The organism is Rhodococcus xishaensis (assembly GCF_004011825.1).
In the GTDB taxonomy this organism is placed as follows: Bacteria; Actinomycetota; Actinomycetes; order Mycobacteriales; family Mycobacteriaceae; genus Prescottella; species Prescottella xishaensis.
This window is the reverse complement of sequence record NZ_RKLO01000001.1, coordinates 381607-439277: the sequence shown is the minus strand read 5'-3', so window position 1 is coordinate 439277 and position 57671 is coordinate 381607. Positions and strand designations below refer to the sequence as shown.

At 66.8% G+C, this 57671-nt stretch carries 49 protein-coding genes and 3 tRNA genes (2 of these 52 only partly in view); 18 read left to right on the top strand and 34 right to left on the bottom strand.

The window, feature by feature from the left end; translation table 11 throughout:
• From rsmD to EGT50_RS02135, 4 genes are all read right to left on the bottom strand, one after another.
• Nucleotides 1-196, bottom strand: the start of a protein-coding gene (gene rsmD, locus EGT50_RS02150) for a 16S rRNA (guanine(966)-N(2))-methyltransferase RsmD (protein ID WP_127950945.1). The gene continues 371 nt to the left of window position 1, outside the view; the window shows 196 of its 567 coding nt (coding positions 1-196); its start codon is at nucleotides 194-196; its stop codon lies beyond the left edge, outside the window.
• 42 nt (nucleotides 197-238) lie between these two features.
• Complete coding sequence (locus EGT50_RS02145; protein WP_127950944.1) at nucleotides 239-3646, bottom strand: pyruvate carboxylase; 3408 nt, start codon at nucleotides 3644-3646, stop codon at nucleotides 239-241.
• A 160-nt stretch (nucleotides 3647-3806) separates the two neighbouring features.
• The gene (gene recG, locus EGT50_RS02140; protein ID WP_127950943.1) at nucleotides 3807-6062 is read right to left on the bottom strand and encodes an ATP-dependent DNA helicase RecG; all 2256 of its coding nucleotides are present in this window, start codon (nucleotides 6060-6062) and stop codon (nucleotides 3807-3809) included.
• A gap of 102 nt (nucleotides 6063-6164) precedes the next feature.
• On the bottom strand, nucleotides 6165-7886 hold the full coding sequence (locus EGT50_RS02135; protein WP_235870513.1) for a DAK2 domain-containing protein: 1722 nt from the start codon (nucleotides 7884-7886) through the stop codon (nucleotides 6165-6167).
• Nucleotides 7887-8212: 326 nt separating this feature from the next.
• Between EGT50_RS02135 and rpmB the strand changes: the two genes are divergently transcribed.
• Together rpmB and EGT50_RS02125 are read left to right on the top strand one after the other, a co-directional pair.
• Nucleotides 8213-8404, top strand: a complete 192-nt coding sequence (gene rpmB, locus EGT50_RS02130) for a 50S ribosomal protein L28 (RefSeq protein WP_127914308.1) — start codon at nucleotides 8213-8215, stop codon at nucleotides 8402-8404.
• Nucleotides 8405-8559: 155 nt separating this feature from the next.
• Entirely contained in the window at nucleotides 8560-9354 is a 795-nt protein-coding gene (locus EGT50_RS02125; RefSeq protein WP_127950941.1) for an enoyl-CoA hydratase/isomerase family protein, read from the top strand.
• A gap of 83 nt (nucleotides 9355-9437) precedes the next feature.
• On the opposite strand, the gene EGT50_RS02120 is transcribed toward EGT50_RS02125, so the two are convergent.
• The 3 genes from EGT50_RS02120 to EGT50_RS02110 are packed head-to-tail and all read right to left on the bottom strand — an operon-like array spanning nucleotide 9438 to nucleotide 11656.
• A complete protein-coding gene (locus tag EGT50_RS02120; protein WP_127950940.1) occupies nucleotides 9438-10115 on the bottom strand; it encodes a uracil-DNA glycosylase in 678 nt (225 codons plus the stop codon).
• Entirely contained in the window at nucleotides 10115-10636 is a 522-nt protein-coding gene (locus EGT50_RS02115) for a gamma carbonic anhydrase family protein (RefSeq protein WP_127950939.1), read from the bottom strand. Before EGT50_RS02115 ends, EGT50_RS02120 begins: the two co-directional genes overlap by 1 nt.
• Before the next feature lie 9 nt (nucleotides 10637-10645).
• Nucleotides 10646-11656: a thiamine-phosphate kinase gene (locus EGT50_RS02110; protein WP_127950938.1), complete on the bottom strand. Its 1011-nt coding sequence runs from the start codon at nucleotides 11654-11656 to the stop codon at nucleotides 10646-10648.
• Nucleotides 11657-11884: 228 nt separating this feature from the next.
• On the opposite strand from EGT50_RS02110, the gene EGT50_RS02105 reads away from it, so the two are divergent.
• Entirely contained in the window at nucleotides 11885-12133 is a 249-nt protein-coding gene (locus EGT50_RS02105) for an Lrp/AsnC ligand binding domain-containing protein (protein WP_127950937.1), read from the top strand.
• Between the two features lies 1 nt (nucleotide 12134).
• Nucleotides 12135-12740 carry a DUF3515 domain-containing protein gene (locus EGT50_RS02100; protein ID WP_127950936.1) on the top strand — a complete coding sequence of 202 codons (606 nt, stop codon included), beginning with the start codon at nucleotides 12135-12137 and terminating at the stop codon, nucleotides 12738-12740.
• A gap of 19 nt (nucleotides 12741-12759) precedes the next feature.
• Here EGT50_RS02100 and EGT50_RS02095 read toward each other — a convergent pair whose 3' ends face one another.
• Both EGT50_RS02095 and EGT50_RS02090 read right to left on the bottom strand, forming a co-directional pair.
• Nucleotides 12760-13866: a D-alanine--D-alanine ligase family protein gene (locus EGT50_RS02095; protein WP_127950935.1), complete on the bottom strand. Its 1107-nt coding sequence runs from the start codon at nucleotides 13864-13866 to the stop codon at nucleotides 12760-12762.
• A gap of 81 nt (nucleotides 13867-13947) precedes the next feature.
• A complete protein-coding gene (locus EGT50_RS02090; protein ID WP_127950934.1) occupies nucleotides 13948-14946 on the bottom strand; it encodes an NAD(P)H-dependent glycerol-3-phosphate dehydrogenase in 999 nt (332 codons plus the stop codon).
• A 176-nt stretch (nucleotides 14947-15122) separates the two neighbouring features.
• On the opposite strand from EGT50_RS02090, the gene cofC reads away from it, so the two are divergent.
• From cofC to EGT50_RS02075, 3 genes are all read left to right on the top strand, one after another.
• Nucleotides 15123-15851: a 2-phospho-L-lactate guanylyltransferase gene (cofC, locus tag EGT50_RS02085; protein ID WP_127950933.1), complete on the top strand. Its 729-nt coding sequence runs from the start codon at nucleotides 15123-15125 to the stop codon at nucleotides 15849-15851.
• A 149-nt stretch (nucleotides 15852-16000) separates the two neighbouring features.
• Entirely contained in the window at nucleotides 16001-18148 is a 2148-nt protein-coding gene (locus EGT50_RS02080; protein ID WP_235870561.1) for an RNA degradosome polyphosphate kinase, read from the top strand.
• Between the two features lie 67 nt (nucleotides 18149-18215).
• Entirely contained in the window at nucleotides 18216-19178 is a 963-nt protein-coding gene (locus EGT50_RS02075; RefSeq protein ID WP_127950931.1) for an NUDIX hydrolase, read from the top strand.
• A 98-nt stretch (nucleotides 19179-19276) separates the two neighbouring features.
• Here EGT50_RS02075 and EGT50_RS02070 read toward each other — a convergent pair whose 3' ends face one another.
• The 3 genes from EGT50_RS02070 to leuC form a co-directional block, all read right to left on the bottom strand.
• A complete protein-coding gene (locus EGT50_RS02070; RefSeq protein ID WP_127950930.1) occupies nucleotides 19277-20005 on the bottom strand; it encodes an HU family DNA-binding protein in 729 nt (242 codons plus the stop codon).
• Between the two features lie 154 nt (nucleotides 20006-20159).
• Nucleotides 20160-20771: a 3-isopropylmalate dehydratase small subunit gene (leuD, locus tag EGT50_RS02065; protein ID WP_127950929.1), complete on the bottom strand. Its 612-nt coding sequence runs from the start codon at nucleotides 20769-20771 to the stop codon at nucleotides 20160-20162.
• A gap of 33 nt (nucleotides 20772-20804) precedes the next feature.
• On the bottom strand, nucleotides 20805-22229 hold the full coding sequence (gene leuC / locus EGT50_RS02060) for a 3-isopropylmalate dehydratase large subunit (protein WP_127950928.1): 1425 nt from the start codon (nucleotides 22227-22229) through the stop codon (nucleotides 20805-20807).
• Nucleotides 22230-22358: 129 nt separating this feature from the next.
• On the opposite strand from leuC, the gene EGT50_RS02055 reads away from it, so the two are divergent.
• Nucleotides 22359-23060, top strand: coding sequence for an IclR family transcriptional regulator (locus EGT50_RS02055; RefSeq protein WP_127950927.1), 702 nt, complete (start codon nucleotides 22359-22361; stop codon nucleotides 23058-23060).
• Nucleotides 23061-23150: 90 nt separating this feature from the next.
• Entirely contained in the window at nucleotides 23151-23648 is a 498-nt protein-coding gene (locus EGT50_RS02050) for a pyridoxamine 5'-phosphate oxidase family protein (RefSeq protein ID WP_127950926.1), read from the top strand.
• 66 nt (nucleotides 23649-23714) lie between these two features.
• On the opposite strand, the gene EGT50_RS02045 is transcribed toward EGT50_RS02050, so the two are convergent.
• The 5 genes from EGT50_RS02045 to EGT50_RS02025 all read right to left on the bottom strand — a co-directional run bounded on the left by EGT50_RS02045 (nucleotide 23715) and on the right by EGT50_RS02025 (nucleotide 26729).
• Nucleotides 23715-23790: transfer RNA gene (locus EGT50_RS02045), tRNA-Glu, on the bottom strand.
• A 63-nt stretch (nucleotides 23791-23853) separates the two neighbouring features.
• Nucleotides 23854-23929: transfer RNA gene (locus EGT50_RS02040), tRNA-Glu, on the bottom strand.
• 154 nt (nucleotides 23930-24083) lie between these two features.
• Nucleotides 24084-24155 (bottom strand) — tRNA-Gln (locus tag EGT50_RS02035).
• 226 nt (nucleotides 24156-24381) lie between these two features.
• Complete coding sequence (gene gltX, locus EGT50_RS02030; protein ID WP_127950925.1) at nucleotides 24382-25854, bottom strand: glutamate--tRNA ligase; 1473 nt, start codon at nucleotides 25852-25854, stop codon at nucleotides 24382-24384.
• Between the two features lie 101 nt (nucleotides 25855-25955).
• Nucleotides 25956-26729: a fumarylacetoacetate hydrolase family protein gene (locus EGT50_RS02025; protein ID WP_127950924.1), complete on the bottom strand. Its 774-nt coding sequence runs from the start codon at nucleotides 26727-26729 to the stop codon at nucleotides 25956-25958.
• 124 nt (nucleotides 26730-26853) lie between these two features.
• Here EGT50_RS02025 and EGT50_RS02020 point away from each other — a divergent pair, with 124 nt between their 5' ends.
• Nucleotides 26854-28056, top strand: a complete 1203-nt coding sequence (locus EGT50_RS02020) for an MFS transporter (RefSeq protein ID WP_206615704.1) — start codon at nucleotides 26854-26856, stop codon at nucleotides 28054-28056.
• A 124-nt stretch (nucleotides 28057-28180) separates the two neighbouring features.
• Here EGT50_RS02020 and EGT50_RS02015 read toward each other — a convergent pair whose 3' ends face one another.
• The 5 genes from EGT50_RS02015 to EGT50_RS01995 all read right to left on the bottom strand — a co-directional run bounded on the left by EGT50_RS02015 (nucleotide 28181) and on the right by EGT50_RS01995 (nucleotide 34656).
• On the bottom strand, nucleotides 28181-29194 hold the full coding sequence (locus tag EGT50_RS02015) for a 3-isopropylmalate dehydrogenase (protein ID WP_127950923.1): 1014 nt from the start codon (nucleotides 29192-29194) through the stop codon (nucleotides 28181-28183).
• A 93-nt stretch (nucleotides 29195-29287) separates the two neighbouring features.
• Entirely contained in the window at nucleotides 29288-30880 is a 1593-nt protein-coding gene (gene serA, locus EGT50_RS02010; protein ID WP_127950922.1) for a phosphoglycerate dehydrogenase, read from the bottom strand.
• A 260-nt stretch (nucleotides 30881-31140) separates the two neighbouring features.
• Nucleotides 31141-32142, bottom strand: coding sequence for a ketol-acid reductoisomerase (ilvC, locus tag EGT50_RS02005; protein WP_206615738.1), 1002 nt, complete (start codon nucleotides 32140-32142; stop codon nucleotides 31141-31143).
• A gap of 73 nt (nucleotides 32143-32215) precedes the next feature.
• A complete protein-coding gene (gene ilvN, locus EGT50_RS02000) occupies nucleotides 32216-32719 on the bottom strand; it encodes an acetolactate synthase small subunit (protein ID WP_127946431.1) in 504 nt (167 codons plus the stop codon).
• A complete protein-coding gene (locus tag EGT50_RS01995) occupies nucleotides 32716-34656 on the bottom strand; it encodes an acetolactate synthase large subunit (protein WP_127950920.1) in 1941 nt (646 codons plus the stop codon). Before EGT50_RS01995 ends, ilvN begins: the two co-directional genes overlap by 4 nt.
• Nucleotides 34657-34938: 282 nt before the next feature.
• On the opposite strand from EGT50_RS01995, the gene EGT50_RS01990 reads away from it, so the two are divergent.
• Together EGT50_RS01990 and ilvD are read left to right on the top strand one after the other, a co-directional pair.
• Nucleotides 34939-35445, top strand: a complete 507-nt coding sequence (locus EGT50_RS01990; RefSeq protein WP_127951354.1) for a PH domain-containing protein — start codon at nucleotides 34939-34941, stop codon at nucleotides 35443-35445.
• 192 nt (nucleotides 35446-35637) lie between these two features.
• Nucleotides 35638-37479 carry a dihydroxy-acid dehydratase gene (gene ilvD / locus EGT50_RS01985; RefSeq protein ID WP_127950919.1) on the top strand — a complete coding sequence of 614 codons (1842 nt, stop codon included), beginning with the start codon at nucleotides 35638-35640 and terminating at the stop codon, nucleotides 37477-37479.
• 103 nt (nucleotides 37480-37582) lie between these two features.
• On the opposite strand, the gene EGT50_RS01980 is transcribed toward ilvD, so the two are convergent.
• On the bottom strand, nucleotides 37583-38371 hold the full coding sequence (locus tag EGT50_RS01980) for a DoxX family protein (protein WP_235870512.1): 789 nt from the start codon (nucleotides 38369-38371) through the stop codon (nucleotides 37583-37585).
• Between the two features lie 111 nt (nucleotides 38372-38482).
• On the opposite strand from EGT50_RS01980, the gene EGT50_RS01975 reads away from it, so the two are divergent.
• On the top strand, nucleotides 38483-39625 hold the full coding sequence (locus tag EGT50_RS01975) for a PQQ-dependent sugar dehydrogenase (protein WP_127950917.1): 1143 nt from the start codon (nucleotides 38483-38485) through the stop codon (nucleotides 39623-39625).
• 4 nt (nucleotides 39626-39629) lie between these two features.
• On the opposite strand, the gene EGT50_RS01970 is transcribed toward EGT50_RS01975, so the two are convergent.
• From EGT50_RS01970 to EGT50_RS01955, 4 genes are all read right to left on the bottom strand, one after another.
• Entirely contained in the window at nucleotides 39630-40835 is a 1206-nt protein-coding gene (locus EGT50_RS01970; protein ID WP_127950916.1) for a cation:proton antiporter, read from the bottom strand.
• Nucleotides 40836-40846: 11 nt separating this feature from the next.
• Nucleotides 40847-42355, bottom strand: coding sequence for an Asp-tRNA(Asn)/Glu-tRNA(Gln) amidotransferase subunit GatB (gene gatB / locus EGT50_RS01965; RefSeq protein WP_127950915.1), 1509 nt, complete (start codon nucleotides 42353-42355; stop codon nucleotides 40847-40849).
• Nucleotides 42356-42377: 22 nt separating this feature from the next.
• Complete coding sequence (locus tag EGT50_RS01960) at nucleotides 42378-43409, bottom strand: ATP-dependent 6-phosphofructokinase (RefSeq protein WP_127950914.1); 1032 nt, start codon at nucleotides 43407-43409, stop codon at nucleotides 42378-42380.
• Nucleotides 43410-43490: 81 nt separating this feature from the next.
• On the bottom strand, nucleotides 43491-44153 hold the full coding sequence (locus EGT50_RS01955) for a response regulator (RefSeq protein WP_127950913.1): 663 nt from the start codon (nucleotides 44151-44153) through the stop codon (nucleotides 43491-43493).
• A gap of 320 nt (nucleotides 44154-44473) precedes the next feature.
• Between EGT50_RS01955 and EGT50_RS01950 the strand changes: the two genes are divergently transcribed.
• The gene (locus EGT50_RS01950) at nucleotides 44474-46192 is read left to right on the top strand and encodes a TIGR03767 family metallophosphoesterase (RefSeq protein ID WP_127950912.1); all 1719 of its coding nucleotides are present in this window, start codon (nucleotides 44474-44476) and stop codon (nucleotides 46190-46192) included.
• Between the two features lie 94 nt (nucleotides 46193-46286).
• On the opposite strand, the gene EGT50_RS01945 is transcribed toward EGT50_RS01950, so the two are convergent.
• On the bottom strand, nucleotides 46287-47471 hold the full coding sequence (locus tag EGT50_RS01945) for a sensor histidine kinase (protein WP_127950911.1): 1185 nt from the start codon (nucleotides 47469-47471) through the stop codon (nucleotides 46287-46289).
• A 169-nt stretch (nucleotides 47472-47640) separates the two neighbouring features.
• Between EGT50_RS01945 and EGT50_RS01940 the strand changes: the two genes are divergently transcribed.
• From EGT50_RS01940 to EGT50_RS01930, 3 genes are read left to right on the top strand one after another with little or no spacing between them, the layout of a single operon-like run.
• Entirely contained in the window at nucleotides 47641-48258 is a 618-nt protein-coding gene (locus tag EGT50_RS01940; protein WP_127950910.1) for a hypothetical protein, read from the top strand.
• Nucleotides 48255-49604, top strand: a complete 1350-nt coding sequence (locus tag EGT50_RS01935; protein WP_127950909.1) for an alpha/beta-hydrolase family protein — start codon at nucleotides 48255-48257, stop codon at nucleotides 49602-49604. The genes EGT50_RS01940 and EGT50_RS01935 overlap by 4 nt, the downstream gene beginning before the upstream one ends.
• Before the next feature lie 43 nt (nucleotides 49605-49647).
• A complete protein-coding gene (locus tag EGT50_RS01930; protein WP_127950908.1) occupies nucleotides 49648-50175 on the top strand; it encodes a mycothiol transferase in 528 nt (175 codons plus the stop codon).
• Here EGT50_RS01930 and EGT50_RS01925 read toward each other — a convergent pair.
• The 3 genes from EGT50_RS01925 to gatC all read right to left on the bottom strand — a co-directional run bounded on the left by EGT50_RS01925 (nucleotide 50102) and on the right by gatC (nucleotide 53586).
• Complete coding sequence (locus EGT50_RS01925; protein ID WP_164873324.1) at nucleotides 50102-51616, bottom strand: flavin-containing monooxygenase; 1515 nt, start codon at nucleotides 51614-51616, stop codon at nucleotides 50102-50104. The two genes, EGT50_RS01930 and EGT50_RS01925, sit on opposite strands and share 74 nt — an antisense overlap.
• A 189-nt stretch (nucleotides 51617-51805) precedes the next feature.
• Nucleotides 51806-53290: an Asp-tRNA(Asn)/Glu-tRNA(Gln) amidotransferase subunit GatA gene (gene gatA, locus EGT50_RS01920; protein ID WP_127950907.1), complete on the bottom strand. Its 1485-nt coding sequence runs from the start codon at nucleotides 53288-53290 to the stop codon at nucleotides 51806-51808.
• On the bottom strand, nucleotides 53287-53586 hold the full coding sequence (gene gatC / locus EGT50_RS01915) for an Asp-tRNA(Asn)/Glu-tRNA(Gln) amidotransferase subunit GatC (protein ID WP_127950906.1): 300 nt from the start codon (nucleotides 53584-53586) through the stop codon (nucleotides 53287-53289). Before gatC ends, gatA begins: the two co-directional genes overlap by 4 nt.
• Before the next feature lie 186 nt (nucleotides 53587-53772).
• Between gatC and EGT50_RS01910 the strand changes: the two genes are divergently transcribed.
• A complete protein-coding gene (locus EGT50_RS01910) occupies nucleotides 53773-54423 on the top strand; it encodes an ACT domain-containing protein (protein ID WP_127950905.1) in 651 nt (216 codons plus the stop codon).
• 6 nt (nucleotides 54424-54429) lie between these two features.
• Here the strand turns inward: EGT50_RS01910 and EGT50_RS01905 are convergent, their stop codons facing one another.
• From EGT50_RS01905 to EGT50_RS01895, 3 genes are all read right to left on the bottom strand, one after another.
• The gene (locus EGT50_RS01905; RefSeq protein ID WP_127950904.1) at nucleotides 54430-54918 is read right to left on the bottom strand and encodes a GNAT family N-acetyltransferase; all 489 of its coding nucleotides are present in this window, start codon (nucleotides 54916-54918) and stop codon (nucleotides 54430-54432) included.
• A gap of 328 nt (nucleotides 54919-55246) precedes the next feature.
• Nucleotides 55247-57358 (bottom strand): NAD-dependent DNA ligase LigA, encoded by a 2112-nt coding sequence (ligA, locus tag EGT50_RS01900; RefSeq protein WP_127951352.1) that lies wholly within the window; start codon nucleotides 57356-57358, stop codon nucleotides 55247-55249.
• A 134-nt stretch (nucleotides 57359-57492) separates the two neighbouring features.
• Nucleotides 57493-57671: the 3' end of a methionine synthase gene (locus tag EGT50_RS01895; protein WP_127950903.1), read on the bottom strand. The gene runs 853 nt beyond the window's last position; 179 of the gene's 1032 nt are visible here — the last part of the coding sequence; its start codon lies off the right edge, out of view; the stop codon is at nucleotides 57493-57495.

Genomic DNA, 57671 nt, shown 5'->3' with positions numbered 1-57671 from the left:
CACCGCGAGAGAGCGCCTCGAGCCCGAGGGCGCCCGAGCCTGCGTACAGGTCGAGCACTGCGGCGCCCTCGAGGTCGATTCGGCTGTCGAGCGAACTGAACAGGGCCTCTCGGACCCGTTCGGGCGTCGGGCGGGTCCCGCTGGCGGGCACCTTCAAGCGCCTACCCCCGGCTCGACCGGCGACGATTCTCGTCACGCTGCCTTCCTGTCCAGTCGCTCCCCATCATTCGTTGCCGGGTCATTCGCTGCCGGCGGTCTCCCTGGTCGATACGACCGCGAGGAGATCGCCGCCCTCCACCTGCGAGGCGCCACCGATGGCGACGCGCGTGACGATACCGCTGCGCGGCGCTGTGATGGCCGCCTCCATCTTCATGGCCTCGATCGTCGCGACGGTGTCGCCGGCCGAAACCTGCTGTCCCTCGGTGACGACGAGGCTGACGACGCCTGCGAACGGCGCCGGAATGTGCCCGGGGTTGTCCTTGTCGGCCTTCTCCGCCGCAGGCACCTCGCTCGCGATGGACCGGTCACGCACCGACACCGGGCGCAGTTGGCCGTTGAGGATGCACATGACGGTGCGGTAGCCGCGTTCGTCGGGTTCGGAGATCGCCTCGAGTCCGATGAGCAGCTCGACACCCTTGCCCAGCCTTACGCGATGCTCCTCGCCGCGACGCAGGCCATAGAAGAACTGGTTGGCCGACAGCTGCGACGTGTCGCCGTACTTCTCGCGGTGTTCCTCGAATTCCTTTGCGGGACCGGGGAACAGCAGACGGTTCAGGGTGGCCCGGCGGTCCTTCGACGAACCCGACAGGCCCTTGCGATCATCGGGCGTGAGCGGGGTCTCCGGCTTGGCGGGACCGCGGCCCTCGAGCGCCTTGGCACGGAAGGGCTCGGGCCATCCGCCGGCCGGGGTGCCGAGTTCGCCTCGAAGGAACCCGACGACGGAGTCGGGGATGTCGAACTTGGCCGGGTCGGAGGCGAAGTCGTCGACCGGGACGTCGGAACCGACCAGATGAAGTGCGAGGTCGCCGACGACCTTGGACGACGGGGTGACCTTGACCAGGCGGCCGAGCATGCGGTCTGCGGCGGCGTACTTGGCCTCGACTTCCTCGAAGCGGTCGGCGAGACCGAGGGCGATTGCCTGCTGACGTAGGTTCGACAGCTGGCCTCCGGGGATCTCGTGGGTGTAGACCCGCCCGGTGGGTGCTGGGATGCCGGACTCGAACGGCGCGTACACCTTCCGGAGCGCCTCCCAGTACGGTTCGAGGTCGCACACTGCGTTCAGGTCGATGCCGGTGTCGTGCTCGCCGTGCGCGGCTGCCGCGACGATCGCCGAGAGGGCGGGCTGGCTGGTCGTGCCGGCCAGCGGTGCGGCGGCACCATCGACGGCATCGGCGCCGGCCTGCCAGGCCGCAAGGTAGGTCGCGAGTTGACCGCCGGGAGTGTCGTGGGTGTGCACGTGCACCGGCAGGTCGAAGTTGCTGCGCAGTGCCGACACGAGCTTGGCGGCGGCGGGGGCACGCAGCAGCCCTGCCATGTCCTTGATCGCCAGCACATGGGCGCCGGCCTCGACAATCTCCTCGGCCAGACGTAGGTAGTAGTCGAGCGTGTAGAGGTTCTCGTTCGGGTTGGCCAGGTCGCCGGTGTAGGAGAGGGCGACCTCGGCGACGGTGGTGCCGGTCTCGCGGACGGCCTCGATCGCGGGGCGCATCTGGTCGACGTTGTTGAGGGCATCGAAGATGCGGAAGATGTCGATGCCCGTCGCCGCGGCCTCCTCGACGAAGGCGCGGGTGACTTTCTCCGGGTAGGGGGTGTAGCCGACGGTGTTGCGTCCACGCAACAGCATCTGCAGGCAGATGTTCGGCACGGCCTCCCGCAGCGCGGCCAGGCGATACCAGGGATCCTCGTGCAGGAACCGTAGAGCGACGTCGTAGGTCGCCCCACCCCACGCCTCGATCGACAACAACTCCGGCGTCATCCTGGCGACGTGGCCGGCAACGCCGAGCAGACCGGACGTCCGTACCCGGGTCGCGAGCAACGACTGGTGGGCGTCTCGGAATGTGGTGTCGGTGACTGCGAGCGCCTTCTGCTCGCGCAGCGCCTTCGCGAACCCCTCGGGTCCGAGCGCAAGCAGCTTCTGACGTGTTCCGTCCGGCGGGGCCGCATCGAGGTCGATACTGGGCAACTTGTCGTGCGGGTACACCGCCGTCGGCCGCTCACCGTGCGGCTTGTTGACGGTCACGTCCGCGAGGTAGTTGAGGATCTTCGTGCCACGGTCGGCGGAACTACGCAGCGTCAGCAACTCGGGACGCTCCTCGATGAACGAGGTCGTCACGCGTCCGGCACGGAAATCGGAATCGTCGAGAACTGCTTGCAGGAAAGGGATGTTCGTCGCGACACCCCGGATGCGGAACTCGGTCACCGCGCGACGGGCACGCGCGACGGCGGCCGCGAAATCCCGTCCGCGGCAGGTCAGCTTGACGAGCATCGAGTCGAAGTGGGCGCCGACCTCGGCGCCAAGATTCGCGCCACCGTCGAGGCGCACACCGCCGCCGCCCGGGGTGCGGTACCCGGTGATGCGGCCCGTGTCCGGCCGGAACCCGTTCGCCGGGTCCTCGGTCGTGATCCGGCACTGCAACGCCGCACCGCGGATCGTGACCGAATCCTGGGACAGGCCCAGGTCCGTGAGGGTCTCACCCGAGGCGATCCGCAGCTGAGCGTGGACCAGGTCCACATCGGTGACCTCCTCGGTCACCGTGTGCTCGACCTGGATCCGCGGATTCATCTCGATGAACACGTGGTTGCCGCGGGTATCGAGGAGGAACTCGACCGTGCCCGCGCATCGGTAGCCGATCTGCCTGGCGAAGGCGACCGCGTCCGCGCAGATCCGATCCCGCAGCTCCGGATCCAGGTTCGGAGCCGGCGCCAACTCGATCACCTTCTGGTGCCGACGCTGCACCGAACAGTCCCGCTCGAACAGGTGGATCACGTTGCCCTCACCGTCGGCGAGGATCTGCACCTCGATGTGCCGCGGATCGACCACCGCCTGCTCGAGGAACACCGTCGGATCACCGAACGCCGACTCGGCCTCCCGCGAGGCCGCCTCGATCGCTTCCCGCAACCCCGACCACTCCGCGACCCGGCGCATGCCACGACCACCGCCACCGGCGACTGCCTTGACGAACACGGGGAACTCCATGTCCTCCGCCGCCGCGAGCAGCGCATTCACGTCCGACGACGGCTCCGACGAAGCCAACACCGGCAACCCCGCCGCCTTTGCCGCCGCGATCGCCCGCGCCTTGTTCCCGGTCAACTCGAGCACCTCGGCCGACGGACCGACGAACGTGATCCCCTTCTCCTCGCACGCCGCCGCGAGGTCCGGGTTCTCCGACAGGAAGCCGTAGCCGGGATAGATCGCGTCTGCGCCCGCACGCTCGGCCGCCGAGACGATCTCCTCCACCGACAGATACGCGCGGACCGGGTGTCCGACCTCGCCGATCTGATACGACTCGTCGGCCTTCAACCGGTGCACCGAATTGCGGTCTTCGTACGGGAACACCGCCACCGTTCCAGCACCCAGTTCATAGGCCGCCCGGAAGGCACGGATCGCAATTTCGCCGCGGTTGGCGACGAGGACTTTGGTGAACATGGCAAGAAAAGTACCGTGTCGCGGGCCGCCGTGCGGTACCGCCCCTGACGCGAAACAGACACTTTGCAAACTTCACAAACAGCTACGCTGACGTGTGAAATTGCCACATTTGCAAACCGGGGAAGAATCGACGGGCAGACTCTCATCGGCCCGTTTGACGCTACGACCTCCCCAGGAACTTGATGCGTTCGGCATCGAGCGCTGAGGCCACCAGAGCCGCGAGCCCGGGATGCTCGGTCAGGTCCGGGTCGGCCTCGGTGACGTCGCGCGCGAACTCACGAGCTGCCTCGATGACGTCCTCGTGTTCGAGCAACGACAGCAGCCGTAGCGTCGTTGCGGTACCCGACTGCGCCGACCCGAGGACATCGCCTTCCCGCCGCTGTCGCAGATCCAGTTGTGCGAGCTCGAAGCCGTCGTTGGTGCCGGCGACTGCGGTGAGCCGTTCGAACGCCGGCGAACCAGGATTCATGTCGGTGATGAGAATGCACAGGCCGTGATGGCTGCCGCGGCCCACACGACCGCGAAGCTGGTGGAGCTGGCTCACCCCGAACCGATCAGCGTCGACGAGCACCATCACAGTGGCGTTCGGTACGTCGACGCCGACCTCGACGACGGTGGTGCACACCAGTACGTCGATCGTGCCGGCCTTGAAGTCACGCATGACCGCGTCCTTCTCGTCAGCCGGCAGCCGTCCGTGCAGCAGCCCCAGTCGCAGGTCCCGCATTGGCCCAGACCGCAACTGGTCGAACAAGTCCACGGCCGATGTCGTCTCGGGCGGCTCCTTGCCGGCGCCGCGCAGATCCGCCTCGTTCTCGCCGTCACCGATCCGCGAACACACCACGTATGCCTGCCGACCGTCGGCGACCTCCTCCCGGATCCGCTCCCAGGCCCGTTCGACCCACTGCGGCCTCTGCCGAGCCGCGACGACGTTGCTCACGATCGGGGCGCGGCCCTGGGGTAGCTGCCGCAGGGCCGACGTCTCCAGATCGCCGAGCACCGTCATTGCGATCGTGCGCGGAATCGGGGTCGCCGTCATGACGAGCACGTGCGGACTCAGGCCGTCACGTCCCCGCGAACGCAGCTCGTCACGTTGCTCGACACCGAACCGGTGCTGCTCGTCGACCACGACGAACCCGAGGTTGAAGAACGCCACCTCGTCCTGGATGAGCGCGTGCGTACCGATGACGATGCCGGCGTCACCGGACACGATGTCGAGCATGGCGGCCTTCCTGGCCGCCGCCGGCATCGACCCCGTCAACAGGGTCACCTTCGTCGCGACCTCGTGGGCGCCGAGCTCGCCCGCGATGCCGAGTGGCCCCAACATCTCCCGCAACGAATGGGCATGCTGCGCCGCAAGTACTTCCGTCGGCGCGAGCATCGCGCACTGATAGCCGGCATCCACCGCCTGAAGCATCGCCCGCAGTGCCACGACGGTCTTTCCGGATCCGACCTCACCCTGCAGTAGCCGGTTCATCGGGTGGGCTTCGGCCAGGTCGCTCGAGATCTCCCGCGCGACCTGCTTCTGCCCCTCGGTCAGCTCGAAGGGCAGCCGGCGGTCGAACTCGGCGGCCAACCCATCGGGTTTCGGCGGGCACTGGGGAGCCGTGCGAGCGGCGACGTCTCGGCGACGCCTGGCCAAGACCAACTGCAACGCAGCGGCCTCGTCGAAGCGCAGCCGCTCGTGCGCCCGGGCGACGTCGTCGCGGGTGTCAGGCAGATGAACCATGCGCAGCGCCTCGTAGAGGCCGACGAAGCCGTGCTCATCTCGCACTGTGCACGGCAACGGGTCCTCGATCTCGTCGAGTTGGTCGAGGACCTGCCGGACGCATCGCAGCAGGGTCCAGCTCTCGATCTCCCGCGTCGCCGGGTAGAGCGGAATCAGTTCCCGATTGAAGATCGACATGTCCACGCCGGAACCAGACTGTTGCGTGGCCCGGGCCATGCCGGCGAGTTCTCCCGCGCCCCGCACGTGCGCCAGCGAGACGACTTGATCCTCGCCCTCCGCCGGCTCCGGCAGAATCAGATAGCTCGGGTGGGTCAGACTCCACTTGCCGCGGAAGTACTTGACGGTTCCGGAGAACATGGCCCTGGCACCCTTGCGGACCGCGTGCTTGACCTTGTGCGGGTTGAAGAACGTGGCGTCTACGCTCTGCGATTCGGCCGCGAGCACCACCTTGAGCATCTGCCCGCGCCGGCTTTTCATGTTCACGACGTCGGCCTTGACGACCCTCGCGATGATCGTGATGTGGGAGCCCTCTTCGGGATCCTTCTCGGTCAGCTCCCGCCCCTGTGCCGCGTAGCGGTGGGGATAGTGCCGCAGCAGGTCCTCGACCGTGTGGATGTCGAAGGCGTCGACCAGCGCGTCCGCCGTCTTTGCCCCCAACAAGTGGTCGAGTCGATCAGTCAGCGTCGCCACGTCGGACTCCCCTGACCGGCCGCGGTTCGACCACTCGCCCGCTACCCCCCATGCATCTACCCATCCTGCCTCTACGCATCGTCACCGCCATCCGCCCGCCTTCTACTCCACCCCGAACTGCAACAGGTCGCGACTCTGGCCGCCCCGGTAGACCACCGCTTCGACGCCCGGGTGGCGAGAGGTGATGTACGCGGCCACCCGCTCTCCGAGGTCGTCCGTCGCCTTCGCGCCCAGCAGGATCGTCACTAGCTCGCCGCCCGCACCCAGGACTAGTTCCACGAGACGGCAGCCCGCCGCCACGACATCCGGGTCGATCACCACGACCTCGTGACCGACGAGTCCGAGGCCGTCCCCGGGTTCGCAGGTACCGACGTAGGTCAGCGCCCGCTCGCCGGCGATCCGCAGCGATCCCCAGCGGGTCGCCGCCGCGGCCTCGGACATCGCGAATGCGTCGTCGACGCCGATCCGGTCCGGGTCGTGCACGGCGATCGCCGCGAGGGCCTGCACCGTCGACGAACTCGGTAGGAACACGACTTCCCGGTCGTCGCCTCGGGCCTGAGCACCGACCGCAACGAGGTCCTGAGCCGGCAGGGCGCCGTTGGGTAGCACCATCACCTCACGCAGGCCGGTGCCCCGGATGGCGGCGAGAAGCTGGGTCGGGGTGATCGCGCCGTAGGAGCGCAGCACCTGCGCACCCTCCTGCGCGAACAGCTCGACCGACCCCTCCCCTTCCACCACCGCCAGAACGGCACGTGGGGCGTGCCCGGACACCGCCGCCGACCGCGACGCGTCCAGCACGAAGCACGTGATCCGCACGTCGGACAACCGTCCGGCAGCGAGCCCGGCCTCGATGGCCGCGCCCGCGTCGGCACAGTGCACGTGCACCGACCACGTGACTCCGGCCGCGGCGCCGCCGCCGTCATCACTGGCACTGTCGCCATCGTCTTCGACACCGCCGTCACTGACGATGACGACCGAGTCGCCGAGTTCACCGAGTCGTGCCCGTAGTGTCTCGATGCTTCCGTCGTCGGCGGCAACGAGGTACATCACCTCGTAGTCCTGGCCGGAAACCTCGTGAACAAGGTGAGGAGCCGAGCACCTGTTACCGGCCTCCGTTCCACCTTCCCCAGGGCGTGTCGACAGTGGTGCGCGTTCGGGTGCGTAACCGGTGACGGTCTCTACCAGGGCGTCGAGGATCACCACCAGCCCAAGTCCACCGGCATCGACCACCCCGGCTGCTCCGAGGACGTCCAGCTGGGTGGGTGTCCGCGACAGCGCCTCGGCGGCGGTGTCAGCCGCCGTCCGCACCAGCTCGGTGAGCGACGCGTTCGGTTCAGCCGCGTCGACCGCGCGCGCAGCGGACTCCAGGACAGTCACGATCGTCCCGGCCATCGGCACGCTCACGGCGGCGAGGGCCAGGTCTGTCGCGTATCTCAACGCCGACCGCAGACCCGCACCGCCGAGGAGATCGGGCGTCGCTGATTCCACGATTCCGCGAGCGAACCCGCGCAGCACCTGGGACAGGATTGCCCCGGAGTTCCCCCGGGCACCCGAGACCGCGCCTCGCGCGAGCGCCTTGGCGACGGCCGCCGCACCGTCACCTTCACCGACGGATTCCACCGCACCCACCGCGGACCGCATGGTCGCCAGAAGGTTCGTCCCCGTGTCGGCGTCGGGGACGGGAAAGACATTGAGGTAGTTGATCTCGTCGCAATGGTTCTCGAGACCGGCGATGCACACGCGAGCCCACCGACGCAGCGCAAGGCCATCCACCGTCTCCGCGACCTCGAGCACCCGCCTGTCCTCTCCCGCGCCGACTCGCACGACCGCCGACCCCGCGCGACCACTGAACCAGCGCCCCGAGGGGACGCTCTCAATCGGCAAGCCTAGCGGGGACCGCAGACACCCCATTGGTCCCGCGACATGTCTGGGAGGGCACACTCGATCGAGTCGGTCGATCGAAGTCGGTCGATCGAGTCTTCAGGGAGGTTCGAGGTGTCCTCTACGTGAGGAGACCGGTGATGTGGCCTGATTTGGCCATTCGAGGCGGCAGCGGTTAACCTTATCGGGTTGCCTCGCACGAGCAGCTGGTTGCGCGTGTTCGAAGGCCGCCCAAAACACTGTTTGACTATCACGAGGAGTTCGCGACTATGGCTGCCGTCTGCGACGTTTGCGCCAAGGGCCCCGGCTTCGGTAAGTCGGTCTCGCACTCGCACCGGCGTACCAATCGTCGCTGGAACCCGAACATCCAGACCGTTCGCGCTCAGGTTGCCCCCGGCAACACCAAGAAGCTGAACGTCTGCACCTCTTGCCTGAAGGCCGGCAAGGTCGTCCGCGGCTGATTCAGCCTACGCGGATAGTTCTCAACTGAACCCCGACACCGATGGTGTCGGGGTTCAGTCGTCTTCGGGGACGGTCCCGTGCGCACGGTCGAGAACCCGCCGTGTCGTGAGGTGGGAGGGGACCCGGGTCGGGTCGGGCGGATACTGTGCTCCACGTGACTGCAACAGATGCACCCAGCAATCTCCGGATCGAGGACGGCGTACTGCGCGTGGTCGTAGCCACCGCCGCCAACGCAACCGCGCTCGACGTCGACGAGATCACCCAGGCCACTGCCGTACTACGCGAAGCGGGTTCCGCCATCGGAGCGGTACTCCTCGTCGGTGACGGCGCGAACTTCTGCGCCGGCGGGAACGTTCGGGCGTTCGCCGCGGCCGAGCGCCGCGGCGAATACGTCGGTGAGATCGCAGGAGCTTTCCATGAGTTCGTCCGCGCGCTCGACGACACGCCAGTTCCGGTGGTCGCAGCCGTAAACGGATGGGCCGCCGGCGCCGGCATGAGCATTGTGTGCCTGGCCGACATCGCGATCGGCGGCACGTCCACCAAGCTGCGCCCCGCCTACCCAACGATCGGGTTCACCCCGGACGGTGGCATGTCCTGGACCCTGCCCCGCATAGTCGGAGCCTCCCGAGCCCGCGAGATCCTCCTGACCGACGCCATCCTGAGCGGCGACGACGCCGTGAAACTCGGACTGCTCAGCCGCCTCGTCGAGGACGATCAGATCCAGGACGAGGCCCTGCGCGTCGCGCGCTCACTCGCCGCCGGCCCGACCGCGTCCTACGCGGGCATCAAGAAGCTGTCCAGGAGCAGCCGCACCAACTCGCTGTCGGAGCAACTCGACGCCGAGGCTGCGTCCATCTCCGCCGCCGCGGACAGCCCCACCGGTCGTGAGGGAGTGGACGCGTTCGTCGAAAAGCGCCGGCCCGATTTCTCCTCGACCCGCAGTTCCTGAGCGTGCCCGTCGCTGCTGGTCAGAGGCCGGCAGCGACGGGCCACAGCCGCTGCGTCATCCCGCTCCCCAGGTCGCGGCACGTATCAGGGAAGACGCCAGTCAACCGGCTGGGCACCGAGTTCCGTGAGCAGCGCGTTGGCTCGACTGAAAGGCCGCGACCCGAAGAAGCCACGCGACGCCGACAACGGCGACGGGTGAGCCGATTCGATCGTCGGGACGTCCCCCAACATCGGTTTCAGCGTGCCGGCATCGCGTCCCCACAAGATCGCCACCATCGGTGTCCCCCGCGCGACGAGGGCACGAATCGCCTGCTCCGTCACGGCTTCCCAACCCTTGCGCCGATGCGAACCGGCCTCGCCCGGCGCAACGGTGAGCACCCTGTTGAGCAGCAGCACCCCGTTCTCGGTCCACGGTGTCAGATCTCCGTTGGATGGTGTCGGGTATCCGAGGTCCTGGGCGTACTCGGTGAAGATGTTGTCCAGGCTTCGCGGGACGGGGCGGACGTCGGGTGCCACCGAGAAGCTCAGTCCTACAGCGTGGCCGGGTGTTGGATACGGGTCCTGTCCGACGATCAACACCCTGACATCGTCGAATGGACGTGTGAAGGCCCGCAGCACGTTCTTTCCGGCCGGCAGGTAGCGGCGCCCGGCCGCGATCTCTGCGCGCAGGAAGTCACCCATCGCGGTGATCCCGGCCTCGACGGGCGCAAGCGCCTTGGCCCAGCCGGGATCGATCAGGTCGACGAGGGGTTTGGCCGCCATCAAGCGAGCCTGCGCAGCGAGTCACGGTAGTAGGCGGCGTTCGCCTGGTACAGCTTGACGTTGAGGTCGAGATGGCCCTCCGGAACCTCGAACCCCTCACGGACCTTCGCCGGCACGCCGAGCGCCATGCTGCGTCGCGGCACCTCGAACTTGAACGGGACCACAGCTCCCGCACCGACAACCGATCCCTCACCGACGACAGACCCGTTGAGCACGACCGCTCCGGACGCGATGAGGCAGTTGTCGCCGATCGTGGCGCCCTCGACGTGGGCATTGTGGCCGACGACACATCCGGCACCGATGTTCGTGGCGTCGGTCGCCGTGCAGTGAATGATGGTGCCGTCCTGGATGTTGGTGCTCGCGCCGACCCTGATGGTGCCGTAGTCGCCGCGCAGCACCGCATGCGGCCAGATCGAGACGCCGGCCTCGAGGGTAACGGCGCCGATGACGACGGCGTCCGGGTGGACGTAGACGTCCGGCGCGATGTTGGGTTCGCGATCACCGAGTGCGTAGATAGCCATCCCAGCAACCTATCCCGCGCCGAAGCTCTGCCAGCCCCCGGACGCCGTCCAGGGGCGTCCGTCGACGATTACGGCCGCACTGTCATCGCCAGAAGCGACGTCCCCTACCACCGTCCATCCCGCCGGGAGATCCGCGACGGAGGCGAACGTGGCCGCGAGGGCGTGGTCCTCACCCCCCGTCAGGATCCATTCCCACGGATCGCCTCCGACCCGCTCGGCTGCATCGGCGAGGGCGGGATCGAGTCCGATCAGTCCTCGGTCGATCCGCATCTGCACACCGGAAGCATCCGCGACGTGCCCCAGGTCCGCGACGAGACCGTCGGAGATGTCGGTCATGGCCCGCACGCCCGATCGGGCCGCGTCGACGCCGGCGTCATACGGTGGCGTCGGCACCCGGTGCGAGTCGATCAGCGCCGAGATCGAAGTATCGGGCGTGTCCTCGACTCCGATTCCGGCCGACAGCAACGCCAGCCCAGCGGCGGAGTGGCCGAGCTGACCGGCGACCGCGACGACGTCGCCGACACGCGCCCCCGACCGGAGTACCGGTGCCCGTCCCTCGAGGTCGCCGAGCACCGTCACCGACACCACGATGTGGTCCGACTGCACCAGGTCTCCCCCGACGACACCCGCGCCGAGCGCCTCCGCGGCGAGTCCGATGCCCTCGGAGATGCCGGCCGCCACGGACACCGGTGTTTCGGGCGGGCAACCCAACGAGACCAGGAAGGCCGTCGGACGGGCCCCCATCGCCGCTATGTCCGCACCGTTCTGTGCCACGGCTTTTCGCCCGACCTGCTCGGGCGTGGACCAGTCCAGCCGAAAATGTCGACCCTCGACGAGCATGTCCGCCGACACCGCGACCCGTCCGTCCGTGGCCTGCACCAGCGCCGCGTCGTCGCCCGGCCCGACAAGTGTCGTCGTCGGCTGACTACGTCGTGCCACGACCTGCTCGATCACGGCGAACTCGCCCACTTGCGCAACGGTACGCTCGCTATGGCCCTGCTGCGGTCGCGAGGTGTCGATGGTCGTCCTCCCAGTGTCTGTGCGGCGAGTGTCTCTGCCGCAAGTCGTTCACGCCCACCACTCGAGTCGGCCGTGCCAGGCAACAGGTGCCGTGCGACGACTGCGGTACCTTTTAGTTTGCGGCCGGCCGCCTGGTGCGGAACGCCGGCAGGAGTCTCGGGGGTGTCCCGATGGTCCCTCGAGACTCTACCGAGATGACGGCGCATTTCGTCGGGAAGGGATGGACCGGTGGTGCAGGCTTTCGTACTGATCCAGACAGAGGTCGGCAGGGCCGCCACGGTCGCGGCCACGCTTGCCCGAATAGACGGCGTCGACTCCGCCGAGGACGTGCTAGGACCGTACGACGTGATCGCCCGGGTGGGTGCAACTGCCGAGTCGGGGCTGTCCGGCGTCGTCGACGACATGAAGAAGGTTCAGGGCATCACCCGCATCCTGACCTGCCAGATCGCGGCGCCAGCCGCACCGACCGAGAACTGAGATGTCCGAACCCCACAATCCCCCGGCCGAACAGAATCCCCCGGCCGAACAGAACGACGACCACCCGACAGAGAGGCGTCACCCCGCGCTGATCGCGACCGCGGTCGCGCTGCCCGTGGCCCTTGTCATCGGTGTGATCGTTGCCGCCTCGATCGCCAGCCGGAACCCGGCCCAGCAGCCAGTGGGCCTCGGTCCCGTCGAGGCCCCAGCCGCCGAGTCAAGCGAATGCACCACATTGATGGCAGACCTGCCCGAGAACCTCGGCAACTACGAACGCGCGGAACTTCGGGATCCGGCGCCCGTGGCGGCCGCAGCCTGGCAGCAGACCGAAGGCGAACCGATCGTGATGCGATGCGGCCTGCCTCGGCCGCCAGAGTTCAACCAGGCGTCGCCACTGAGCATCGTCGACGGCGTGCAGTGGTTCGAAATCTCCGGCGCCGCACAGGGCATGGACGCGAGCACGTGGTACGCCGTGGACCGCGGCGTGTACGTTGCGCTCACCGTTCCGGGCGGATCGGGCCCGACGCCATTGCAGGACGCTTCCGCCGCGGTGGCGAACGCGCTGCCGGCGCAGCCGATCGACCCTGCGCCGATCCCCTTCCCCTGACTCCCAACCCGAGGTCGCGCTAGCTGAGTCCGGTCCCGCGTGCCAGCGCAGTTTCGATTAGCGTCGAGACCAGATCCGCGTACTCGATTCCCGCGGCCTGCCACATTCTGGGGAACATCGAGATCGAGGTGAACCCCGGCATCGTGTTGATCTCGTTGATCACAGGACCGTCCGCGGTGATGAAGAAGTCGACCCGTGCCAAACCCTGGCAGTCGAGCGCGCGGAACGCGCGAACCGCAAGTTCGCGGATCTGCTCGCTGACGGCGTCGTCGAGCTTGGCTGGGACGTCGAACTCACAGACGTCGTCGAGGTACTTGGTGTCGAAGTCGTAGAACGCGGACTCGTTGCCGTCGGCGTTCGGCATGCGGATCTCTGCCACCACGCTTGCTCGCACATCGCCGTCGGGGAACTCGAGGACACCGCATTCGACCTCACGTCCGACGATGGCTGACTCGACGATCACCTTGGGGTCGTGTTTGCGAGCGAGAGCGATCGCCTCGTCGAGGTGCGCCCAGTCCGCGACACGCGTGATGCCGATCGACGAGCCACCACGCGCGGGCTTGACGAACACTGGCAGACCGAGTCGATCCATCTGATCCCGTGTGAGCGTCGGGGTGCCTGGACGCAAAACCACCTGAAAGCCAACCGGGAGTCCCTCGGCGGCGAGGAGCTTCTTGGTGAACTCCTTGTCGATACCCGCGGCGCTCGCCAGCACACCGGGACCAACGTACGAGACGCCCGCCAACTCGAGCAGGCCCTGGATCGTGCCATCCTCTCCGTACGCACCATGCAGAACCGGGAACACTACGTCAATCGAACCGAGTACCTGGCCCGCTCGCGCCTCGTCGAGCACTACCAGTGCACCTGCACGGCTCGGGTCCGCGGTGATCGCCACGGCCGTACCGTTCGCGTCGACAACCGGCATCGAGCGGTCCCTCATGGCAAAGGCCGCCGGATCGGTCGACGCCAACACCCATGTCCCGTCCGTTGTGATCCCGATCGGTACCACCTCGTAGCGGTCCGGGTCGAGGTTCCTCAGGACGCTGCCGGCGGACACGCAGGACACCGAATGCTCGTTGCTGCGGCCGCCGAAGAGGACAGCGACCCTGGTACGCGGATTGGTCACGCCCCAAACCGTACCGTCGTGGTCACCGCCGGACCGAACCGATCGAATACCCGGACAGTCGCGGCGCCCTAATTTTCGGGCTCACTCCGGCTTGACCCGTCGGCCGAGCAACATGCCGACCGCGTCACGGACCGCCAACCCCTCATGGCACACCTGGTGGACGGCCTCGGTCAACGGCATCTCGACCCCGTGAGCCGCCGCGAGAGCCCGCACCGAGGTACAGGACTTGACGCCCTCGGCGACTTGCCCGTTCGTCGCGGCCTGTGCGCTCTCGAGCGACCCGCCGAGCCCCAGCCGCTCACCGAACGACCTGTTGCGTGACAGCGGCGAGTTGCACGTCGCGACCAGATCGCCGACGCCGGCGAGGCCCGCCAGGGTCGGCGCACTGCCGCCCAGCGCGACGCCGAGCCGGATGGTCTCGGCGAGGCCCCGTGTGATGAGGGTCGCGATCGTGTTCTCGCCCAGTCCGATTCCGGACGCCATGCCACACGCCAGCGCGATGACGTTCTTACACACACCGCCGATCTCGCAACCGATCACATCGGTGTTTGTGTAGGGGCGGAAATAGCCTGTTGCACAAGACTTCTGGATGGCCATCGCACGTGCCTCATCGGTGCACGCCACGACGGTCGCGGTGGGCTGTTCCAGCGCGATTTCGCGTGCGAGATTAGGTCCCGACAGTACTGCGACCCGGGACGGGTCGACTGCGGCCACTTGGGAGATGACCTCACTCATCCGCAGCAGGGTGCCGCTCTCGATACCTTTCGCGAGGCTCAACAGTGTCGCGTCCGCACCGATCGCCCCGGCCCAGCGCTCGAGGTTGCCGCGCAACGACTGTGACGGCACGGCGAGCACGACGATGTCGGCCCCGTCGAGTGCCTTCTCGTGGTCGGTCGTGGCGGACAGTGCCGCCGGGAGCGTGATCCCGGGCAGATAATCAGGGTTCTCGTGACGCGCGACGATCGCGTCGGCCACCTCGCTTCGCCGCGTCCACAACGTGACGTCCGTCCCCGCGTCCGCGAGCACCTTCGCGAACGTGGTCCCCCACGAACCCCCGCCCAGCACCGCTGCCTTGGTCACACCGCCCCTCCGATCCGCTCACCGCTCGCGTCATTCACTGCCCACACCGTTTCGCCGCCGACCGGCCTTCGTCGTGGACTTCCTCGAGCTTTTGGACTGTTCGAGAACACGATATCCCGCCGGGGCACGAGGGGCGCCGGTCGCAGGTAGCCGCTGCTGCTGGCAAGATTGCGCGCATGCAGGCGCGGTACCGATCGGAACCAGCGGTGCACGTTCATGTGCTGGTTGCCGTCAAGGAACTTCGGGTCGCGAAGTCACGGCTCGCCGAGTCCCTGTCTTCGGACGACCGCACCGACCTCGTCGCCGCGATGCTGCACGACACACTGGACACCCTCGTGGGAGCGGGAATCGCCGACGATCCGTTCTCTGGCATCACGGTCGTCACACCCGATCCGGCAGTGGCCGCGATCGCGGAAGCGCACGGCGTAAGGCACTGGCCGGATCCGGATCCGGATCCGGCCCGGACGCATACCGAGGAGTCCGGTCTCAATGCCGCGCTCGTCGCTGCCGAGGCGGGACTCACCTCGGACCCCGACGCAACCGATCTCGTGGCGCTGCAAGCCGATCTGCCTGCGCTACGTGCCGGCGAGCTGCTCGATGCTCTCGCGGCAGCCCGCCGCGTCGGTCGCGCAATCGTCGTGGACCATGCCGGCACCGGGACTGCAGCACTGTTCGCGTGCGGAATCGGGGGCTCGCTCGACCCCCGGTTCGGCTCGGATTCGGCCGCCCGCCACATCGCGTCCGGCGCCCGAGCACTCGAAGGCGACTGGCCGGGTCTGCGGCAGGACGTGGACACCGTCGCCGATCTCGAAGCCGCCGCCCGACTCGGGCTCGGACCAGCGACCGCGGCGGTTCTCGACCGTATCGCGTGTACGCCCGATCTCGGGCGCTCGTTCTCACCGTGAACTGCCCACGGTTGCCGTGAACTGCTCACGATCGACTGTCGTGGCCGCGATTCTCGAGGGAGGATCGAAGGGTGAGCAACGAGAATGCGCTCGAGCGACGCACAACTACTGACCGATCGCGCGGGGACGGCTCCGGCGCCGCCCGCAAGATTCCGGTCGGCGGGCGCGACGGCGGGCACACACCCGGCCTTCCCACGGCACCTCCGACCGCGACCCCGAATGGGGCCGTCAATGGCGGGCTGCCGTCCGACCGCTATCTCAACCGCGAACTGAGTTGGCTCGACTTCAACTCGCGAGTCCTCGTGTTGGCCGAGGACAGCTCCATCCCGCTTCTCGAGCGGGCGAAATTCCTTGCGATCTTCGCCTCCAACCTCGACGAGTTCTACATGGTGCGCGTCGCGGGTCTCAAACGCCGCGACGAAACCGGACTGTCCGTCCGATCCGCCGATGGACTCTCGCCGCGTGAGCAATTGGCACTGATCGGCGCCCGCACCCAGGAGACTGCCGAACAGCATGCCCGGGTCTTCCTCGATTCGGTCCGGCCAGCGCTCGCCAAGGAGGGCATCTCGATCATCAGTTGGTCCGATCTCGACGCGGACGAACGTCGCCGACTGTCGGATTACTTCCATGAGCAGGTTTTCCCCGTCCTGACGCCGCTCGCCGTCGACCCAGCGCACCCGTTCCCGTACATCAGTGGCCTGAGCTTGAACCTCGCAGTGACGGTCAAGGACGCGACCACCGGCGGCGAGCACTTCGCGCGAGTGAAGGTCCCGGACAACGTCGATCGCTTCGTTCGAGTCAAGCGCACGGGGGACGCCCGCGGCGCCATCGCCGCGTTCCTGCCAACCGAGGATCTCATCGCGGCGCACCTCGACGTGCTTTTTCCTGGCATGGAAATCGTCGAGCACCACGCCTTCCGAGTCACCCGGAACGCCGACTTCGAGGTCGAGGAGGACCGGGACGAGGACCTCCTGCAGGCACTCGAGCGTGAATTGGCCCGACGCCGGTTCGGGTCCCCGGTCCGACTCGAGGTGGCCGACGACATGACCGAGCACATGCTCGACCTGCTGCTGCGGGAACTCGACGTCGATCCGGGTGACGTGATCCAAGTTCCTGGGCTACTCGATCTTTCGTCCCTGTGGCAGGTGTACGGCGTCGACCGGCCCAGCCTCAAGGACGCGCCGTTCGTTCCCGCGACCCACCCCGCATTCGGCGAGCGCGAGACACCCAAGAGTGTGTTCTCGACGTTGCGCGACGGTGACGTCCTGGTCCAGCACCCGTACGACTCGTTCTCGACGAGCGTCCAGCGGTTCATCGAACAGGCCGCAGCAGACCCACAGGTGCTCGCGATCAAGCAGACCCTCTACCGGACCTCGGGCGACTCACCAATCGTCAATGCGTTGATCGCTGCCGCGGAGGCCGGCAAACAGGTAGTAGCGCTCGTCGAGATCAAGGCCAGATTCGACGAGCAGGCGAACATCAAGTGGGCACGCAAGCTCGAGCAAGCCGGCGTCCACGTCGTCTACGGACTCGTCGGACTCAAGACGCATTGCAAGACTTGCCTCGTGGTGCGCCGGGAAGGCTCCGCGATCCGGCGCTACTGCCACATCGGGACCGGCAACTACAACCCCAAGACCGCTCGGCTGTACGAGGACGTCGGTCTGCTGACGGCTGCACCGGAGATCGGCGCCGACCTGACGGACCTGTTCAACTCGCTCACCGGATACTCGCGGAAGTCGCAGTACCGCAACCTACTCGTCGCGCCATACGGCATTCGCACCGGAATGATCAGGCGGATCGAGGCAGAGATCGAGCACAAGAACGCCGGTCGCGAGGCCGGAATTCGACTCAAGGCCAACGCACTCGTCGACGAACAGGTGATCGACGCGCTCTACCGAGCATCTCTCGCAGGTGTCCCTGTCCGGGTCGTCGTGCGAGGCATCTGCGCGCTCAAGCCGGGCGTTCCGGGGCTGAGCGAGAACATCGAGGTCCGTTCGATCCTCGGCCGGTTCCTCGAACACTCCCGGATCCTCCACTTCAGAGGCGCAAACGAATTCTGGATCGGAAGTGCGGACATGATGCACCGCAACCTCGATCGGCGGGTCGAAGTGATGGCACAGGTCAAGGATCCCCGGCTCACCCTCCAACTCGACGAGATCTTCGAATCCGCACTCGATCCGACCACTCGGTGCTGGGTGCTGCAGGCGGACGGCAGCTGGCAGGAGTCGCCCGCCGGCGGCGAGGAGGTCCGCGAACACCAGGAGGAGATGATGCGCCGCCGTAGGGCCAACGCATGACCGCCACTCGCCCGACGCGGGCTGCCGAGGACCACAGCACTGTGGCCGATGGAAGGAACGAAGCCTTTTGAAGCCCGAGAATCCGCGCGCCGACAAATCGACGAGCGGCAAACCAGTCAAAGCAAACATTTTCGCGGCGGGCGCAGTTCTGTGGCGAAAGTCCTCCTCGAATCCCTACGAGATCGAAGTCGGTCTGATTCACCGGCAACGCTACGACGACTGGTCATTTCCGAAGGGCAAAATCGATCCCGGCGAAACCGCGATCGCCGCTGCCGTGCGCGAGATCCGCGAGGAAACGGGAATCACTGCGCGATTGGGTCGGCATCTGTCGGGTGTGACCTATCCGATACCTGGGCATCGCAAGCTCAAGCGCGTCGAATACTGGGCCGCCGAGGCGGTCTCGGGTGAGTTCGAACCCAACGACGAAGTCGACGAGATGCGCTGGCTCGAGCCCCATCGAGTCGCCGAGCACCTCTCGTATCCGATGGACCGCACGATTCTCCGACGGTTCGCGCAGCTGCCGCCGGACACGACCACCGTACTACTCGTCCGGCACGGCAAGGCCGGAAACAGCCAGAAGTACACAGGGGACGACGTCGTGCGCCCCCTCGATGCCAAGGGGAAGGTCCAGGCGGAAGCCCTTGTCGCACAGTTGCAGGCTTTCGGGGCGACCGAGATCTGGTCGGCGGACCGTAGACGGTGCATCGAGACCGTCGAGCCGCTCGCCGAGAAGCTCGCGGTTCCGATCCGGATCGAGCCGCTCCTGTCCGAGGAGGGATACGCGGCCGACCCGGCGGGGGCACGGGCCCGCGTGCGCAAGATCGCGGCGATGGGGGGTGTCCAGGTGATCTGCAGCCAAGGCGGTGTCATCCCGGATCTGACGCGGTGGTGGGCCGATCGCGACGGGGTCCCCCTGCCGCCAGCACGAAATCGGAAGGCAAGTACCTGGGTTCTGTCCCTCTCCGGCGGACGGCTCATGGCGGCCGACCACATCGACAGCCCACTCCCGATCCTTCGCAACTCGAACTGATCCGACGCAACGGCGACTCGGCGGCCGCGGGAGAAATCCCGTGGCCGCCGAGTTGATTACGGAGTATTCAGGTTCCGTGACACCGAAGCGCTGCAGTTCTACCTGCGGGAGCCGCGCTTCGCCGGAGCCTTCTTAGCTGCGGTCTTCCTGGCGCCACCCCTGGCCGGAGCCTTGGCCGCAGTCTTCTTGGCCGCGGTCTTCTTCGCGACGGTCTTCTTCGCCGCCACCTTCTTCGCGGGAGCCTTGGCCGCAGTCTTCTTGGCCGCAGTCTTCTTCGCGACGGTCTTCTTCGCGACGGTCTTCTTGGCCGCAGTCTTCTTCGCGACGGTCTTCTTGGCCGCAGTCTTCTTCGCGACGGTCTTCTTCGCCGCCACCTTCTTCGCGGGAGCCTTGGCTGCCGCCTTCTTCGCGGCAGTCTTCTTAGCCGCCGCCTTCTTGGCCGCCGCCTTCTTCGCCGCCGCCTTCTTCGCGGCTGTCTTCTTCGCCGCCGCCTTCTTCACAGGCTCTGCCGCACCACGCTTGACGGCCGGTCCGGCGGAAGGGAGCTTTTGGCCGCCGGCGATGAGGGCCTTGAACTGTGCCCCCGGACGGAAAGCCGGAACCGACGTCGGCTTGACCTTGACGGTCTCGCCGGTGCGCGGGTTGCGTGCGACTCGGGCTGCGCGACGGCGCTGCTCGAAAACGCCGAAGCCCGTGATGGTCACGCTCTGACCGGCGTAGACGGCACGCACGATCGTGTCGACGACGTGCTCGACCGCCTCGGTGGCGGTGCGTCGATCCGTGCCAAGTTTCTCGGTCAGAACATCGATGAGCTCTGCCTTGTTCATGGAATTCCTCCGCAGACTAATGGTCCACCGTCGGACCGACTAGGAACTACGGTAAACCCGAAATCGGCAAGAGTCTATGTGGCACGCCAATTCTCATCCAAAACGGCCCCCCAATCTGTGATAGATGGGGGGCCGTGTCAGCGGTCGGTTTGTGTCAATTGTCGTTCACGACCGAACTCGGAAGCGTCACAGGTTTCCATGAAGGCCTTGACTTTTCGAACTCAGAAATCGCGTCTACCTGGCGCAACGTGAGGCCGATATCGTCGAGACCCTCCAACAGACGCCACCGGGTGTAGTCGTCAATCTCGAAGCGCACCACCACCGTTCCGGCGGTCACCGTCTTGTCCTCGAGATTGACGACGAGGTTGAGGCCTGGCTGCTCCTCGAGGAGCTTCCACAGCATCTCGACATCGCTCTGGTCGACCTGCGCCGCCAGCAGTCCAGCCTTGCCGGCGTTGCCGCGGAAGATGTCTGCGAAACGGGACGCAATTACGACTCGGAAGCCGTAGTCGGACAACGCCCAGACGGCGTGCTCCCGGGACGAGCCGGTGCCGAAGTCCGGACCGGCCACGAGGACGGTGCCCTTGTCGTACGGTTCCAGGTTCAGGATGAATTCGGGATCGCTACGCCACGCGGCGAAGAGTCCGTCCTCGAATCCGGTGCGAGTCACTCGCTTCAAGTACACAGCGGGGATGATCTGATCGGTGTCCACGTTCGAGCGACGCAGCGGAACACCGATTCCCTTATGAGTGGTAAAGGCTTTCATAGTTTTCTCCTAGTTCCTCGGCCCCCGTAGGCCCTATGCCAGGTCTGCGGGCGCCGCAAGCGTGCCCCGAACTGCGGTCGCTGCAGCGACAGCGGGGGAGACCAGGTGCGTACGCCCCCCCTTGCCTTGGCGGCCTTCGAAATTCCGGTTGGACGTCGAAGCCGAACGCTCACCGGGCGCCAACTGGTCCGGATTCATGCCTAGACACATCGAACAACCAGCCTGGCGCCATTCGGCACCTGCGGTTGTGAAAATCTCGCCTAGACCTTCCTCTTCCGCCTGCGCGCGCACGCGCATCGAGCCGGGGACGATGAGCATTCGGACGCCATCCGCCACTCGCCGGCCCTTCAGAACCTCTGCGACGGCCCGCAGATCCTCGATACGACCGTTGGTGCACGATCCGACGAACACGGTGTCGACGGAGATCTCACGCAGCGGAGTGCCCGCTTCCAATCCCATGTACGCCAGAGCCTTCTCGGCGGCGAGGCGTTCACTCTCGTTCGTGAAATCTGCCGGGTTCGGAACCGAATCGCCCAGCGGAGCACCCTGACCGGGGTTGGTTCCCCATGTCACAAACGGCGTCAGTGACGCGGCATCGATGTGGACCTCGGCATCGAAGACAGCATCGTCGTCCGTCTTCAGCTGCTCCCAGGCCGCGACGGCCGCATCCCAGTCTGCGCCCCGCGGTGCGTGCGGACGGCCCTTGATGAACTCGTAGGTGGTCTCGTCGGGCGCGATCATTCCTGCCCGTGCACCGGCCTCGATCGACATGTTGCAGATCGTCATCCGGGCTTCCATCGACAGCTTCCGGATCGCCTCGCCGCGGTACTCGATCACATATCCTTGTCCTCCACCGGTACCGATCTTCGCGATCACAGCGAGAATGAGGTCCTTGCTAGTGACACCGGGTGGCAGCTCACCGTCGACCGTGATCGCCATGGTCTTGAACGGCCGCAGTGACAGGGTCTGCGTGGCCATCACATGCTCGACCTCGCTGGTACCGATTCCCATTGCGAGAGCACCGAAAGCGCCGTGCGTGGATGTGTGGCTGTCCCCGCAGACCACGGTCATGCCGGGCTGCGTCAGGCCCAACTGTGGGCCGACCACGTGCACGATGCCCTGATCGAGATCGCCCATGGGGTGCAAACGGACTCCGAACTCCTCGCAGTTCTTCCGCAGGGTTTCGACCTGAGTTCGTGAGACCGGATCCGCGATCGGCTTGTCGATGTCGATCGTCGGGACGTTGTGGTCCTCGGTGGCGATCGTCAGGTCCGGCCGACGCAGCTTGCGTCCGGCCAGTCGGAGCCCGTCGAAGGCCTGCGGGCTGGTGACCTCGTGAACGAGGTGCAGGTCTATATGGATCAGGTCCGGATGCCTTGCCGCACCCTCACCTTCTCCACGAACGACTACGTGTTCGTCCCACACCTTCTCGGCCAGAGTGCGTCCTCTTTGAACCATCTATTCCACCTCTGCAATCAGAATCTCGCGCCGCCGGGCTTCGGGGCCGACCCGTGTCGCGTGACGCTTCGAACCATCCGCTCCGCATTTCGGTTATGATCCCACTATACGAGAACGGAGTATCGACCTATGAGACAGCATAGCGGCATCGGAGTGCTCGACAAAGCAGTGGGCGTACTTCGTGCGGTGGCCGAACAGCCATGCAGCCTCACCGAACTCTGCAACCGCACCGGGCTCCCCCGCGCCACCGCGCACCGCCTCGCGGTCGGCCTCGAGGTCCACAGGCTCCTGACCCGTGACACGGAAGGGCTGTGGCGCCCCGGTCCCGGCCTGAGCGAGCTCGCCGCCGGGGCCACAGACACGCTCGTCGACGCCGCAGCCCTCGTACTCCCCCGCCTGCGTGAGATCACGGGTGAGAGCGTGCAGTTGTACCGCCGCGAGGGCGTCCAACGCGTGTGTGTCGCTTCGATGGAACCGCCGACCGGCCTCCGGGACACCGTTCTCGTGGGTGCCCGACTGCCGATGACGGCTGGGTCGGGGGCAAAGGTCCTCCTCGCATGGGCCGACCCGCAGACGCAGCGTGCCATTCTTCCCGAGGCATCCTTCGGCGAGCGGGTGCTCGTCGAGGTTCGACGTCGCGGCTGGGCGCAAAGCGCCGCCGAACGAGAACCCGGCGTCGCCAGTGTCGCGGCGCCGGTGCGTGACGCGGCCGGCAACGTCGTGGCCGCGATATCGGTGTCGGGCCCGATCGACCGCATGGGCCGCCGCCCGGGTGCGCGTTGGGCTGCAGATCTGTTGGCTGCGTCAGAGGCCCTCCACAAGCGCCTCTGACGCAGCAACCGACCCCCTTTGGGCGCAGGCCGCGTGATTCGTGGCACAGTCGTTCGATAGAACGAATTCCAGCCGAGTGGAGGTACTGCTGTGGGAGTCAATCAGCGCGGACAGATCACAATGACGGTCGAGGAAGTCACCGAGTTCATCGAACGGAGCCGCGTCGGCACAATGGCGACGATCGGACCGAGCGGCACTCCCCACCTCGTCGCCATGTGGTATGCGGTGATCGACGGCGAGCTGTGGTTCGAGACCAAGGCGAAGTCGCAGAAGGCCGTCAACCTGCGCCGCGACGATCGGCTGACCGTGATGATCGAGGACGGCGACACCTACGACACGCTTCGCGGTGTCTCGATCGAGGGTCGCGGCGAGATCGTCGACGACCCAGAGGCACTGTTCAAGGTCGGAATCAACATCTGGGAGCGCTACACCGGTCCGTACTCCGAGGACGTCAAGCCCGCTGTCGAGATGATGCTGCACAAGCGAGTTGCTGTCCGCGTCGTTCCCGATCGGCTTCGTTCGTGGGACCACCGCAAGCTCGGCCTGCCTGCCATGCCGGTCGGTGGCTCGACAGCCGCCTACCTCTAGCCCCGAAACGGTCTAAGCCCGAAAATGGAAGCGCCCTCCGATCACGTGATCGGAGGGCGCTTCTCGTGGTAGCCCCGACGGGATTTGAACCCGCGCTACCGCCTTGAGAGGGCGGCGTCCTAGGCCGCTAGACGACGGGGCCAGGACTGTGTTGCTCTGCAAATCCACTCCGCAAAAAGCCTCCGATGATCGGAGGGCGTTTCCGTGGTAGCCCCGACGGGATTTGAACCCGCGCTACCGCCTTGAGAGGGCGGCGTCCTAGGCCGCTAGACGACGGGGCCGAGAACTTGCATCCAACACTGTATGACTGCGCAGCTCTGACGAACGATCACAGTGTATGTACCGAAACACCTTGCAAACGAGGCGTTGCAGTTGGAAGGTCCGGCGAGCCGCAACTCACCAGAATCCCAGAGGCTTTCGCCTCACGGACTTCCGCTGGGGTACCAGGACTCGAACCTAGAATGGCTGAACCAGAATCAGCTGTGTTGCCAATTACACCATACCCCAATGGCCTGTTCCGAAAGCCTTACCCTGACGGGCGCCAGCCTCCGCTCCGAGCCGAGAGAAAGGTTATCAAACCCCTCCCCATTTTCCACAAATTACCTGGTCGGCGCCCAAAATCGGGCGATTCCGGAATGCTCCACCAGGCCACCGGAGACCAGCCACTCTTCGCTCGGCGGCCCAGCCTCTACTCGGTGGCCCTGCCGCTACTCGGCGGCCCTATGTTGCGGTGTCAGGCGATCGACGCGCGGGCCGAGCGCAGGCGCGCCAATGTCGCCTCCCGCCCGAGCAGTTCCATCGACTCGTACAGCGGAGGGCTGACGTGTGAGCCGGTGAGCGCCACGCGCACCGGCGCGAACGCCTTGCGCGGCTTCAACCCGAGCTTCTCGATCAGCGCGGTCTTGAGCGCCTCCTCGAGATCCGCGGTCGCCCACCTTGGCAGGGAGTCGAGGGCCGCGATGGTCTCATCCAGTACCGGAGCGGCGTCGGCGCCGAGGTTCTTCGCCGCGGCCGCCGGGTCGATGGAAAATTCGGCCTCGTCCACGAGCAGGAACTTCAGCAAGGCCCACGCATCGGAGAGCACGACGATGCGGGTCTGTACCAAGTCGGCCGCGACATCGAACTGCTCGGCGGAGAGTGCGTCGACCGGGTGGCCGTGCGTCGTCAGGTACGCACGCAGGCGGGCCGAGAAGTCCGCCGGCTCGAGAAGTCGAAGGTGCTCGGCGTTGATCGCGTCTGCCTTCTTCTGATCGAAGCGGGCCGGATTCGAGTTCACCTTGGAGATGTCGAAGGCAGCGACCATCTCGTCGAGCGAGAACACATCGCGGTCGTCGGCGAGACCCCACCCCAGCAGGGCCAGGTAGTTGAGCAGGCCTTCAGGGATGAATCCGCGGTCACGGTGAATGAAGAGATTCGACTCGGGATCACGCTTGGACAGCTTCTTGTTGCCCTGGCCCATCACAAACGGGAGGTGGCCGAACTCCGGTGTGAAATCAGCGACACCGATGCGCTGCAACGCCTCGTACAGCGCGAGCTGACGCGGCGTCGACGACAGCAAATCCTCACCCCGGAGGACGTGGGTGATCTTCATCAAAGCGTCGTCGACCGGATTCACCAGCGTGTAGAGCGGGATCCCGTTTCCACGAGTGAGCGCAAAGTCCGGCACCGTACCGGCCTTGAACGTTGTCTCGCCACGCACCAGGTCGTTCCACGTCAAATCGTGGTCGGGCATCCGCAGACGCACGACAGGCTTACGTCCCTCGTCGAGGTAGGCCTGCCGCTGCTGCGCCGTCAGGTCCCGATCGAAGTTGTCATATCCGAGCTTGGGATCGCGTCCGGCGGTCTTGTGCCGCTCCTCGACTTCCTCCGGGGTCGAGAAGGACTCGTATGCCTCACCCGCCTCTAGCAGGCGGCGTACGACGTCGAGATGCAGATCTCGCCGCTGCGACTGCCGGTACGGCTCGTGCGGACCGCCCACCTCCGGTCCCTCGTCCCAGTTCAAACCCAGCCAGCGCAACGTATCGAGGAGCGCCTCGTACGACTCCTCTGTGTCACGGGCGGCGTCGGTGTCCTCGATGCGGAACACGAACGTGCCGCCGTGGTGACGGGCGAACGCCCAGTTGAACAGAGCAGTCCGGACGAGCCCGACGTGCGGGGTCCCGGTGGGTGACGGACAGAAACGGACGCGTACTTCGCTGGTGGTCATGGCTCACTTCGATAGACGCTGCAGGGCACGGCTGGACACTGGAAAGGACCTCTACAGGCTAGTCGTGTGCCGGTTCCGTGCCCAGCCGGTGCACGCATCGATCAACGCTTGGCGGCAACCGGATTGGTCAGAGTTCCGATACCGGCGACGGTGACGCTCACGGTCTGACCGTCGACGATCGGGCCCACTCCCTCGGGCGTGCCGGTGAGTAGCACGTCCCCGGGCAGCAGGGTCATCACCGTCGACACCCACTCGATGATCTTCGGAACATCGTGCAGCAGAAGCGAAGTGCGGCTGCGCTGCTTGATCTCGCCGTCGACCTCGGTCTTGATCTCGACGTCCGAGACGTCGAGGTTGGTCTCGATCCACGGACCCAACGGGCAGAACGTGTCGTACCCCTTGCCCCGCGTCCACTGTCCGTCCCGACGCTGCTGGTCGCGCGCGGTGACGTCGTTCGCGACGGTGTATCCGAGGATGACCTCGCGGGCCTTGGCTGCCGGAACATCCTTGCAGGGCCGACCGATGACGACGGCGAGTTCACCCTCGTAGTGCACCTCATTCGACGACGGCGGCAGCACTATCCGGGCATCCGGACCCACGATTGCGGTGTTGGGCTTGATGAAAATGACCGGATCCTCGGGTGCCTCGCCACCCATCTCGGCCGCGTGCGCCGCGTAGTTCTTGCCGACGCAGATCACCTTGCTGGCGAGAATCGGGGCCAGCAGGCGAACATCGGCGAGGGGCCAGCTGCGTCCGGTGAAAGTCGGTTGCCCAAAGGGATGTTCGGCGATCTCCTTCGCGGTTTGCGCATCGCCCTCCCCCTCGATCGACACGAAAGCAACTCCGTCCGGACTGGCGATTCGACCTAGGCGCATGGGGCCGAGTCTATCGAGTCAGCGCACGCGACTCCGGAGCACCCGTCGCGCTCGACACCTTCGAGGGTCTACACTTCGTACGCATCCATATTATAAGAACTCCATTTCATATCTTGGGATTCAGATGGCCGAGACAAGGCACCAGGACGTGCGCGTCAGTGCGACGCAACGCTGGTCGATGCTCGGGCTGGGCGTGTTCGCGCAGGCCGCGGGTGCTTTGTTCTCCAACGCCCCCGCTTTTCTGCTCCCCACATTGGTCGGTGACCATGGAATGGAGCTCTCGCAGGCCGGTCTCCTCGTGGCCGCACCGACCGTCGGGTTCTTGGTCAGCCTGATTGCCTGGGGCGTGGTCGTCGACCGGATCGGGGAACGACGGGTCCTCGTCGCCGGTATGGCGGTCACGGGCCTCGCAAGCGCCGGCGCCGCGATCTCCTCGTCGTTCGCGATGCTGGGCGGGTTCCTGCTCATCGGCGGGATGGCGGCGTCGAGCGCGAACGCGGCCAGCGGACGGGTCGTGGTCGGATGGTTCCCGCCGGCACGACGCGGCCTCGCGATGGGAATCCGGCAGATGGCGATCCCACTGGGCGTGGCGGTCGCCGCGCTGACAGTGCCACGAATCGCCGAATCGCACGGTGTCGGTTGGGCATTGGTGCTACCGGCCGCTGTGACGTCGATCGCGGCGGTGACCTGTCTGTTCGTCGTCGACCCGCCCCGACCTGCCCGCTCCGCGGCACAAGACTCCGGCCTGCTCGACAACCCGTACCGCGAATCGAGCGTTCTGTGGCGGATCCACGGCGTATCGGTCATTCTCGTCGTCCCGCAGTACGTGGTCTGGACGTTCGCGCTGCTGTGGCTCATGGCGGATCGCGGCTGGTCTGCAGGATCGGCCGGTGTCCTGATCGCCGTGACCCAATTACTCGCCGCCGCAGGCCGGATCGCCGCCGGAGCACTGTCCGATCGGGTGGGCAGCAGGATGCGTCCGCTGCGCTGGGTCGCGATGGCAGCCGCAGCCTCGATGGGCGCGTTGGCGCTGACGGACTGGCTGAACTCCCCACTGGCCGTGATCCTGCTGGTGCTGGCATCTGTGATCACCGTGGCGGACAACGGGCTCGCCTTCACGGCCGTCGCCGAGATCGCCGGACCGTACTGGAGCGGCCGGGCGCTCGGCGCGCAGAACACCAGCCAGTACCTCGCCGCCTCGCTGGTGCCGCCGGTGTTCGGAGCAGTGATCGGCGTCGTCGGCTTCCCACTGACATTCGCGGTGACCGCGCTGTTCCCTGTCGGGGCCGTGCCCCTGGTACCGAAGGATCGGCCCGGACGGCAGTAGACCCGGAACCAGACCCAGAAACGAGACCGGGAACCAACGTGGCCGCCGCCCGGATTTCGGGTGGCGGCCACGTCGCCGTAGAAAACGTCGCCCTGGAAAACGTCGGCGCCGAAGTCGAGTTCGCCTAGACGGCAGCGGCGATGCGGTCGCCGACCTCGGTGGTGACGATCGGGGCGCCGCCTCGCGACGCCAGATCCGCCTCGACGGCACGCTCGACACGCGCCGCATCCTCCTCACGCCCCAGGTGACGCAGCAGCATCGCGGCCGACAGAATCGCGGCGGTCGGGTCCGCGACGCCCTGGCCGGCGATGTCCGGCGCAGATCCGTGAACCGGCTCGAACATCGACGGACTCGTGCCCGACGCATCGATGTTGCCGCTCGCAGCCAGGCCGATACCGCCGGTGACCGCGCCCGCGAGGTCGGTGATGATGTCGCCGAACAGGTTGTCCGTGACGATCACGTCGAAGCGCGACGGGTCGGTGACCATGTAGATCGTCGCCGCGTCGATGTGGCAGTACGCCGTCTCGACGTCCGGGTACTCGGCACCGATGGTCTCCATCGCACGGGTCCAGATGCGGCCCGCATTGGAGAGCACGTTCGTCTTGTGGATCAGCGTCAAGTGCTTGCGGCGGGTCCGCGCCAGCTCGTAGGCGTAGCGGACGACGCGCTCGGCACCGAACCACGTGTTGACCGAGACCTCGGTGGCGACTTCCTGCGGGGTGCCGACGCGGATCGAGCCGCCGTTGCCGGTGTACGGCCCCTCGGTGCCCTCGCGAACCACGACGAAGTCGATGTCCGGGGCGGCCGCGAGCGGCGACTTCGAGCCCGGATAGGTCCGGGCCGGTCGCAGGTTCACGTGATGATCGAGCAGGAACCGCATGTTCAGCAGCAGGCCGCGCTCGAGGATGCCTGGAGCGACGAGCCGAGGATCACCGATGGCACCGAGCAGGATTGCATCGTGTCGACGGATCTCGTCGAGTTCGGCCTCCGGCAGCAGTTCACCGGTCTCGTTGTAGCGCTTGGCACCGAGGTCGTACTCGGTGGTCTTCACGTCGGGAACCAACTTGCGCAGCACCTTCAGTGCTTCCGCAGTGACCTCGACACCGATGCCGTCACCGGGAATGACCGCGATCTTCATGGGCACACTCTCTTCCTGAGTTTGCGACTGAGAATCCGACGGTGGCCGCGACCGTCGTCGACGATCGCGGCCACCGGTCAGGGATGAGGGGAATCAGGACAGGTCGACCTGAGCGACTCGAGCGTCGAGCCGTTCCACGATCTGCGCGACCTCGCCGTCACCGACGACACTGTCGACCCGCAGGATCACCGTGGCGCCCGCTCCCTCGACGTCATGGCTGAGCGCGGCGGCCTGGATGTCGATGCCGGCGTTGCCCAGCACGGTGCCCATGACGCCGAGCACGCCCGGACGATCTTCGTAGCTCATGACGATGTTGTGGCCCTCGGCGCGCAGATCGAAGCTACGCCCGTTGATGTTGACGATCTTCTCGATCTGCTGCAGACCGGTCAACGCGCCTGCGACCGTGGTGACGGTGCCATCTGCAGCGACAGCGCGGACCTCGACGGCGCTGCGGTGGGTCTGAGCCTCGCTGTGCTTTTCGACCTCGACGCTCACACCGCGCTGCTCGGCGAGCTGCGGGGCATTGACGAACGTGACGGCCTCGTCGCTGCTTGCCGAGAACAACCCACGCAACGCGGCCAGGCCGAGGATCTCCACGTTCTCGGCCGAGAGCTCGCCGCTCGCAATGACCTGGACGTTCTGGACGGCCTCGGGCGACAACGTGCCGGCGAGCAGGCCCAGCTTGCGAACGAGCTCGAGCCACGGCGCGACCTCTTCGCCGACCGGGCCTCCGGAGACGTTGACTGCGTCCGGCACGAACTCGCCGGCGAGGGCCAATAGAACGCTCTTGGCGACGTCGGTGCCGGCACGGTCCTGGGCCTCGGCGGTGGAGGCGCCCAGGTGCGGGGTGACGACAACATTGTCGAGGTCGAACAGCTTGGAGTCGGTGCAGGGCTCGGTGTTGAACACGTCGAGGCCGGCCGCGCGAACCTTGCCCGACACGAGCGCGTCGTACAGCGCGTCCTCGTCGATCAGGCCACCGCGGGCGGCGTTGACGATGATCACGCCGTCCTTGGCCTTGGCCAGGCGCTCGGCGTTGATCAGCCCCGCGGTCTCCTTGGTCTTGGGCAGGTGCACCGAGATGAAGTCGGCGCGCTCGACGAGCTCGTCGATGTCGACCAGTTCGATGCCCAACTGCCCGGCGCGCGCAGCCGGCAGGTAGGGGTCGTAGGCGATGACGTTGGTCTCGAATGCCGCGAGACGCTGCGCGAACAGCTGGCCGATGCGGCCCAGGCCGACGACACCGACCGTCTTGCCGAGGATCTCGGTGCCGTTGAAGCTCGAACGCTTCCAGGTCTTCTCCCGCAGGGTACGGTCCGCGGCTGGGATCTGGCGGGCGGTCGACAGCAGCAGTGAGACGGCGTGCTCGGCCGCCGAGTGAATGTTGGAGGTGGGCGCGTTGACGACCATGACGCCGCGTTCGGTGGCGGCCGGGATGTCGACGTTGTCGAGGCCGACGCCGGCGCGGCCGACGATCTTCAGCTTGGAGGCGGCTGAGAGCACCTCTGCGTCGACGGTGGTGGCCGAACGTACGAGCAGGGCGTCGGCCTCGGGGACAGCCGCGAGCAGCGCGGGGCGGTCCGGGCCGTCGACCCAGCGCACCTCGACACCGTCTCCGAGCGCATCGACGGTCGATTGTGCGAGCTTGTCGGCGATCAGGACAACGGGGCGGCCATTCTGGCTCACGAGTGAACTCCCTGTGTTGGATGTCGGGCTTGCAGTGTCTTCGGATCCGCGGCCGGGCGCCTCAAAGGGGGCGGGCAGAGGTGGCCACGGTCGGGATCAGTCTAGTTGTCCGGAGGCGACGATTCTGCGGGGCATCCACTACCAGATTGCAGACACCCGCGTGAGGAAAATCGGAGATTCACATCGCTCGAACACGACTTCGGCCCGAGGAGCAACGCACACGGTGTGCGCCGTCCTCGGGCCGAGTTCGCCAGACGACCTCAGGCCGTCTCGGTGATCGGACGATCGACCCAGCTCATCAGGTCGCGCAGCTTCTTACCGGTGACCTCGATCGGGTGCTCCGCGTTCGCCTTGCGCAGAGCCTCGAGCTCCTGGTTGCCGCCCTCGACGTTGGCGACGAGCCGCTTGACGAAGGTGCCGTCCTGGATGTCCTTCAGGATGCCCTTCATGCGCTCCTTGGTACCGGCATCGATGACACGGGGGCCGCTCAGGTATCCACCGAACTCGGCGGTGTCGGAGACCGAGTAGTTCATGCGGGCGATACCACCCTCGTACATGAGGTCGACGATCAGCTTGAGCTCATGAAGGACCTCGAAGTAGGCCATCTCCGGCGCGTAGCCCGCCTCGACCATGACCTCGAAGCCGGTCTTGACGAGTTCCTCGGTACCACCGCACAGGACGGCCTGCTCACCGAAGAGGTCGGTCTCGGTCTCTTCCTTGAATGTGGTCTTGATGACGCCGGCGCGGGTGCCGCCGATGCCCTTCGCGTAGGACAGCGCCAGGGCCTGGCCCTCGCCCTTCGGATCCTGATGGACGGCGATCAGGGCGGGAACACCCTTGCCGTCGACGAACTGACGGCGCACCAGGTGGCCGGGCCCCTTCGGGGCGACCATCCCGACAGTGACGTTCTCCGGTGCCGTGATCAGCCCGAAGTGGATGTTGAGGCCGTGGCCGAAGAACAGCGCGTCGCCGTCCTTCAGGTTCGGCTGGATCTCGTTGCTGAAGATCGACGCCTGAGCGGTGTCAGGTGCGAGCACCATGATGACGTCGGCCCACGCGGCGACCTCGGCGGGCGTGCCGACGGCCAGCCCCTGCTCCTCGGCCTTGGCGCGGGACTTCGAACCCTCCTTGAGGCCGATGCGCACCTCGACACCGGAATCACGCAGGCTCAGCGAGTGCGCGTGGCCCTGGCTGCCGTAGCCGATGACCGCGACCTTGCGGCCCTGGATGATCGACAGGTCTGCATCGTCGTCGTAGAACATCTCGACTGCCACAGTTCTTACCTCTCCTCTGGGTTCTATGAACCAGTTGTTGTCAGTAGACGGCTGGACGGCTCTAGCGGGTCGCCGTGATGGACTTCGGCCCACGGCCGACCGCCACCACTCCAGACTGCACGATCTCGCGGATGCCGAACGGGTCGAGCATGCGCAGGAGCGCGTCGAGCTTGGAACGCGTACCAGTCGCCTCGATCGTGACCGACTCCGGCGAGACGTCGATCACCTTGGCGCGGAACAGATTTACGGTCTCGATCACCTGTGTGCGGACGCTCGCGTCGGCACGGACCTTGATCAGGACCAACTCGCGGGCGACCGACGCCTCGGTGTCCTGTTCAACGATCTTGATGACGTTGACCAGCTTGTTGAGCTGCTTGGTCACCTGCTCGAGCGGGAACTCGTCGACGGTCACGACGATCGTCATGCGCGAGATCTCCGGGAGCTCGGTACCGCCCACGGCGAGCGACTCGATGTTGAATCCGCGGCGGGAGAAAAGTGCAGCGACACGGGCCAGCACGCCCGGCTTGTCCTCTACGAGAACACTGAGGGTGTGGCTGGTGCTCACTGGCGTTCCTCTCCGGCCGCGGCCTGCTCGCGCGCGGTCGCCTCCCGCATAGCTTCATGGATGGTGGCGGGCTCGTCCGCCGACTCGTCTTCGTCGAACAGCGGCCGGATGCCCCGGGCCGCCATGATCTCGTCGTTGCTGGTGCCGGCGGCGACCATCGGCCACACCTGGGCATCCTTGCCGACGATGAAGTCGATGACGACGGGCTTGTCGTTGATCGACTGCGCGGTGCGGATGGCGTCCTCGACGTCCTCCTCGCGCTCGACGCGGATGCCGACGCAACCGAGTGCCTCGGCGAGCTTGACGAAGTCCGGGATGCGCACGGCGCCGTGCGTTCCGAGGTTCGTGTTGGAGTAGCGCTCGTCGTAGAACAGGGTCTGCCACTGGCGGACCATGCCGAGATTGCCGTTGTTGATGAGCGCGACCTTGATCGGCACGCCCTCGACGGCGCAGGTGGCCAGTTCCTGGTTGGTCATCTGGAAGCAGCCGTCGCCGTCGATGGCCCAGACCTCACGGTCGGGGACACCCATCTTCGCGCCCATCGCCGCCGGCACGGCGTAGCCCATCGTGCCCAGGCCACCCGAGTTCAGCCACGTGCGCGGCTTCTCGTAGTTGACGAACTGCGCGGCCCACATCTGGTGCTGGCCGACACCCGCGCAATAGATCGCATCCGGTCCCGCGATCCGGCCGATGGCCTGGATCACGAACTCGGGCGACAGTGCGCCGTCCGCCGGACGGTCGTACGACAGCGGGTAGGTACGACGGATGCCGTCGAGGTAGGCCCACCACTCGGTGAGATCGAGCGTCGTTCCCGTCGCCTGGTCGGCGCGGATCGCCTCGATCAGCTCGGTGATGACCTCCTTGCAGTCGCCCACGATCGGGACGTCCGCATGCCGGTTCTTGCCGATCTCCGCCGGATCGATATCGGCGTGAATGACCTTGGCATCGGGCGCGAACGACTCGAGGCGGCCGGTGACACGGTCGTCGAATCGGGCACCGAGAGTGATCAACAGATCGCTCTTCTGCAGCGCAGCGACGGCTGCGACCGTGCCGTGCATACCCGGCATTCCGCAGTTGAGCTGATGACTGTCGGGGAACGCGCCGCGGGCCATGAGGGTCGTGACGACCGGGATGCCAGTCAGCTCGGCCAGCTCGAGGAGCTCGGCGGACGCCTCGGCCTTGATCACGCCACCGCCGACGTACAGGACGGGAGACTTGGCCTCGGCGATGAGCCGCGCGGCCTCACGGACCTGCTTGCCGTGCGGCTTGGTGACCGGGCGGTAGCCGGGTAGGTGCATCTCGGGCGGCCACGAGAACGTGGTCTGTGCCTGAAGGATGTCCTTCGGGATGTCGACGAGGACCGGACCCGGACGACCACTCGCCGCCAGGTAGAACGCTTCGGCCAGAACGCGCGGGATGTCGGCACCATCGGTAATCAGGAAGTTGTGCTTCGTGATCGGCATCGTGATGCCGGAGATATCGGCTTCCTGGAACGCGTCCGTGCCGATCAGGCCGCGTCCGACCTGACCGGTGATCGCGACGACGGGAACGGAGTCCATCTGTGCGTCGGCGATCGGGGTCACGAGGTTGGTGGCACCAGGGCCGGACGTCGCCATGCACACACCGACCTTGCCGGTGGCCTGCGCGTAGCCCGTCGCGGCGTGGCCGGCGCCCTGCTCATGGCGCACCAGCACGTGCCGAACGCCCTTCGAGTCGAACAGCGGGTCGTACACCGGCAGGATGGCGCCACCCGGGATACCGAAGACCGTCTCGACCTCGAGCTCCTCGAGCGCACGAACCACGGACTGCGCGCCGGTGACCCGTTCGGGCGCGAGCTGACGACGGTTGGCGATCGATGTAGCTGCAGCCGCGGTTGTCGGGCTGGCTGCTCCCGACTTGCGCGGCGATGGTTGAGGCCGTGCGGTTGGTGCGCTCACTGATAGTCCTCTTTGATCTGGCTGTGTGGTTCTGAACCAAGGCAACAAAAAACCCTCGTCAGCATCAGCTGTACGAGGGTGGCGCGTCGTTATCTGGCGAGTTACAGCAACCGGCTCAGGCGACGACGCGCCGGCCGATTACGAGCAACCCATTCTGCTTCACGCGCTCGACGGTAGGCGCGCTCGTGGTGGACAGTCAACTTTGGTGAGTATGCCGTCCCAGAATGTAAGATGCCTCGGCTGCAATGCGAAGATGGTGAGGTGTCATCCTCCCAGCAGCCCGTGCCACCGCAGTCATCATCCCACACGCCCGGCGACGATCGACAGGTCATCCGAATTTCCCCTCTCGCCCTGATGGCGTGCTTTCTACTGCTGTTCTGCATCAGCTTCCCGGTCCTCGGCTGGCCGGAAGTGTTCGGCTGGATGCTGGTCATCCCGTTCCTGATCGGCGCCTGGGTCCTGCGCGTCCGCACGACCGTCACGCCCGAGGGGCTCGAACTGCGACGCCCCTTCTCCTCGGTGTCCATTTCGTGGGATCAGATCAAGGGCTTCAACTTCCCCAAGCGCGGCTGGGCAAAGGCCGACCTGGTCGACGGCTCCCAGGTGTCGCTGCCGGTCGTGACCTTCGGACGTCTGCCCCAGCTGGCGTCCGCGAGTGGCGGCCGGGTCACCGATCCGTATGCCGCGGCCCGTGCAGCGGCCAGTGAAGAGACCCGCGAAGAGACCGAAGAGCGCGAAGAGACCGCCACCGAATCTGCCGGGACGAACGCGGAGTCGGATACCGACTGACCCGTTCCCGGGGGTAGCGTCTTGCCAGGACGTCCCGCGCTCCCACCGGAGAGGACGAGACGGCCGCACAGCCGAAATCGGGTCCTGCCGACCAGCGCCTTTACGGGCCCGCCTGTTTCACGAACTACGCCGCACTCGGAACGCGGAGACGCAGCCTCCGCCGAGAACCGTTGATCGACGAAGGAATCGCCCATGCCCCCGCTCAGGTCACGCACCACCACCGTCGGACGCAACGCTGCCGGAGCCCGCTCGCTGTGGCGCGCTACCGGCATGACCGACTCCGACTTCGGTAAGCCGATCGTCGCGATCGCGAACTCGTACACCCAGTTCGTCCCCGGCCACGTCCATCTCAAGGACGTGGGCGAGATCGTCGCCGAGGCCGTTCGTGCCGCCGGCGGTGTGCCACGGGAGTTCCACACGATCGCAGTCGACGACGGCATCGCAATGGGGCACGGCGGCATGCTGTACTCGCTCCCGAGCCGCGAGATCATCGCCGACTCTGTCGAGTACATGGTCAACGCTCACACCGCCGATGCACTGGTCTGCATCTCGAACTGTGACAAGATCACCCCCGGCATGCTCAATGCCGCTATGCGCCTGAACATCCCGACGGTGTTCGTCTCGGGTGGCCCGATGGAGGCCGGGAAGGCCGTCGTCGTCGGTGGCGTGGCACAGGCCCCTACCGACCTGATCACCGCGATCTCCGCGAGTGCCAACGATTCCGTATCCGATGAGGGGCTCGACGAGGTCGAGCGCAGTGCGTGCCCGACGTGCGGTTCGTGCTCCGGCATGTTCACCGCCAACTCGATGAACTGCCTCACCGAGGCACTGGGCCTGGCGTTGCCCGGCAACGGGTCGACGCTGGCCACACATGAGGCGCGGCGGGCACTGTTCAGCCGGGCCGGCACCACGGTTGTCGAGGCCGCGCTGCGCTACTACCGCGACGACGATGAGTCCGTCCTGCCACGGAACATTGCTTCCCCCAAGGCCTTCCGAAATGCGATGGCACTCGATGTCGCGATGGGCGGCTCCACCAACACCGTCCTGCACACGCTCGCCGCGGCGCAGGAGGGCGAGGTCGACTTCGATCTGTCCACGATCGACGAGATCAGCCGTCGGGTGCCGTGCCTGTCCAAGGTCTCCCCCAACTCGGACTACCACATGGAGGACGTGCACCGCGCCGGCGGCATCCCCGCGATCCTCGGTGAACTACGCCGCGGAGGCCTGCTCGAAACTGACGTCCAAACGGTGCATTCAGCGAACTTCGACTCGTGGCTCGACACATGGGACATCCGCTCGGGCAAGGCTTCTCGAGAGGCGATCGAGTTGTTCCATGCGGCCCCGGGTGGCGTGCGGACCACCGAGCCGTTCTCGACGAACAATCGTTGGTCCTCGCTCGACACGGATGCTCAGGGGGGTTGCATCCGGGACGTCGAGCACGCCTACACCGTTGAGGGCGGTCTGTGCGTGCTGCGCGGCAACATCGCCGTCGACGGCGCAATCCTCAAGACCGCCGGCATCGACGAAGATCTGTTCTCCTTCCAGGGCCCGGCCGTCGTCGTCGAATCACAGGAGGAGGCCGTCTCGGTGATCCTCGAGAAGAAGATCAAGCCGGGCGACGTCGTCGTGGTCCGATACGAGGGACCGAAGGGAGGGCCGGGCATGCAGGAGATGCTCCACCCCACCGCCTTCCTCAAAGGGTCGGGTCTCGGCAAGGCGTGCGCCCTGATCACCGACGGTCGCTTCTCGGGCGGCACGTCCGGCTTGTCGATCGGTCACATCTCCCCCGAGGCCGCATCCGGAGGAGTGATCGGTCTGGTCGAGAACGGCGACCAGATCCGCATCGACGTCGCGAGCCGCACGCTCGAGGTCCTCGTCGACGAGGAAGTCCTCGCCGAGCGCCGCGCCAAGATGGAAGCCTCCGAGCGCCCGTGGCAGCCGACGAGCCGCCAACGTCCGGTCACCACGGCCCTGCGCGCCTACGCCGCACTGGCCACCTCCGCCGACAGGGGCGCTGTTCGCCAGGTGCCGTAGCCGCCCGCGACAGCGCGTCATGCGTTTTGCGTATGCCGTGCCACGCGCCCGGCCGGGTGCGTGGCACGGCGCGGCACAGTCGGGCTTCGCCGCCGGAGCGACGTCAGATGACGGGGTTGGCGCCGTTGAGGACGAACCACACGCCCACCCCGGCGGCGATACCGGCGATCAGGATCGCGACGGAGCCTGCGTGGGGACGGGTTGCCCACCTGCGCCGGCCGTCGAGCGCGATTCGACCGGGCCCGATCAGGATTATTGCTGCCGCCGCTGCACCGATGAGGGTCTCGTACTCGATCCCGTCGGGCTCGAAGTATTCGAGACCGAGGACCGTCGACTGCTGGAGGCACCACGCGTTGATCATCACCGCGAGCACCCCGGCCGCGGCGACTGGTGTGAACAGGCCCAAGATCAGCAGTGCCCCACCCGCCACCTCCACGAGCGCGCCCGCTACCGCAAGGACGCCTGCGTGCTCGAATCCCGCGGCGGCCAATTCGTCCCGGTAGCCGGCGAGACCGGGCCCGCTCCACCATCCCGCCAGCTTCTGCAAGCCATGTGCCAGCAGTGTGCCGCCCACAGCCAGACGCAGAATCAGCAGGCCGACGTCCAGGGTGCCGCGCCGGGACTCCGACTCGTCGGGTGTCGGCGGCGGGACGACGACCGGTCCCGCCCCCGATACGGCAGACGAGATCGGCTCGGACACGATCGGCTCGGACACGATCGGCTCGGACGAGAAGGGCTCCGGCAGGACGGACCCGACGCCCTCGACCACGGGGCTAATTTGTTCTGCCGCCGCAAATGGTGGGACCGAAGATGATGCAGACGACTGGTCGAGCGGACTCCCCCCGAACACCCCGCCGACGGACTCGGTGTGATCTTTCGGCTTGTCAGTCACGAGAAGCAGCCTAAGCGTGCCCATCGGCGTTGACCGGACACCGAACCCCGGCGCGCCGGTCGCGATGCACCGCGTGGCGACCGACGGCGGATCTTCCGTAACGTCTGCACTATGACGAAGGGTGAACACGGCCGGACGACTCGGCGTCTGGCTGTGGCCGCGATGTTGTCGATCGCCTTGCTCATCGCCGGATGCGCTCGGTTCGACGACTCCGCGTCCTCACCGTTCACCCCGGAGCCCACGTTCGGCTCCGGGGGCGAGGTGCGCCCTCGTCAGCCGACGGCCCCGCCGTCGCCGATGCCTGAACCCTCGGTACCGGACGACCCGTGCTTCGACAGTGATCCCAACGTGATCGCGACCTGCCTCGAGGCCACTGGGGGAATGGTGATGTTGCCCGGCGGCGAGTCGGCTCTTGTCACGGAGAAGCAAACGGGCCGCATCATGCGTGTTGCACAGGGTGAGAAGCCAACCGAGGTCGCCCGTATCCCGATCGATCCCAGCGCGGGCGGCGGGCTCCACGACATCGCACTGTCTCCGACGTTCGAAGAAGACAACCTGATCTACGCGTATGTCACGACGCCGAGCGACAACCGAGTCGTGAGGATCGCGCCCGGCGACACACCGAAGCAGCTGCTCACCGGTATCCCGCGGGGCGCTACCGGCAATACCGGCGCGCTGACGTTCTCGAGGCCCGATGAACTGATGGTCCTGACTGGGGACGCCGGCAACCCCGCTGCTGCGGCCGATCCGGCGTCGCTCGCGGGAAAGCTGTTACGCGTCACGGCACTCTCGCCGACACCGACTCCGCCACGCCCCGTGGTAGCGCTCTCGGGGATCGGCCTGGCCGGTGACGTGTGCCGGGATCCGAGCGGTGCGATCTGGGTGACCGACCGGACCCCGGTCGAGGACCGACTGCAGCGTGTGGCGGCCGACGGCACGGTCGGCGCGCCCGCCTGGACGTGGCCTGACAAGCCCGGTGTCGCAGGATGTTCTGCCGGTTTGGGTGCGGTCGCGGTCGCGCTGACCGATGGACAGGCGGTGGCGGTGCTGGCGACCGAGGACGACACCGGGGCGGTCACATCGGCTCCAGCGTTGCTCGCGCAGAATCTCTACGGTCGGCTCGGGGGGACGGCGATCAGCGGGGAAGGGCAGATCTGGGCCGCCACCGTCAACAAGTCCGGCGGAACACCGGCTCCGAGCGATGATCGAGTCGTCAAGGTGCCGTTGCCGGCCGGCGGTGGCGGTATCGACTGATCCGTCATGCGGGGAGTTGGTCACGCGGCGGGCCCGGGGTCTTGGCCGCCAGCATGCCTGCCAGCGACGGCAGCACGAGGACGGTGATGGCGCCGGCCGTCACAAGGATCGATGCGCTCGCGTTCGACATTCGCCCTGCCGAGACCGCAACGTCAGTGACCGCGACGATGAGTGGTAGTCCGGTCGTCGCGTACAACGCGACCTGCAGTGGCTCCCCGGCGTCAAGGTTCGCGCCCGCCGGTCCGCGGTCGTAGCGCGACGCGACGAACACCGGCAGGCCGCGCACCAGGAGCAACAGGCCGAGAAACGCGAGCAGGATCCCCGGCGCACTGACTACCGCGGACACGTCTATCGCCATGCCCGAGGTGATGAAGAAGATCGGGATGAGCAGCCCGAACCCGATGCCGTCGAGCTTGGTCTCGAGCTGCTTGTTGCCCCGCGGGACCGCCCGCCGCAGGATGAATCCGGCAGCGAAGGCGCCCAGGATGATGTCGAGGTTGAAAACGGCCGCAACCGCGATGAGGGTGATCAGTAGCAACATCACCAACCGCACGGTGGTCTGGCCGGTGGTCTCCGATCCACGCTGTACCAGCGTCAGCATCCATGATCCCTCGCGCACCCGAGCCGGCAACAAGGCGACCACGACCGCCACGACCGCGAATGCCGCCAGCACGACAGAGGACAGTACGGCGCTGCGGGTACCCAGCAGCACCGCCATCGCAATGACCGGCCCGATCTCCCCGATCGCCCCGTGATTGAGTACCGCCCGGCCTACCGGCGTGTCGACCAAGCCGCGATCCTTGAGAATCGGCAGCAGGGCGGACAGTGCCGTCGACGTGAGTGCGATCGCGACCGCGATCTCGGAGTTGATCAGCCCGACAGCACCGAAAGCGACGACGACAGCGAACGCGAGCGCGAGGCTGACCAGCCAGGTCACCGCCGCGCGACGACCCGCACGACCGGCCAACTCGTTCCTGTCGATCTCGTAGCCGGCGAGCAGAAACAGCATGCCGAGCCCCAGCTCACGCAGTAATTCGATCTCGCTGCCGACGCTCGCCAGGTCGAGGGCGTGCGGCCCGATCACGATGCCGAACGTGAGCAGCAGCACGATCTCGGGGATCGGCCAGCGCCGCACCGATCCCGCGATGAGTGGGGCTAAAGCCGCAGCGACCGCGATCCAGAACAGCGATGTGGCGACGGCGGCGCTCATGCGCCGCTACATTAGCTGCACGCAGCGAGAACGAGTTCCTTGACACGCGCCGGATCGGCTTGGCCGCGAGTCGCCTTCATGACGTCGCCGACGATCTTGCCCGCTGCCGCCACCTTGCCGCCGCGGATCTTCTCGACGATGTCGGGGTTCGCAGCAAGCGCTTCGTCCACCGCAGCCTGCAGCTTGGTGTCGTCGCGCTCGACAACGAGGCCGCGTGCCTCGACGATCTGCTCGGGCTCCCCCTCGCCATCGAGCACGAAGTCGACAACCTGGCGGGCGACTTTGTTGTTGAGCTTGCCGCCCTCGACCAGTTCGACGACCTTGGCGACCTGCGCTGGGGTGATCGGGAGGTCGGCGAGCTCTACGCCGCGGGCGTTGGCCTGCTGGGCAAGGTACGAGACCCACCAGGACCGGGCAGCGTCGGCAGGTGCGCCGGCCTCGGTGGTCGCGATGACGAGATCCAGGGCACCGGCGTTGACGAGATCGCGCATCACCTCGTCGGAGACGCCCCACTCCTGCTGTATGCGGGCGCGGCGGAGCCACGGCAGCTCCGGCAACGTGGCCCGCAGCTGCTCGACCCACTCGGCGCTCGGGGCCACCGGCTCGAGGTCGGGCTCGGGGAAGTAGCGGTAGTCCTCGGCGGTCTCCTTGCGGCGGCCGGGGGACGTGGTGCCATCCGCCTCCTGGAAGTGCCGGGTCTCTTGAACGACCTCGTGGCCTCTTGTCAATACGGCGGCCTGGCGGCGCATCTCGTAGCGAACGGCGGTCTCGACGCTCTTGAGCGAGTTGACGTTCTTGGTCTCGGTGCGGGTGCCGAACTCCTTGGCACCGATCGGCATCAGCGAGACGTTGGCATCGCAGCGCAGCGAACCCTGGTCCATGCGGACGTCGGAGACGTCGAGGGCCTTCAGGAGATCACGCAGCGCGGTGACGTACGCGCGGGCCACCTCGGGGGCACGCGCACCGGCGCCTGTGATTGGCTTGGTGACGATCTCGATCAGCGGTACACCCGCCCGGTTGTAGTCCAGCAGCGAGTGGCTCGCACCGTGGATCCGGCCGGTGGCACCGCCGACGTGCAGCGACTTGCCGGTGTCCTCCTCCATGTGGGCGCGCTCGATCTCTACCCGCCACGTGGTGCCGTCGTCGAGGACCACGTCGAGATGGCCGTTCTGCGCGATCGGCTCGTCGTACTGCGAAATCTGGTAGTTCTTCGGTTGGTCGGGGTAGAAGTAGTTCTTCCGGGCGAACCGACCCCACGGGGTGATCGAGCAGTTCAGTGCGAGGCCGATGCGGACCGCGGACTCGACGGCCGTCTGGTTGACTACCGGCAGCGCACCGGGAAGCCCCAGGCAGACGGGACAGACCTGCGTGTTCGGCTCGGCCCCGAACGTCGTGGGGCAGCCACAGAACATCTTCGTGGCGGTGTGCAGCTCGACGTGCACTTCCATGCCCAGTACAGGCTCGAACTTCGCGAGAACGGCGTCATAGTCGAGAAGGTCAGCGGACACGGCGGCAGTCATGCACACGAGTTTATGCGCCTCGTCACCCGAAGAACGCGGCCGCCTCCCGGTACCGCTCGAGCGGTACGGTCTTGAGTTGCTTGGTCGCCTCCGACAGCGGTACGAGTTCGATCTCGGTGCCGTGCAACGCCACCATCTGGCCGAACTGTCCATCATGCGCAGCGTCCGTCGCATGCACCCCGAATCGGGTCGCAAGGATCCGGTCGTACGGCGTGGGAGTGCCGCCACGCTGCACGTGCCCGAGCACCGTCGTGCGGACCTCTTTGCCGATCCGCCGCTCGATCTCGACGGCGAGCTGCTGCGCGACGCCGGTGAAGATCTTGTGCCCGAATTCGTCGATCCCGCCCTCCCGCAAGGTCATGGACTCCGGGTCGGGTGCCGCGCCCTCGGCGACGACACAGATGAAGTGCGAGTCGCCGCGCTGGAAACGCTTCTTGACCATGTCGCACACCTCGTCGACGTCGAACGGCTGCTCGGGCACGAGAATCAGGTGCGCGCCCGAAGCCATCCCGGACTGCAACGCGATCCAGCCGGCGTGCCGGCCCATCACCTCGACGAGCATGACGCGCTGGTGCGACTCCGCGGTGGTGTGGAGCCGGTCGATCGCGTCGGTTGCGATGGTCAGGGCGGTGTCGAAGCCGAATGTGACGTCGGTGCAGTCGATGTCGTTGTCGATGGTCTTGGGGACACCCACGACGGGCACGCCGCTGTCGGCAAGCCAACTGCCGGCGGTCAGCGTTCCCTCACCTCCGATGGGAATGAGAACATCGATGCCGTTGTCGTCGAGGGTCTGTTTGATACGGTGCAGACCGTCGTACAGCTTCTGAGGATTGACCCGCGCGGTGCCGAGAATCGTTCCGCCGCGCGCGAGGATCCGGTCGATCCGGTCCTCGTTGCGCATCTGGACCTTGCGGTCCTCGAGTAACCCTCGCCAACCGTCCCGGAACCCGACGATGCTGCTGCCGTACCGCCCTTCGGCGGTTCGTACGACCGCGCGGATCACAGCGTTGAGGCCGGGGCAATCGCCGCCACCGGTCAGAATTCCGATGCGCATCACGGCCCCCTCGACGTTCGGTAGCAGAGCGGTCCCTTCTCATCTTGCCGCTCCTGTGCCGATCGGGCACCTTTCGGGCCATCAACCAGGCGTGACCAGACCCGTTTCGTACGCGAGCACGACGGCCTGTGCACGGTCCCGCAGTGAGAGCTTCGACAGGACCTTGCCCACGTGGGTCTTGACCGTTTGTTCGGCGAGGAACAGGCGTTCAGCGATCTCGGTGTTCGACAGCCCAGCCGCGATGAGTTCGAGGACCTCCCGCTCACGCGGGGTCAACGTCTCGAGTTGGCGCTGCCGACCGCGCGGGGTGGGGCGGCGACGGGTGACGTCGGCAATCAATCGCCGCGTGACACTGGGAGCGAGGAGCGCCTCCCCGGCCGCAACGACGCGCACCGCACGGATCAACTCCTCGGCGGGCGCGTCCTTGAGCATGAAACCGCTCGCACCGAGCCCGAGGGCCTCGTACACGTACTCATCGATGTCGAACGTGGTCAACATCAACACTCGAATGGGTGGATCTGTTGCCGCCGAGAGGATTTCGCGGGCGGCATCGAGCCCGTTGAGTTCCGGCATCCGCACGTCCATCAGCACCACGTCGGGGCGCAGCCGCGCGACCTCCGACACGGCGACACGACCATTCGGCGCGTCGCCGATCACGCTGATGTCGGGCTGCGCGCCCAGCAGGGCACCGAATCCCTGCCGCACCATCGCCTGATCGTCCGCAATGAAGACCGTGATCGCCACCCGGCACAGCTTAGTCTCGCCTGGACGATCGACGATCGACGAACACACTAGGTTGTCGTTGGCGAACGTAATCAAGTGCTCGATGGCCGCGCCGTGACTGGGCGAGGCACTCTACAGACCTCCGTGCGATGGGGCGCAACCTGCGGTGGTGCGAATGTGGGTGGGTCTGAGTTCATTTCCGCTGCCGTCGCGGGCGTCGGTGCTCCATCGGCACCACTCGACACTCTTCATCGGGCCGCACCAGCCCTCGAAGACTGTGAGGCACGAGACAATTTCCTCGAATAGCGACCTTCCTCACAACCATCACATAAGGTCACCGCGTGGCTGAGATCAATCGACGATCCTTCTTGACATTCGCCGGGCTCGGAGCGATCGGAGCAGCGGGACTCGGAGCGCGCCCCTGGGGGCTGCAATACGCGGGCGCAGCGCCGCTCCCCACCTCCGTCGCCGGCACCACCCTCGAGGCGGTGGCCATTCCGCTCGGTAGCTCCGGGTACCGCAAACTCGGCGCGGGCCCCGGGTGGCCGACATTGGTACGCACCGAGCTCGCCGAGGCAAAGGATGGCCGTGAAGACCGGCGCACCGCCCTCGCCTCATTCGTGCAGATCACCGACGTTCACATCATCGATGCTCAGTCTCCCATGCGCTTCGAGTTCGTCGACTCCTTCAACGGCTCTGCCCACCGCCCCCAGGAGACACTGGCCGCCCAGGGCCTCACCGCCCTGGTCAGGAGGATCAACGCTCTCGCATCCGGTCCGCACACCCAGCGCGAATTCGACGCAGTCGTCACTACCGGTGACAACACCGACAACAAGGAGTTCGCCGAACTGGACTGGTTCCTCACCGCCCTGAACGGCGGCACCATCACCCCCAACACCGGTGCATCCGACCGCTACGAAGGCGTGCAGGACTCGGATGTGGAGATGTATTGGAACCCCGGCTCGTCGATCCAGGACGAATACAAGCAGGCCGGGTTCCCCGAGATTCCGGGACTGCTCGACGCCGCGATCGCCCCCTTCACCAGCCCCGGCCTGAACACCCCGTGGTACTGCGTGTTCGGCAATCACGACGACACGCCGATAGGTACTTTCCCCAACGGAATCCCGCTGCTGGAAAGGATGTACACGGGTTCGTTGAAGTTCATGGAACCGGGATCGCCGGAGCTGGTGACGTCCGTGAGCTCGGCCGCCGTTTCCGGCAACGTCGAACTCGTGCTTGCCGCCCTGTCCTCGTTCACCAATCCGCCACGGGAGGTCACGCCCGATCTCGCCCGCACCCCATTCACGAAACGCGAGTTCGTTGCCGAGCACCTCAAACCGGAGAACACCGGGCCGGGACCAGTCGGCCACGGTTTCGCACCGGATGGCGGCGAGACCGGGATCGCGTACTACTCCTTCGAGATCGCCCCCGGCGTCGTCGGCATAGGCATGGACTCCACGAACCCCGTCGGCCTCGCCGAAGGCTCGCTGGGCGAAGAACAGTTCCAGTGGATCGAGGAGACGCTGATCGCCGGGAGCAGCCGGTACTACGACACCGACGGCTCACCGGTGTCACGACAGGGCACCGACACCTGGTTCGTGCTGTTCAGCCACCATACGAGCAGCATGGACGCCTTGCTCCCGGACCCGGCGAACCCGTCCGAACGCCGGGTGCCCGGTTCCGAGTTGGTGGATCTGCTGCACAGGTTCCCGAATGTGCTCGCGTGGGTCAACGGCCACAGCCATAGGAACAGGGTCCGCCCCTTCGAAGGAGCCACCCCGGAGCAGTCGTTCTGGGAGATCAACACGGCGTCGCACATCGACTTCCCTCAACTCGGGCGGATCATCGAGGTGGCCGACAACTCCGACGGCACGGTCTCACTGCTGGCCACCCTGTTCGAGGCCGACAGCCCCTATGCCGTCGACTACACCGATCTCTCACCGATCGGGCTTGCGTCGCTCTACCGGGAGTTCGCCTTCAACGACGCCGCCCCCAGCTCCACCAGGGCGGGCAATGCCCAGGACCAGAACGTCGAACTGATGCTCGCATCGGGTCGCTGAGCCCAAATCCCCCGATCATCCCCGGCGACAGCACAGTGCCACCCACGCTGTGCTGTCGCTGGGGATCGTCGGTGACCGTACGTTCGAGCCGAAGCTAGGCGAGCGGCACGACAGGTACCGAGGCCCGTACCTCGAAGCCGCCGTCGTCGAGGGCACGGGTCTCGACCGTGCCGCCCACCGCGGCGGCGCGCTCACGCATACCACCAATTCCACTGCCGCCCGATGATTCCGGCCGGGACGGGGCGTCCACGGCGATCAGAGCGGGACCGTTGACCACGACGAGTGACGCAACGGACGTCCCGTAGTCGAGTTCCACGGTCACGTGTGCACCCGGGCGGTGCCGCGCCGCGTTCGCGAGTGACTCCTGCAGAATCCGGTACACCGTCAGCCCCGATAACTCGGACAGGGACGTCGGATCTCCGGCCACGTTCCACGACAACGAGATGCCGGTCCGCCGGGTACCGTCGAGCAGTTCCTCGATCTGTGAGACTCCCGGCTGCGGTGCTCGCTCGACCGCTTCGGCGTCGCTTCGCAGCACCCCGAGGAGTCCGCGGATCTCGTTGAGCGCCTCGCGAGCGGTGGATCCGATGGACTCGAACTCGGCCTTGGCCTCGTCGGACAACGATGTGAGCCGGTACTCCGCGCTCTGCGCCTGCACGACGACCATCGACATGTGGTGTGCGACGACGTCGTGCAGGTCGCGTGCGATGCGCGCCTTCTCCTCGAGGATCGCGCGTCGTGCCCGTTCCAGTTCACTGGTCTGCTCCTCCGCAGCCAACTGCCGACGCGAGAGCACCAGCCAGCGCACCAACAATCCGAAGACGACCATCGCGGTGAGCCCGACGGCCCAGCCCCGCCCGTCCTCCCCCGGTGTGTCGGCGAGGAACAGCAGCACCGTCGAGATCCACGCCACCACCACTGTCGGCGGGCCGGCGGTGAGACTCACTGCCAGCAGCAGCACCATGATCACGATGATGTGCACGACCTGCCACGGGTAGGTGTACCCGGAAGCCGGGACGAGATCGAAGACGCGCGGGATGACCAGCGCCGAGACCGCCGAAATCGCCCATCCCAGAGCAGGGTTGGCGCGGACCAGGACGAACGGCCATGCCGCGAGCGCCGCGACGATCGGCTGCACCGGGCTCGGCACCTGATGAGTGATGTGCAGCGTCGGCCATGCCACCGCATAGAGAATCACGGTGACGAGACCGACGAGGGCGGTCACGCCGTGCCCACGCAACCGCCCAGTCGCTCCGCGGACCAGTTCCTTGCCACTCACAGGTTTCGACTCTAGGAAACTTGCGTCTCGTCCGGCGTCATACCCCGGGGTGAGATCGACCCGGTACCTCGGTACGAGAGGGGCGTCGGGGACGCCTCCGTCGCGGTGTGCACGTTCGGCACTTCGGAGTGACGACGCAGCCTACAGCCCGTTTCTAGCGTCCGATGGCATGCGAACGAACAGCTGGGCCGCGGCGGTTCTCACCGGCGCCGCGATCGTGACCGTCCTGGTAGTGGCCCCGTCGGCCGATGCGGACACCCCGCTACGGGAGAGCTCCACTGCGGCGCATGCGGTTCAACAACTCACGTCGCAGGTCTCGGCATCGGGTTCGACCGCCGTTCCGGCCGACTTCGCCGCTCTCCTCGGCTATCGGCCCAGGGAGGTCGACGGCATGCTGGTGAATCCTCACGGCGCTTGTTCGTCACCGGTGCCCCTGCCCGCCGAGTTCGACACTGCCTGTAAGGCACACGATCTCGGATACGACCTACTCCGATACGCGCACCTGACCGGAGGCGAGCTGGGTCCATGGGCCCGAGACGCGCTCGACGCCCAGCTCGATCGCCGAATGCACGCGGCGTGCGACACCCGGGAACGGGATCGTGCGTCCTGTTTCGCACTGGCGAACATCGCGACAACCGCTGTCTCGGTGAACTCGCGGCGGCAGGGATACGGCGTGCCCATCGACGAACCGTGGATCCGCTACTGCCTCGCCGGCGTGCTCGGCGTGCTGGGACTACTGGCCACCACGATCACTGTCCAGCGGATCCGAGGGCTGGTGACGGCGTGAGCGCGATCCCGAGCACCCAATTCACGGCGTATCGATTCCTCTCGATCACGGGCGCACTGCCCCGCGTCGGCACGTCACTGGCCATCTCGGCCGGAACCGTCGTCTCGCTGGCGCCGTCCCTGCTCCCGCGCTCACCTGTGGTCCAGGGCATGCTGACCGGCGTGGTGGTCGCAGCGCTCTGGGGACTGACATCGCTACTCGGCCGGCTCCGCCGGGGTCCGAACACCGGGCCCTTGCCGCGCCTGGTGTCTGCGGTCGTGTCGATCACGGCCGTGACCTGGTCGGTTTCGAGCGCCGACCAATGGCAGAACGCGCTCCGTGCGGCGATGGCGCTACCTCCTGTCGGGCCGGAGCACTGGGCGCAAGTCGGATTCTGGTCCGCCGCGGTGTGCCTGGTGGCCTTCGGCGTTTCCCGCGGCGTCGCCGCCGTCGCCCGCCGGTTGGGTCCACTCGGATGCACCGCCCTGCTGGCCCTCGCCTTCCCCTTCGTGTGGCTCGTGGCGGTTCCCGCAGCGGCTTCTGCTGCGGAACAACACTTCCGTACGATCAATGCAACCGTTGACGCCAGTCTGGATGCAGACGACCAAGATTCGTTCGTTCCTTGGAGCACATTGGGTGTCGAGGGCCGCCGATTCGTGGCCGACTCCTCCGGGGGTATTCGCACCTACGTCGGACTCGACTCCGCGCCCGACCACGACTCGCGTGCTGCGCTCGCGGTACGCGAACTCGACCGTGCGGGCGGCTTCGACCGCGGCCACGTCGTAGTGGCGATCCCGACCGGTTCGGGATGGATCGACGGCGAAGCGGCACGCGGTATCGAGCAGCGATTCGATGGCGACGTCGCGATCGTCGGGCAGCAGTACTCGTACGCGCCGAGCTGGGTCACGTTCCTGTTCGGTCGCTCCGACGCGGAACGGTCCGCGCGGGCACTGTTCGCGGCGGTCTCGACACACGTCGCGGCGATGCCCGCCGACACGCGCCCGGCCGTTCACGTCTTCGGGCAGAGTATGGGATCGGTCGGCGGCAGCGCGATCTTTACGGGCGACGACGGCGCCGGGGCGGCCGCGTGCAGCGCTCTGTGGGTCGGCCCACCGGCCGGCACGGTCGACTCCAGGGGTGCGACGGTACTCGCGAACAGTTCCGACCCTGTGGTGTGGTGGTCGGGTGCGCTGCTCACGCGTCCTCCCGACCTGAGTCGGACTCGGGTCGATGCGCCTGTGCCGCAATGGGTTCCGTTCGTGAGCTTCGTCCAGACGACGGTCGACATGGTGTTCTCCCTCGACGCCCCGACCGGGCACGGCCACCGGTACGGCGTCGACCAGGGCCTGCTCATGCCGGACTGCTGAGCGATCCGCTGCGCATTCGCCTGGCTGCTCCTACCGTGGAGCCATGAGCGCAAACACGGACACGGAAGCCGCACGCGCAATCCTGCGGGACAACTTCGAACGGATCCGGGAGTTGGTGGTCGACGCCACCGACGGTCTGACTCCCGAGATGTCCGATTATCGACCTGGACCGAAGGCCAACTCGATCGCTTGGCTCCTCTGGCATCTCACCCGGGTCCAGGACGACCACGTGAGCGACGCGGCCGACGCGGAGCAGGCGTGGACGTCGCGGGGCTGGCAGGAGCGTTTCGGATTCTCCTTTCCTGCCGCCGATGTCGGTTACGGACACAACAGCGTCCAGGTCGGCGAGGTACATGCCGACGCGCAACTGCTCGCGGACTATCACGGCGATGTCCACCTCGCGACCCTCGAGTACATCGACGAGTTGACCGTCGACGAACTCGACCGGATCGTCGACCGCTCGTGGGATCCACCGGTCTCCGTTTCGGTGCGGCTGGTCAGCGTGATCGGTGACTGTCTGCAGCACCTGGGGCAAGCGGCGTATCTGCGGGGCCTGTTGGACGACCGGTGATCCGGTAGTCACGCCGGCTCGGGCGCCTGGTCCGACGCCGATAGGCGGTCACCGTACCGGGCCAGTTGTTGGTGATCTTGCCCGATACTGTGCGGTACCAGTTGCTGCACAGACTCCAAACCGAGTCGGAAAGTTTGCGTTGAACACGATCGTTGAAACGCCGCTCGACGCCGGCGTCGACCTCGATGGCGCAGCCGGGGTGCTCGGCGAGCCACCCGACGAGCCCGGCGATGTGCCGGGCCTGCGACTCGAGCATGTGGACGATCGATCCGGAGCCGAGGTTCGTGTTGGGCCCGTACAGCATGAAGAGGTTGGGGAACCCGGCCGTGGTGATGCCGAGGTACGCGTGGGCGCCGTCCGACCACGCGTCGTCCAGACTTGTCCCGTCCCGACCCCGCACGGTCATGGGGGCGAGGAATTCTGTTGCCGCGAAACCGGTTCCGTAGATGATTACGTCGGCCGGGTGCAGGGTCCCGTCGACGGTACGCACCCCGTCGGGCTCGATCCGGTCGATCGAGGCGATGACGAGATCGACGTTGCTGCGGGTGAGCGTCGGGTAGTACTCGTCGGACAACAGCATCCGCTTGCAACCGGGCTCGTAGTCCGGAGTGAGCGCCGCTCGCAGCGCCGGATCCGACACCTGCCGTTCGAGGTGGCGGCGGGCGAGAACCCCGGCCAAGGCGCCCCGCCACTTGGTGTCGACGAGAGCGACAGTGAGGATTTCGAAGATCGCCCAGGTGAGGAATCGTTCGCCCCGCAGCGTCGCCGGCACCGTTCGGAAGACCCGGTGATGCCAGTCTCCGTAGACGCAATCGGGTTTGGGCAGGATCCACGGCGCTGACCGCTGAAAGAGCGTCAGGCGGCCCACCTCCGGCGCGATCTCCGGCACGAACTGGATCGCGCTGGCCCCGGTTCCGATCACCGCGACCCGCTCGCCCGAGAGGTTCAGGTCGTGGTTCCACTCGGCGGAGTGGAAGGCCGATCCGGCGAACGTCTCCCGCCCCGGGATGTTCGGCAGCGACGGCCGCGACAGCTGCCCGACCGCGGTCACGAGGACGTCCGACTCGATCACCTCGTCGTCGGCAGTGCACACCGACCACCGGTTGGTACGTTCGTCGAACTCCGCTGTGGTGACCGTGACCCCGAACCGGACGAGCCGCAACAGATCGTGCCTGGCTGCGACGTCGCGCAGATACGCGAGGATGTCGGACTGCTCCGCGAACCGGCGCGACCAGTCCGGATTGGGATTCGACGAGATCGAATACAACGGAGACGGCACGTCGCACGCCGCACCGGGGTAGGTGTTGACCCGCCATACGCCGCCGACGCCGTCACCCTGCTCGAGAATCGTGATGTCGGTGAATCCGGCCCGCCTCAGTTCGAGCGCCATTGTGATCCCGCCGAACCCGGCGCCGATGATCGTGATCGATGGCTGCCTCACTGCGGGCCTCCTCACACGCCACCTGTTCCGATGTCCCGGGGCAACCGCCCCGGTTGTAGCCGCCCCGGCGGACCTGCCCCCGTGAAATCCCTCGTGAAACGCAGCCTAGTCCGATCGGACAGCGGACGGCCCGGATCCGCCCATCGCGGATCCGGGCCGTCCGACTGACACGCTTGGTAGTTCGGTCCGTCAGCTCACCGGCGACGCGATCGGACCACGCGCAGCCTCGTAGGCGGCGCCCACGCGGTACAGACGCTCGTCTGCCAGGGCTGGGGCCATGATCTGCAGGCCGACCGGCAGACCGTCGTCCGCGGAGACGCCCGACGGGACCGACATAGCGCAGTGGCCGGCGAGGTTGGTCGGCAGCGTGCACAGGTCGGACAGGTACATCGCCAGCGGATCGTCGACCTTCTCGCCCAGCTTCCACGGGGTGAACGGGCTGGTCGGCGAGACCAGAACATCGGCCTTCTCGTAGGCCGCGTCGAAGTCACGCGCGATCAGGGTCCGGACCTTGAGCGCCGACCCGTAGTAGGCGTCGTAGTAGCCCGACGACAACGCGTAAGTGCCGATCATGATGCGGCGCTTGACTTCCTTGCCGAATCCGGCGGCGCGGGTCGCGGCCATGACCTGCTCCGCGCTCATGTCGCCGTCGTCGACTCGCAGGCCGTAGCGCATGGCGTCGAAACGTGCGAGGTTCGAGGACACCTCACTGGGCAGGATCAGGTAGTACGACGCGAGTGCGTACTCGAAGTTGGGGCAGGAAACCTCGACCACCTCAGCGCCGAGCGCCGTCAACTGTGCGACGGCGGCGTCGAACGACGCGATGACGCCTCGCTGGTAGCTGTCCGATCGCAACTCTTTGACAACGCCGACCCGAACACCCTTCAGGTCGCCCGAAGCGCCCTGGCGGGCCGCCTCGACGACCGGCCGGACCGGCTCGTCGACAGACGTGGAGTCCCGCGGGTCGTATCCAGCGATCACCTCGTGCAGCAGCGCCGTGTCCAGGACTGTGCGCCCGCACGGGCCGCCCTGGTCCAGCGACGACGCGCACGCGACCAGACCGAAACGCGACACGGTCCCGTAGGTCGGCTTGGTGCCGACGGTCGCGGTCACGGCGGCGGGCTGGCGGATCGAGCCACCAGTGTCGGTGCCGATCGCCAGCGGCGCCTGGTACGACGCGAGGGCAGCCGCGGAGCCACCACCCGAGCCGCCCGGGATCCGCGTGGTGTCCCACGGATTCCGGGTCGGGCCGTACGCGGAGTTCTCCGTGGACGAACCCATCGCGAACTCGTCCATGTTGGTCTTGCCGAGGATCGGGATGCCGGCCTCGCGCAGCTTGGTGGTGAGCGTCGCGTCGTAGGGCGACACCCAGTCCTCGAGGATCTTCGAGGCACAGGTCGTGGGCATGTCGGTCGTCGCGAAAATGTCCTTGAGCGCGATCGGTACGCCAGCGAGCGCAGAGACCGGCTCATCCCCAGCCGCGATCGCCGAGTCGACCTCCTTTGCGGCGACCAGTGCCTGTTCGCCCGCGACGTGCAAGAACGCGTGCAGTGCACCGTCGGCCTGCCCGATCCGGTCGATGTGTGCCTGCGTCACCTCCACCGACGAGACCTCGCGGGAGTGAATTTTCGACGCGAGCTCGGACGCGTCGAGGCGGGTCAGATCGGTGCTCATTCGCCCTCTCCCAGGATCTGTGGAACGGAGAACCGATCCTCTTCGACGGCCGGGGCACCCGACAGGGCCTGCTCCGGCGTGAGGCCCGGCACGATGACGTCCGGCCGCGTCACGTTCGAGACGGGGTTGGGGTTCGCGGTGGGCGGGACATCATCTGCCGCAACCTCCGAGACCGCCTTCACGTGGCTGAGAATCGAATCCAGCTGACCGGCGAACTCGTCGAGTTCGGCCTCGGTCAGGGCGAGCCGGGACAGCCGGGCGAGGTGGGCGACCTCGTCACGGGAGATGGCAGGCACCTTCGATGACCCCTTTCAGGTCGAAGTGAACGTTCCCAACCAGCCTAGAGCGTGGCGAGATCGATCGTGCAGCCCGTCACCCCAGCAGGCACAGATACGGAATGGAAGGATGGAAGACGGCAGGGACCCGGACGGTGTCCCTCCTCAGCGTCGGGGCTCGACTTCGACCGAACGGAAAGGTCTCTCGTGTCCTACCTGCTCCGCGTCCAGCTTCCCGACCGGCCCGGTAGCCTCGGTGCGCTCGCCGTCGCTCTCGGTTCGGTCGGCGCCGACATCCTCTCGCTGGACGTCGTCGAACGTGGCTCGGGGTACGCGGTCGACGATCTCGTCGTCGACGTCGAGTCCGGCTCGCTGCCGGACACGCTCATCACTGCGGCGGAGAAGCTGTCCGAGGTTCACGTCGACTCGATCCGCCCGTACTCGGGCATCCTCGACACGCATCGAGAGCTCGAACTCATCGACCACGTCGCAACCGCGCGCTCGGATCGTCTCCAGGTCCTCGTCGACAACGCGCCGAGGGTTCTGCGGGTGGGTTGGTGCACGGTCATGGACATCGGCCCGCATGGCGCGTACCGCGTCGCCGGAAGCCCCGGCGCGCCGGAGACCCACGCCGGCGATGCACCGTGGATGCCGTTGAAGCGGGCCGCCGTCCTCCACGGCGACGAGGACTGGGTGCCGAAGACGTGGCGCGATATGGACACCGCCCTCGCGGCGGCGCCGCTCGGCAACACCGGGCGGGCGCTGCTGCTGGGTCGCCCCGGCGGACCCGAGTTCCGCCCGTCGGAGGTGGCTCGACTCGGCTACCTCACCGGCATCGTCGCGACCGTCCTCGGGTGACCGACGTCAGGCGAGCTCACGAACCAGCACGGTGAGTTCGATACCCGGCGCCGGTTCCCAGTTCCGTTCCGGCGCGGGCACGAAACCGTTGCGGTCGTAGATGCGGCGGGCGTCGACCATGTCGGGCATCGTCGAGATGATCACGGCGTGGTCGCCGCGGTCGTACGCGACGTCGAGTACATACCGCACGAGAGCGGAGCCGACGCCCCTCCCGCGGGCCGACTTCGCCACGGCGAGCATCCGGAACTCGAGCTCACCCTTCTCGGCGACATCGGCGAAAGGCGACCCGGGTGCGGCAATGGTCACCGACCCCACGATCTGACCCTCGAACTCGGCCACCATGACCTCGGCCTTCTCGGCGCGGGTCGCAGTGTCGCGCAGGAGCTCGGCATACCTGTCAGTCCCCGATGCGAAGCCTTCACCGATGTAGACGTCGGCGGTGAGCTTGCCGACGGTCTCGTAGTCGGCAGGTGTGACGGGTCGGATATCGATCATGGCGTCATGATGTCAGCCAGTCGGGTTTGCCCGAAACCCGCTCCGGGCCTCGCGCTGAGACTCGCACCACACCTCGAGCGGAGTCGACCCTCGACCACGACGCCCGCAGCGTGGCGACAGCCACGCGGAGCCTGACGCCCGTGAACCGATTCCGACCAGCATCGACAGCCCGTCAACTCGGATGAGACACCACTCACGCCGCGTTTCCGATTCCGGACGACGGACCGTCGGCCCAACGACACAATGTCGTAGACGTGGCGTTGATCACGTGGAAGGCTCTGCTCGACTCGGTGAATGCCGCTGTCGCGCTGCCGTTCTCCGCGAGACGTCAGACGCCGGCTGGACCACTGTCGAGCAGGCGCCGGAAACCCGCCTCGTCGAGGATCGGCACCCCAAGTTCCTCGGCCTTGGCCGCCTTCGACCCGGGCGCGTCACCGATCACGACGAACGCCGTCTTCTTCGACACCGATCCGGCCGCCTTGCCGCCACGAACGAGGATCGCCTCCTTCGCCTCGTCTCGTGTGAAGCCCGCCAGCGAACCCGTCACGACGATCGACAGTCCCTCGAGGTTCCGGACGATCGATTCGTCCCGTTCGTCCTCCATCGTCACTCCCGCGGCGCGCCATTTCGCCACGATGTCGCGGTGCCAGTCGACCGTGAACCAGTCGGTCACCGCCGCCGCGATGGTGCCACCGACGCCGTCCACTGCCGCGAGTTCCTCGACGCTCGCGTTCTCGATCCGCTCGAGGCTGCCGAACTCACCTGCCAGTGCGCGTGCCGCGGTCGGTCCGACATGGCGTATCGAGAGAGCTACGAGTACCCGCCACAGCGGCTGTCGCTTGGCCGAATCCAAATTGTCGAGCAACCGGCGGCCATTGGCCGACAGCGTGCCGGCCTTGGTCCGGAACAACTGCGCCTCGAGGAGATCGTTCTCGGTGAGCGAGAAGAGGTCACCCTCGTCACGGATCACCCCGGCTTGCAGCAACGCGGTGGCCGCCTCATAGCCGAGCACCTCGATGTCGAAGGCACCCCGGCCCGCGACATGAAAGACCCTCTCGCGCAACTGCGCCGGGCAGGACCTGGTGTTGGGACAGCGAATGTCCGCGTCGCCCTCCTTCGCCGGCGCGAGTGTGGTGCCGCACTCGGGGCATTCGGTGGGCATCACGAACTCGCGTTCGGTGCCGTCGCGTACGTCGACAACCGGCCCGAGCACTTCGGGGATCACCTCGCCGGCCTTGCGGATCACCACCGTGTCGCCGATCAGCACGCCCTTGCGCTTGACCTCCGACGCGTTGTGCAGCGTGGCAAGCGACACCGTCGAACCGGCCACCAGGACCGGTTCCATGTACGCGAACGGTGTCACCCGTCCGGTGCGACCGACGCTGACGCGGATGTCGATCAGCTTGGTGGTGGCCTCCTCCGGCGGGTACTTGTACGCGACCGCCCAGCGTGGGGCGCGGGAGGTGGCGCCGAGGCGCCGGTGCAGCGCCATCTCGTCGACCTTGACGACCAGACCGTCGATCTCGTGCTCGACGTCGTGGCGGTGCTCGTCCCAGTACTTCACCCGCTCGATCACCGCGTCGACGCCGACGACGAGCGAGGTGTGCGTCGAAACCGGCAGTCCCCACGCGGCGAGTGCGGTGTAGGCGTCGTGCTGCGAGACCGGATCGAATCCCTCGGTGCGGCCGATCCCATGGCAGATCATGCCGAGCCGACGCCGAGCTGTGACGGCCGGATTCTTCTGCCGCAGTGAACCCGCCGCCGAGTTGCGTGGGTTCGCGAACGGCGCCTTGCCGTCCTGGACGAGCGACGCGTTGAGCGCAGCGAAGTCCTCGAGCCGGAAGAACACCTCACCGCGCACCTCGAGCAGCGTTGGGATCGGGTATTCGTCAGTGAGCGTGAGAGTTTCGGGTATGTCGGCGATGGTGCGCGCATTCAGCGTGACGTCCTCGCCGGTACGGCCGTCTCCACGCGTCGCGGCACGGACCAGCCTGCCGTTCTCGTACACCAGGTTGAGCGCGACGCCGTCTATCTTGACCTCGCACAGGTATTCCAGGCCGTGGTCTTTCGCGTGATCGGAGCCCGAGGATCGATCTCCGGCTTCGGCTTCCACGCGACTCGCCCAGGCGCGGAGTTCGTCAAAGTCGAAGACGTTGTCGAGACTGAGCATTCGCTCGAGATGGTCCACCGCGGTGAACTCGGTCGAGAACCCGCCGCCGACCAGTTGCGTAGGCGAGTCCGGCGTCCGCAAGTCGGGATGCCTCTCCTCGAGTGCGTTCAGCTGACCGAACAGTTCGTCGAACTCCCCGTCGGAGATGGTCGGCGCGTCCAGCACGTAGTAGCGGAACTGATGGTTCCGGACTACCTCGGCCAGCTCGAGCCAGCGTTCGCGATCCCCGGCGGTCGCCGGCTCCGCCGCCTCGTCGGCTTGGCTGGTCATCGCGGTATCGACTTCGCTGTGGTCCACTTCGGCAGGTTATCGCAGCCGAACGACATGTTCCGCGGTCGCGGGCAGGCTCGCCGAACTCGCGCCCGCAATCCTCCTGCGACCCACGAAAGTGCCTCGAGCTCCGTTCAGGGCATCTCGGCCGGGTCGACACCGTCGGCAAAGGCGCGGGTCACATCGCTCGCCGCGCGCAGGGCCGAGCGCGACCATTCGGGACTCGCTCCGGCCAGACCACAGCTCGGCGTCACGACCACCCGCGACGACAGCAGCGTACGGGCGAACCCGAGCCGATCCAGCAGTCGCGTCG

Excerpts from the sequence above, each read along its gene's own strand:
- EGT50_RS02115 (WP_127950939.1), bottom strand. The coding sequence starts at position 10,636 with ATGGCTATCTACGCACTCGGTGATCGCGAACCCAACATCGCGCCGGAC.
- ligA (WP_127951352.1), bottom strand. The coding sequence starts at position 57,358 with ATGACCAGCCAAGCCGACGAGGCGGCGGAGCCGGCGACCGCCGGGGAT.
- EGT50_RS02070 (WP_127950930.1), bottom strand. The coding sequence starts at position 20,005 with ATGAACAAGGCAGAGCTCATCGATGTTCTGACCGAGAAACTTGGCACG.
- EGT50_RS02100 (WP_127950936.1), top strand. The coding sequence starts at position 12,135 with ATGTCCGAACCCCACAATCCCCCGGCCGAACAGAATCCCCCGGCCGAA.
- rpmB (WP_127914308.1), top strand. The coding sequence starts at position 8,213 with ATGGCTGCCGTCTGCGACGTTTGCGCCAAGGGCCCCGGCTTCGGTAAG.
- leuC (WP_127950928.1), bottom strand. The coding sequence starts at position 22,229 with ATGGTTCAAAGAGGACGCACTCTGGCCGAGAAGGTGTGGGACGAACAC.
- EGT50_RS02145 (WP_127950944.1), bottom strand. The coding sequence starts at position 3,646 with ATGTTCACCAAAGTCCTCGTCGCCAACCGCGGCGAAATTGCGATCCGT.
- EGT50_RS01970 (WP_127950916.1), bottom strand. The coding sequence starts at position 40,835 with ATGAGCGCCGCCGTCGCCACATCGCTGTTCTGGATCGCGGTCGCTGCG.
- gatB (WP_127950915.1), bottom strand. The coding sequence starts at position 42,355 with ATGACTGCCGCCGTGTCCGCTGACCTTCTCGACTATGACGCCGTTCTC.
- EGT50_RS01905 (WP_127950904.1), bottom strand. The coding sequence starts at position 54,918 with ATGATCGATATCCGACCCGTCACACCTGCCGACTACGAGACCGTCGGC.
- EGT50_RS01960 (WP_127950914.1), bottom strand. The coding sequence starts at position 43,409 with ATGCGCATCGGAATTCTGACCGGTGGCGGCGATTGCCCCGGCCTCAAC.
- cofC (WP_127950933.1), top strand. The coding sequence starts at position 15,123 with ATGCAGGCGCGGTACCGATCGGAACCAGCGGTGCACGTTCATGTGCTG.
- gltX (WP_127950925.1), bottom strand. The coding sequence starts at position 25,854 with ATGACCACCAGCGAAGTACGCGTCCGTTTCTGTCCGTCACCCACCGGG.
- leuD (WP_127950929.1), bottom strand. The coding sequence starts at position 20,771 with ATGAAAGCCTTTACCACTCATAAGGGAATCGGTGTTCCGCTGCGTCGC.
- EGT50_RS02120 (WP_127950940.1), bottom strand. The coding sequence starts at position 10,115 with ATGGCGGCCAAACCCCTCGTCGACCTGATCGATCCCGGCTGGGCCAAG.
- EGT50_RS02055 (WP_127950927.1), top strand. The coding sequence starts at position 22,359 with ATGAGACAGCATAGCGGCATCGGAGTGCTCGACAAAGCAGTGGGCGTA.
- EGT50_RS01975 (WP_127950917.1), top strand. The coding sequence starts at position 38,483 with ATGACGAAGGGTGAACACGGCCGGACGACTCGGCGTCTGGCTGTGGCC.
- ilvC (WP_206615738.1), bottom strand. The coding sequence starts at position 32,142 with ATGTTCTACGACGACGATGCAGACCTGTCGATCATCCAGGGCCGCAAG.
- EGT50_RS02015 (WP_127950923.1), bottom strand. The coding sequence starts at position 29,194 with ATGAAGATCGCGGTCATTCCCGGTGACGGCATCGGTGTCGAGGTCACT.
- ilvD (WP_127950919.1), top strand. The coding sequence starts at position 35,638 with ATGCCCCCGCTCAGGTCACGCACCACCACCGTCGGACGCAACGCTGCC.
- EGT50_RS01940 (WP_127950910.1), top strand. The coding sequence starts at position 47,641 with ATGCGAACGAACAGCTGGGCCGCGGCGGTTCTCACCGGCGCCGCGATC.
- EGT50_RS02025 (WP_127950924.1), bottom strand. The coding sequence starts at position 26,729 with ATGCGCCTAGGTCGAATCGCCAGTCCGGACGGAGTTGCTTTCGTGTCG.
- gatA (WP_127950907.1), bottom strand. The coding sequence starts at position 53,290 with ATGAGCACCGATCTGACCCGCCTCGACGCGTCCGAGCTCGCGTCGAAA.
- EGT50_RS02020 (WP_206615704.1), top strand. The coding sequence starts at position 26,854 with ATGGCCGAGACAAGGCACCAGGACGTGCGCGTCAGTGCGACGCAACGC.
- EGT50_RS01930 (WP_127950908.1), top strand. The coding sequence starts at position 49,648 with ATGAGCGCAAACACGGACACGGAAGCCGCACGCGCAATCCTGCGGGAC.